The sequence below is a fragment of the Nonomuraea rubra genome, from assembly GCF_014207985.1.
Taxonomy (GTDB): domain Bacteria; phylum Actinomycetota; class Actinomycetes; order Streptosporangiales; family Streptosporangiaceae; genus Nonomuraea; species Nonomuraea rubra.
This window is the reverse complement of sequence record NZ_JACHMI010000001.1, coordinates 10,054,891-10,112,561: the sequence shown is the minus strand read 5'-3', so window position 1 is coordinate 10,112,561 and position 57,671 is coordinate 10,054,891. Positions and strand designations below refer to the sequence as shown.

Here is a 57,671-nt window from a genome sequence, read left to right as displayed (position 1 = left end):
CGTGTCGGTGATCTCCATGTTCGTCGGCTTCATCCCCTGGTACGCAGGCCTCGCAAGGGGAGGAATCGCCCGAGCCGGCCAGACCCAGCTCACCCAGCCCCTCCTGACCCTCACCTGGGCCTGGGTGCTGATGGGCGAGCGATTCGGGCCGTCGACCGTGGTGGCGGCGCTGGCCGTACTGGTGTGCGTGGCCATCACCCAGCGCGCCCGTACTTGAAAGCCGTGACGCCGCCCCGCAGGATGGCAGAGGAGGTGTCACAACCATGGCGGACCTCACGATCCCAGAGGGCGGCTTCTGGCCAGCGCCGGAAATCCCGCAGCCCAATATCTATCCGATGGAATGGCACGTGGAGACGGAGAAACTCGCCGCCATCTACGAGAAGTCCAAGCGCGAGCTCTGGAACCCGGCCGACCTGCCCTGGGACGGTCTCGACCCGGGCGACTTCACCAGAGAGCAGCGCCTGGGCATCATGTACTGGTTCGCGGTGCTGGCGAATTTCGACGCCTCGGGGCCGGCGGTGTTCGCCCGCGCCACCATCCAGGCCTTCGAGAAGCACGAAGAGGACCCGGTCAGGAAGTGCTTCTTCTCGATCACCCGTGACGAGATGAACCACGAGGAATGTTGCCAGCGCACCATCGCCAAACTCTGGCCGGGCGGCCCGCTCGACTGGACTCCGGCCGACGACCTCGAATCGGCCGCCCACAACAACATCGGCTGGCTCTACCACAACGGCGGCCGCTACTGGAACGGCTACACCTCGGCCGTCGGCAAGTACTCGCTGCCGGTGCTGTTCACCAGCTTCATGATGGGCGAGATGGCCGCGTCCACCCTGTTCAGGGGCATGTCGTCGGGCACGCACCATCCGGTCTTCAGCAAGATGTTCGAACGCATCGGCCGCGACGAGGCGCGCCACCTGAAGATCTGCATGACGATCCTGGAGAACGAATGGCCGGGCCTCACCGACGAGACGCGGGCCCTCATCACCCGCCAGCTCAGGGCGGGCTTCGTCTTCCTCAGCATGATCCTCTGGGAGCCGCCCGAGGGCTTCTGGGAGCTCCCGCCGTACTTCCTGAACAACCACCGCGTCCTCATGGACCACGCCAGGCAGGCGGGCCTCGGCGTGCTCTCGTACGAGGAACAGGCGGAGAACTGGCGCGTGGCGATGGCCCACATCCGCGCCATCGTGGAGCGCTGGGGGATCGCCTTCCCGGCCATTCCCGAGCTGGACCTGGAGGGTGTGCCCGTGGACTTCATCGATCCCGAAGAAATCATCCCGGTCTTCTGACCTGACACCATGTGGCCACGCATCGACGGACTCAGGGTCCTGGAACTTGGCACTCCCGGCAGGGTCCGCACCTTGCTCACCGACCTGGCGCTGTCGGGCGCGAAAAGAGCCACGGCCGGTATATTGCCGCTCGATTACGAGCGCGAGGGGGAGGAAGTGGAGCACGTCGGCGAACATCTCGTTCTCGTCGACGATGCCGGTGCCCGGGTGGCCGAAATAGAAATAACCCGGGTGGAGCTGACGCCGTTCGCCGAAGTCGGCTGGGAGTTCGCCGATGCGGAGGGCGAGGGATACAAATCAACGGCCGAATGGCGCGAAACGCATCGGGGGTATTGGGCGGGGCTGGGCTACGAGGTCGAGGACAGCACAACGGTGGTCTGCCTCTGGTTCCGCCTCATCCCACCCACCCCCACCTCTCCATAACCCACGCTCACGGATCCACCGGCCTCACTGATCCGCCAACGTAACCGGTCCGCCTGCCTCATCGGCCCGCTGGACCAGCAGGTCCACCTGCCTCGTTGGCCGGGCGGACATCACGGGTCCGCCGGCTACACCGGTCCATCGGCTCGACCGACCCGCTGGCCCCACCGGCCCGCCGGGTGCATCCGGCAACGCCGCCACGGCGCCTTGCACGTGACCGGCCGGCTCCACCCGCCACGGCGCCTTGCACGCGACCGGCCAACTCCACCCGCCACGGCGCCTTGCACGCGACCGCGACCCCGGCCAACTCCACCCGCCACGACGCCTTGCACGCGACCGGCCGGCTCCACTCGCCACGACGCCCTGCACGCGACCGGCCGACCCCACCGGCCGCTGGTCCGCGAACGGAACCTTGACTCCCACGCGCCCATGCGCCGGCCAGGACATCAGCCCCGCGCCCTCACGGACAGAACTTTGGCCTTGCGCAGTCCACCGTGAACAGGACTTTGGCCTCGCGCAGTCCACCGTGAACAAGAGCTCGGCCTGACTCGGCCCTCCAACCGAGGACCTTGCCCAGCACCTCGACCGTCGCCACGAGCCACCTCAACCAGGCCATTGCTCCTTGGGCGAGACATAACTCCCTCGATGCGGGATGCTGTACACCCACCCCTCTTCACGCAGCAGCGCAATGGCACGCCGCACGGTCTCACGAGCGGCACCGTACTCCCGCACCAGCTCAACCTCACTCGGAATCTGCTGCCGTGCCACGAACTCGTTCCGTTTTATCCGCTCCCGGATTTCGCCGGCGATGTGCCGATAGAACGGCGCCCGCCGCCCCAAGGGCCCTGCCTGCCCGGGAGCGTTGACGAACGTTCCCTCTCCCTGCCGCGTATGGACCAGCCCCTGGTTCCGCAGCACCCGGATCGCCCGGCGCGCGGTCGTGCGCGCGACCTTGAACTCCCGCTGGATCTCCGCCTCGCTGATCACGGGATCTCCCGGCGCAAGCTCTGCGGTGATACGCGATCTGAGGACTTCGCTGATCTGGAGATAAAGGTAGGTGTCACCCTCGCGATTCAGCACGCCTCAAGGGTATCCAACGACGCGGTCAAAGGAAGGGAAATTAAGAACCCGGATTTATGGGCCATTTTTCGCGGTCAGTTACGAATGTGCCCCGATATGGCACCGTGATCACCCACCCCAGCTCCCTGAGATGCGCAACGGCCTGCCGGGCTGTCACCTTCGCGACGCCATATTGCCGCATCATCGCCTTCTCGCCAGGAATAGCCTTGTTCGGCGGAATCTCACCGCGCTGGATCCGTTCGACGACCTCTGCGGCGATCTTCTGATAAATGGGCAGTTTCCTGGGTGACCGAGGCGTCCCAGGCGACCCCACGTACGAGCCCTCACCCCGAATCGTGAACGCCAGCCCCTGCTCCCGCAGATCCCGCGCCACCCGCCGCGCAGTCGTCCGGGCGATCTCGTACGTCTTCTCGAACGTCGCCTCGCTGGGCAGAGGATCGCCGGCCTTGAGCTCACCGCGTTCGATCTGACCACGGACCAGATCGGCGACCTGCTTGTAGAGGGGCCTCGGGCCCCCACGATCTAGCACGCCCGGATTCTAGAGGAAACGGCACCCACTTACTCGCTCATTGAGCGTCCAGATACGTCAGATAGACCACCCGACACGCCCAGACCCCCACACGGCACCTCTTGACCACCTCGCCGCCCTCCACGCCAGTCGCAGCCCAGCCCACGCCCGCCGCAGTTCACGCCTGCCGCAGCCCACGCACGCCAGATCCACTGCATTGGACTGCATCCACGCTGCGCCCCACGCTGGCCCCGCTGCGGCCCGACGCTGCCCGGACCACCCACCGCTCTGAAGCTCATGCCATTCGCCCGATCCGCGTCGCTCACGCTCACGCCGCCCACCGCGCTCACGCTCACGCCGCCCACCGCGCTCACGCTCACGCCGCCCACCGCGCTCACGCTTACGCCGCCCACCGCGCTCACGCTCACGCCGCCCACCGCGCTCACGCTCACGCCGCTCGCTGCATCCACGTCGCTCACGCTCATGTCGCCCGCGCTCCCACTTACACGCTGTTCACTCTCTCCACGTCGCTCACGTTCACGCCGTCCATAAGTCGTTCGCCTTGCATGCCGTGAAGGTCGTGCATGCCGACCACGCCCGCTTTGCTGCACTTCGCGCAGCCCCAGGCTGTGGGCTCCACCCAGTTGTACATGTTGCGCCAGTCGTCCATGCAGGTCGTCCTCGCCGCGCGAACCCGGTCCACACGCCGCGCTCGCCACGCCGCCCTCGCCACGCCGCCCTCGCCACGCCGCCCTCGCCACGCAGGCCGTCCACGCAGGCCGTCCACACGCAGCCCTCGCCATGCAGTCCGCCCTCGCCGCGCATGTCGCCCAAGCTGATGTCTTCGCGCCGCCAAAGAGGTCCTGGCCGTGCTGTAGTCCGGCCCAACACGCCGCAGCCTCCACCACAACCATCCACGACCTACGCCGGACCAGCCCTACTCCGCCCTGCAGCAGGCCAAGATCCCCAGCTCCAAGCTCACCCAGCGCTCAGACCAAGACCCGCAGCCCGAAGCCCGCCCCGCACCCAGCCCGAGCCCAGCAACCCCGCTGCGCCGGACCGCATCAAACGTCCCAGCAGCCTTACAGCCCAGGCTCGGCAGAGCAGTACGAGCCGTGCCTCCTGAGAGGCGACCGTCTCGAAAGTCGGAGTTCCCGATGCCGCGTTCCCGTGCCAACCCTGTCCCCAGGCGTCAGAATCAATTCTGCGGCCATCGTGTTGCTTCCCCTTCGATCTCGACCAGGCCCTCGAAGGGAAGCACGATGGCCGTCACCATTTGGGCGCATACCCGCAACATTCCGCAAATGACTGGGGCGCCTGCGGTGCCGCTTCCACAGACGCCCCATCTGGTCACACCCTCGCGAGCAAGCCCAATCGGATGCGTGCCGATGCGGCCACCGCACACTCCCCTTCAAAGCAACGATTCAAGGCGAAGGGCAATGGCGGCGGCCGCAGAGCCAAGTCTGCTGCCTGCAGAGGATTCGGCGCAGCAGTTTCAGCATGATGACCAAAAGACATGCACCCTCATATGACTGCACGCCGCAAATCCCACGAAGTGCCATACAAACCCATAGATGAGCAGGCGTCCAGACATTCAACGAAGTAGGCATTCATGTCGGACAACTCACATATCAAGGGATAAGAGTCGCTACCCGAACCCGCAGAAAGCCGCCGACATCCACCGAACATGCGCATGCTGCGAGGAGAAAGTCAGTCATAGGAATGGTGACGGCCATCGCGGTCCTCCGAAGACGCAGTTCGAGAGGACACCGAGCGCGATGGCCGCAAACAACATTGTGACGCCTGCGCACCGCTCAGTGAAGCACTTCCTGATCGGTAGATCCGACTTTTGTCGAGTCTTCCAGCGAAGAAGGGAACGCGTTGTCGCCGGACGGGTGTTGCCTTCCCGTCCGGCGACAAGGTGCACCGAACGCCCTGTACGCGCCATGCCACCGCTCATGCGAACCGGACACCGCTGGCGACAACACGATCAGGGTAAGCACGATCGACGCACCCTGCGTTCGCGCAGAATCCCGAGCAACGCGCCTGCCCAAACCCTCGATACGAGGCCTGGACTTCACCCGGAACCTACGCGAGACCATGGACGTGGCCCCTTGCTTCCACGACGCATGGGGCCACGTCACGACGAGTAGTAGCCGGCTGACGTCCGTAACGGCCTACCCGCGGCATTAGGTTCTCATGGTCATCCCTTGGAAAACTGCGGTTCGGCGCTATAAGCGGGATGGTGCCTTTTGCGGATCGCTGCGTTCATGATCCGCCGTCGGAGGGATTTACAGGGGAATTCGCCTCCAGGACTCGTCCGCGATGATGAGGTGATCGAGCAGCCGCAACTCGACCGTCTGCGCGGCCTCGAGAAGCCTGGCCGTCGCTTCCAGATCCTCCCGGCTGGGGTCGAGAGACCCACCAGGATGATTGTGGGCAAGACCGAACATCGCCCCGCCGGAGGTGAGCACTTCAGTGATCACCTCACGGATCGGCATGACGGTGTGATCGCTCCCGCCCTCGGTAAGCACCGCACGCTTCAGGATTCGCCCGCGGGTGTCGCACACCACCATGACCAGCCGCTCATGCTTCCGGTCGCGCAGCAGCGGAGCACATGCATGGGCCAGATCCGACGTGCTGGTGATGCGCTCCCGTTCGGGCCACGCCTCCGCACGGCGTACGAGATGGAAGGCCGCCGCAACTCGTGCGGCCTTGGCGGGACCGATGCCGCGCATGGTGATTAACCGGTGCGGGTCAGAACGGCTGAGACCATCGAGGTCTCCACAGGTCTCGATCACCTGTGTGGCCAGGTCGAGGGCGCTCGCCCCACGAAATCCGGAACCGAGCAGCACGGCCAGCAGTTCCCGGTCCGCCAGCGCGGCGGCACCGTTGGACATGAGCCGTTCGCGCGGCCGGTCACGTTCGGACAGGTCTTTGACTCGCATCGGCAACCTCCGCAACCGTTGTATCAACGCGCACTGACAATTTCTGCCTGCGGAATCGCGGAGGGCCTTCTGCGTCGCAGGTGTGGTCTTATGCGCTCAATTTCGGTGGAAGCGGAATGCGATAGTCGCGACGAAAGTCCTTATGGGTCCGTTTATTGAGGCCGGGAGAAGTCCGAGGAAGGAGGAGGTTCCGATTGCAGCCGGGTGAATCGCCACGTTGTGGCGGTTTTCGACTGTGATATCTGGCCAGCCGGCAAGCCGACGATTGGCAGAGCGCGAAACAACATGGGGCGTGAAGAGCCGGCGGGACCGGAAGCCGATCTTGGCCCGGAATCTGGTGGGGGCGCAGACCAGTGCGCCGATCATGATCTACCCTCGGCCGACTGCGCGCTGCAGTAGGTTCCTGCATCGTCCATGGCTCGTCGGTCAGATCCGCCTGCCGAACAGCAGGCCAGAGCCAGGGACCACAATCGGACCTCAGCCCAGGCGATCTCTTGAAGCACGCTCCACCTCTTGAAACACGCTCCACGAGAAGATCCCGCCCAGTGAGTGCCTTCGCGACACCACGCCCAGGACGTCGGCGACCTCGACCTTCGGGAGGGAGGGCTAGCAGCGACTGCGATGATGCGGATGAGCCCAGGTCGCGACAAGAACGAGCGTCCAACAATCGCCGCACCAATCACGGGGCAATGCCAGACCCCGCATCAGGCGGGCGGGCGAGCCTCGGTCACGTGCCCGTCCCCGGGTGCGACGGGGGCGGTCTCGCGAAAGTGCACGTCGTTGGTTGGAGCGGGGAGAATCCGATGAGGATGTGCGCCGTCGGGCGGCGATCCAGGCGGCTCCAGAGTCGCATGCGCCGTCGAGCGTGACGAGGCGGCCGTCCACGCGGGCATCAAGCCTGAGCTGCCCGTCTCCACACCCGCCGAACGGTACGAACTCGTCGGGCCGGGAAGCTCCGGGCAAGATTGTGCTCACCCGGAGCTTCCCGCCCTAAACAGGCATGCTGTACATGATCCGGAACCGGTCGCCCGGGATCACGATGTCGCTGGTCTCCACCGGGCGATCGCCTGCCCAATGGGTACGTTCCACATGCAGAACATGCACACCCGCCGCCAGATCCAGCGCATCGCTCTCCACCGGCCGGGGGATGCGAGTGTGAACGCTCTCCACGATCTCGGTGATCTTTATGCCGTGCGCGTACATGCGCGCCACCAGGCTCCGCCGTTCCTCCTCTGTGTGAGGAGTGAACTCCCGCAGCTCATAGGACGTCGCGAGCTGAAGTGGCCTGCCGTCCCCGCGGAAGACGTAATGCGTCTTGGTCAGCGTGGCCGACTCGGGCAGCCGCAGCCGTCTGCCGATGTCGGGGCCTGCTTCGGTGGGCTCGCTGTGCCAGTCCCATGTTACTCGCCTGCCTTGGGATTGCAGGTCGGCGGCGAACGGGGCGGGGTGGTCGAGAAAACGCCATCGGTGCAACGGGGTTAGGTCGGGGCGTTCCCTGACGTAATGACCCGAGCCCACGCGGCCGATGATGAGGCCCTCACCCGCGAGCACACGTAGCGCGTGGCGGGCGGCGGTCTCACCGACCTGATACTTACGGGTCAGTTGGGCGCGTGAGGGGATAGGCGCGCCGGGGGGAAGGGTGCCGTCGGTGATCTGTCGCCGGATGTCTTCGACGACACGCAGGTAGACCGGATCTGAGGTGGCCACTAGTCCATCCCTGGGGGTTCGTGTGAGGCGTTGCCCCATGTTGCCGTATTCGGCAGGTAACCGACCGTCATCGATGACCGCTGGAGCCCCAACTTTGCGATGGCGGAAAATTATCGGAGAAACCTTGTAACGCCGATGTAAGGGGTCGCGATTCTCCGGTAGAGGTCGTCGATGTGTGTACCCCCGAGCACATATCGGCGACCTCTTCCATGTCCGCCCAGCCGGACCGCCGCGACAGACGCCTCTGAAGGCCCAGGTCGAGGTTGGCTCGCTGAGGAACCCGAAGCATCCTCAAGTACGAACCCCTCGTCGCCGGCCACTCCGCCCTGTCGCGGCCCTCCCGCCAACCGCCTCGTCCTGGCCTCGTCGCACGCTCCGCTGGTCACTTCGCCTCGCCTGGTCCGACGCTCCGCTGGTCACTTCGCTTCGCCTGGTCCGACGCTCCGCTGGTCACTTCGCCTCGCCTGGTCCGACGCTCCGCTGGTCACTTCGCCCGACCGGTCGCACTCACTTCGCCTCGACCGGTCGTACTCTGACGCCGGTCACTTCGTCTCGCTCTGCGGCACCCTTCCGCGGGTCACCTCGCCCCGTCCGGTCGCACTCTCTCCCACCAGGCACCTTCTCCTGGCCCCCTCGCACTCTTCCGCCGGTCACGTGTACTGGCTTCGCCGCACATTCGTTCCACCTGTCGCGCCCCGGCTCTGCCCGACTTCCTGCATCGTTGCCTCGTGTCGGCAGCGCCACGCTGTCGCGCCAGCCGCCTTGTCATGGCTGCGGCCGACTTCCCGGCACCGCCGCCTCGCTCCTACAGTGCTGCGCGTCCGCGCCAGTCGCGCGGCCCTGGCCTCGCCATTGCCTACAGCCGCTGCGCGTGTGACATCCACTCATGATCAAGAGCCAAGTGCCGGGTCGCCGCACGTTCACGGGCTCGTGTTCTCAATCGGCAACCACTCATGATCGACAGTGACGCTCTGGTACCTCTGCCCTCCGCGACACCGTTGACGGACACTGGCACCAAGGGTCTCGCAAGTGGTCATCCGATATCCCAGCCGAGTGGCCGTACCGCGCCCAGTCACCTCTCCCTAAGTTGTGACATCCGCCCGTTCCTCCCGCGCGTCAGACCAGATCTTTACATTTCCGTACGAATCCAGGCATGTCCCGTCTTGGCCTGAGATGCACCATCAAGAGGACAACATGATCGACATCGGCAAGCTCCTCCCCTCCGACCGGAACGTATGGGAGAGCTTGTTCCGTGCGTACATCGACTTCTACGAGCGCGTCGAGCCGGACGAGATGTACGACCGGGCGTGGCAGGAATTCCAGGCGGACACCCGCTTGCACGCTCTGGGCGCCAGGCTGGACGGCCGGCTGATCGGCATCACCCACTTTCTGACGCACGGGAACACGTCCGCGCCCAACACCGATGTCTGCTACCTGCAAGATCTGTTCACCGCTCCAGACGTCCGGGGCAAGGGTGTGGGGCGTGCGTTGATCGTGGCCGTCACCGACTGGGCTCGGGAGCGGGGCTGCTCTCGCGTGTACTGGAACACCCACGAGTCGAACAGCACGGCACGGCAGCTCTACGACAAAGTCGCGGAGAACCGCGGCTTCATCCGTTATCAGATCGAACTGCCCTGACCGGGATCCTTCAGGCGGCGCTCGATGGCTCCGGAGGCGGCCGAGCCGGTCTGGTCCGCTTCCTGGCCGAACCAGTGGTGTTTATGTGACCTCGGCGACAAGGAATTTGGTCGCCTGAGCCACGCGAAGCCTCTCCGTAACCGGAGGAGGACGCCCCTCGTGGGTGACGTTCCCACATCTGCTTGATCCATCCAGCTCGCGTGAGTTGATCGGCGCGGTGCGGCCAGGCGTCCGGAGGCCGGTGGAGGCGGGCAAAAACCGGCTCCAGGCAGGCGAAGCGGGGTGGCGACGTCCAACGGATTTCTGAATCCAGGTAGCGTTCGCACTATGGCATCGCCAACTGGAACCACCGACGCACCCTTCGGCCGTATGCTGACCGCGATGGTCACGCCGTTCACCTCCGACGGCGAGGTCGATTATGTGGCTGTGCGACGTCTTGCCACCTACCTGGTGGACGAGCAGCGCAACGACGGACTGATCGTCAACGGGACGACCGGGGAGTCGCCCACCACATCGGACGAGGAGAAGCAGCGCATCGTCAGCGCTGTCCTCGATGCGGTCGGTGACCGCGCGACCGTGGTGGCCGGGGCCGGCACCAACGACACTCGCCACAGCGTCGAGCTCGCGAAGCAGGCGGCACGTGCCGGTGCCCATGGCCTGCTGGTGGTGACGCCTTACTACAACAAGCCTCCGCAAGAGGGGCTGTACCAGCACTTCACCGCTGTTGCCGACGCAACCGACCTTCCGGTGATGCTGTACGACATTCCCGGGCGTAGCGGCGTGCCGATCAAGACCGAGACCCTGCTCCGGCTCGCGCAGCACGAGCGCATCGTGGCCGTGAAGGATGCCAAGGGTGACCTGTTCGCGGCCAGCCAGGTGATGACCGCGACCGATCTCGCTTTCTACTCCGGTGACGATCTGCTCAACCTGCCCTGGCTGTCCCTTGGCGCGGCCGGGTTCGTGAGCGTTGTCGGACATGTCGTGGGCGCCGAGCTGGCAAGCATGATCCACCTGCACAAGAACGGCGACGTCGCCCAGGCCCTGGCCGTACACAGCCAGGTGGCCCCCGTGGTGGACGGGATCATGCTGCGTGCGGGTGGCGCGATCATGGCGAAGGCCGCATTGAGCATGGTGGGGGTACCGGTCGGTCCAGTACGGCTGCCGCTGGTGAACGCCACAGAGAAGCAAATCGCCGAGCTGCGTGCTTGCCTGGTAGCCGGCGGGGTGAAGTTGACAGACGCATAGGAACGGGGAGGAACCGGGAGTTTTGAGAACAAGATCTGACCGTGGGGGCCAGGCATGAGCCATCCGCATCCTGAGCTCGGCCCCCCGCCGGTGCTGCCTGAGGGCGGCCTGCGCATCGTCGCGCTGGGCGGGTTGGGGGAAATCGGCAGGAACATGGCCGTCTTCGAATATGACGGTCGCCTGCTGGTCGTGGACTGCGGGGTACTGTTCCCCGAGCCCGACCAGCCGGGTGTCGACCTCATCCTGCCCGACTTCGAATACATCAGGGACCGGCTCGACGACGTCGAAGCCGTGGTGCTGACGCACGCCCACGAAGACCATATCGGGGCGGTGCCGTACCTTCTGCGCGAGCGGCGCAATATTCCGCTCATTGGCTCCAAGCTCACGCTCGCCTTGATCGAGGCGAAGCTGACAGAGCACAGGATCCAACCGACCAAACACGAGGTCGTCGAGGGCGAACGGCACGTATTCGGGCCTTTCGACTGCGAGTTCCTCGCGGTCAACCACTCCATCCCCGACGCCCTGGCCGTCGCCATCCGGACGCCGGCGGGCATAGTGCTGCACACCGGTGACTTCCGGATGGACCAGTTGCCGAGCGACGGCCGCCTCACCGACCTCGGCGGCTTCGCCAGGCTCGGCACCGAGGGCGTCGACCTGCTGATGTCCGACTCCACCAACGCCGAGGTGCCGGGATTCGTCACCAGCGAGCGGGAGATCGGGCCGGTCATCGAGGAGGTGATCCGCACCTCCGAGCAGCGTGTCATCGTGGCGAGCTTCGCCTCGCACGTACACCGCATCCAACAGGTCATGGACGCCGCGGCCAAGCACGGCCGCAAGGTGGCTCTGGTCGGCCGCTCCATGGTGCGGAACATGGGGGTGGCCCGTGACCTCGGTTACCTGAAGGTGCCACCGGAGCTGATCGTCGACTCGCGCGACATCGAAGAGTGGCCGCCTCAGGACGTGGTGCTGATCTGCACCGGCTCCCAGGGCGAACCGATGGCGGCGCTGTCCAGAATGGCCAACCGCGATCACCCGATCCGCATCGCCGAGGGCGACACCGTCCTGCTGGCATCGTCGCTGGTGCCGGGCAACGAGACCGCGGTCAACAAGGTCATCAACGGCCTGACCAGGTGGGGCGCCCGCGTCGTGCACAAGGGCAACGCCAAGGTGCACGTCTCGGGACACGCGGCCGCGGGCGAACTCCTGTACGTCCTCAACCTGACGCGCCCTTCGAACTTCATGCCCGTGCACGGCGAATGGCGCCACCTCCGCGCCCACGCCAAGCTGGCCGCCCTCACAGGCGTGCCCGACGACCACATCGTGATTGCCGAGGACGGCGTCGTGGTGGACCTGGTCGACGGCCGCGCGCGGATCGTCGGTGCGGTACACGCCGGGTACGTCTACGTCGACGGCTCGTCGGTGGGTGAGATCACCGACACCTCCCTGAAGGACCGCAGGATCCTCGGGGACGAGGGCTTCATCTCCGTGGTCGTCGTGGTCGACTCGAACACGGGCAAGCTCACGGCCGGCCCGGAGATCCACGCCCGCGGGTCCGGCATCGATCCTCTCCAGTTCGAGGAGTTCATCCCGCAGATCGAACGGGCCCTGGAGGAGAAGGCCGCGGACGGTGTGGTGGACATGCAGGAGATCCGCAGGGTCGTCCGTCGCACGGTGGGGCGCTGGGTGAGCGACACCTATCGCCGCCGTCCGATGATCATCCCTGTGGTGCTCGAGGTCTGAGCCTTCGGGTGGTACGGCAGATGGTTTGGCCTGCCGTACCACCCGAAGTGCCCTGTGGTGCTTGTGGTCCGCGACGCCGTGCACAAGGTCGATCACGCGGGTGCTCGCGAGGTGGTTCTCGCGATCGGCCGTTACGGCGAGTTCGTATCCGCGCGTGACAGTGATCTTGAATGTGTGTGTGAGGGTGCTGGCTGTGTGCTGGTCGGTTCCCCCGCCCACTGCCGGGGAACGGGTCGCTGACTCTGCAGGAGCCGGATGGCGGTGCCTTGGTGGGCGGTGGTGTGGGGGCGGCGGGATGCTCAGGGGGTGCATGTCAGGCGTCCCTTCGGCGTAGCAGCCACATGGCGGTGCATACGGGGACGGCCGCGTACGCGATCATGACTGCGCCGGCCGCTGTGGGTGAGAGGAGCGAGCCGTACACCGAGGTGGTGATGATGTCGCCCGTCAGCTCGCGGGGCAAGGCGCCGATCATCAATGAGCCGAGGCGCTCGCTCCATGGCTCGGGCAGATTGCCGATGATCATTGGGAGCACGTAGGCGAGGCCGACGAGGATGGCCGTGGCGCCCGCCACCGATCTCAGGATCGCGCCGATGCCCAGGCCGAGCAGAGCGAATACCGGCACAGTGAGGCTGAGCGCGATCAGAAGCGGCAGCCGGTCGCCGAACGCGGTGGTGTACGCGCCGGAGAAGCGGTCGCCGATGGCACCGCGGGCCGCGAAATAGGTGCCGAAGACTGACACGGCGCCGATGAGCAGGCCCAGGCCACCGATGATGACGGCCTTGGCGGCGAGGACGGGCCAGCGACGCGGAACCAGGGCCAGGCTGGTCCTGATCAAGCCTGTCGTGTACTCGGATGTGACGGCCAAGGCGCCCAGGATGCCCATGCACAGCTGGGGAATGATCGTGAACACTTCCTCCAGATCCGCGATCCGGGCACGGGCTTGTTGCTCGGGCGGAGCGGCGTCGTACATGCCGGCAGCCGCCGCGGCGAGTGCAAGGCCGAGAAGGACAGTGCTGATGCTGAGCCCGAGGACCAGGTAGGTCGAACGGACCGAGCGGATCTTCAGCCACTCGGAGGTGAGGACGGTCATGCCTGCGTCCTTTCGGGCGAGAGATGCGATCAGGTGCATGTGTGGTGGAGGGAGAGGCTTCGTGGCACGTACGGTCTCGGCAACGGCGCTGAGGCTGCAGAGAGGTTCATGCGGCCGGTCGTTGCGGGTGGATGGAGGATGCGTACAACGGGCGAGAGGAGAAGCCCCGCGGACGTGTCAGGCTCGTACGAGGCATCGTGCTCGCATACGGGTGGTGTCATGTCCGAATTCGGCTCGCCATGTCGGAATGCGTCGTCGTGCCTGTGTGGACGGGACATCGGGGTGCGGACGGTTATGCGTCCCTTCGCCTGAGCTGGTGGTAGCCGACGGCGAGGGCGACGAGTGGGTAGGCGAGCAGCACGGTCAGTGCCGCCCAGGGCGGCAGGAAGCCGTCTCCCAGACGGGACGAGAGTCGTTCGCCTGACAACTGCGGGACGAGGTTCGGCAAGAGGAGGGTGGCGACGCGGGTGTTCCACGGGGACGGCAGATAGGTGACCACACCAGGGAGCACGAACAACAGGGCGACGACCGCCGTGATGGCGCCTGCCGTGGAGCGGACGGCCGCGCCCAGCCCGAGGCCTACCAGTGCCAGGGCGGTCACCGACAGGCCCGAGGCGAGCAGCGTCGGCAGCTCCTCGGAGAACGGAACCTGGTTGAAGCCCAGGTGGCGGCCGTTCGCGATCAGCCGGCTCGTGGCGTACGTGAGCAGGAGGATTGCCTGGGCGGTCACGAACGTGGCCACACCGACGATCCCCGCCTTGGCCAGAAGTAAGGTGCTGCGCTTCGGAACGGTGATCAGGGTGGTACGGACCATGCCCGTGGCGTACTCGGAGGTGATCGCCAGCACGCCGAGCACCGCCAGGCTCATCTGGACGAGCGGCAGGAAGCCCTGCTCGGGAGCGGCCGCGCGTAGCGTGCCGCGCTCGTCGGCCAGTGCGGCCACATAGAGCGTCCACGCGATGCCGAGGACCACTGTCAGGGCCGCTGCGCCGATTGCGTGGTATGTCGAGTTCACCGAGCGGAGCTTCAGCCATTCCGAGGAGAGGACCATCTTCATCGGGCCGCTCCGTATTGCACGCTGTCGGCGGTCAAGGCCATGTACGCCTCTTCGAGGGATGGATAGCGGGTGGTCAGCTCGGCGACGGTGGCCTCGGCGATGAGTCGTCCACGGCCGACGATGACGATGTGCTCCGCGGTGAGGGCCATCTCGCTCATGAGATGGCTGGAGAGCAGGATCGTCCGGCCCTCGGCGGCCAGCGAGCGCATGAGATCGCGGATCCAGCGCACACCGTCGGGGTCGAGGCCGTTGACGGGCTCGTCGAACATCAAGATGCCGGGATCCCCGAGCAGCGCGGCCGCGATGCCGAGCCGCTGCTTCATGCCCAGAGAGAACCCGCCCACGCGCTTGCGTGCCACGCCCGCCAGGCCGACCTGATCGAGCACCTCGATGACGCGCGTGGGGCCGATGCCGTTGGTGCGTGCCAGGCAGAGCAGATGGTTGTAGGCGCTGCGGCCGCCGTGGACGGCGCTCGCGTCCAGGAGCGCTCCGACCTCGCGCATCGGCTCGTGCAGCGAGGTATATCGCCGGCCGTTGACCAGCGCCTGGCCGGACGTCGGCGCGTCGAGGCCGAGGATCAGGCGCATCGTGGTGGACTTGCCGGCGCCGTTGGGGCCGAGGAACCCGGTCACATGGCCAGGCTCGACCCTGAAGGAGAGACCGTCCACGGCGAGGGCGGAGCCGTAGCGCTTGGTGAGGTGGTGGAGTTCGATCACGCCGTAAAGGATGCGGGGTGGTGGGGCGGTGTCGCGTCGGACCACGGTTCGAACTTCAAGGTCAGACCCTGGGTTGACGTGCTCAGCCCGCCGCAGCGGCTACGGTTCAACGCGTGAACGACACGCACCCCTTCTTCGCCAGACGCATGAGCCGCCGCGAATTGGTCATGCTCGATGCGGCTGCGGGCGTGTGCGCGGCGTTCATCTTCTTCACCGTAACGGTTCACGCCGAGCCGCTGCCGCCGTGGATGCGGCTCGCCCTTCCTGCCGGCCTCGGGCTGCCGCTGGCGCTACGCAGGCTCTGGCCGGTGCCCGTCTTCTGCTTCACGCTGCTGCTCGCCGTCTATACCGCGCTGGTCGGCGGCGTGGGGCTTGTGTACCTCGCGCCCGCGTACGCCCTGTACATCGTCGCGCTGTCCGACAGACGCGGCCCGGCGATCCCGACATCGGCCATCGGGCTGGTGAGCTTGGTGACCATCGTGGGCATGACGGTGGCGGGCACACCTCGAGACCGGGCTCCCGACTGGCTCTTGCACCTCGACCAGCCGCTCATGGGCATCGCGGCGTTGGGAGGAGCGTGGACGATCGGCCGGGCCGTACAGGAGCGCAGGTCCTATGCCGCACGTGACGCCGAACGGCTGGCGGCGCAGGCGGTGGCCGAGGAGCGGTTAAGGATCGCCCGGGAGCTGCACGACGTGGTCACGCACAGTGTGGGGCTGATCGCGGTCAAGGCCGGGGTCGCCAATCATGTCATGGCGACCAAGCCTGAAGAGGCGCACGATGCCTTGCGCGTGATCGAGACCGCCAGTCGGAGCGCTCTGGTCGAGATGCGGCATCTTCTGGGTGTGCTCAGGTCGACGGCTGTGCCCGACCGCGTGCCTGCACCGGGTTTGGCGGGGCTTCAAGGTCTGGTGGGGCAGGCTCGGCTGGCCGGCGTAGAGGTGGAGCTTGATCTTCGTGTTGAGGCCGGTGAGGGGAGAGGATCCGGTGCGGTGCCGCAGGAGGGAGCGGTGGGGAGAAGGACGGGGAGCTTCCAGGGAGAGGCAGCGCTGGGGCGGGCGGAAGCCTCGCCTTCTGAAGGGGCGGCATTCGGAAGAGCCGAGGTGCGCGACGAGGCGGCGCGAGGAGAGGAAGAAGTTTGGCGGCGGCTTCCTGATGGGGTGGGGTTGGCGGTGTATCGGATCGTGCAGGAGGCGCTCACGAATGTGGTCAAGCATGCGGCGCCTGCTCGTTGCCGTGTGTCCGTCGTCGACGAAGGCGAGGAGGTGCGGATCGAGGTGGTCGATGATGGGTCGGGGCGGCGTACATTGCCGGGGGATGGCGCTGGGCACGGTCTGATCGGCATGCGGGAGCGGGTCATGATGTACGGCGGCGTGTTCGAGGCCGGGAGCCTGGCTGGGCGGGGGTTTCGAGTGTCCGCCACGTTGCCGTACGGGGAGGCGCCGTGATTCGAGTGGTCATCGCCGATGATCAGGCGTTGCTCAGGGGAAGCTTCAAGGTGCTGGTCGACTCCGAGCCTGATCTGGAGGTGGTGGGGGAAGCGGGGACCGGCGCCGAGGCTGTTGACATCGTGCTGGAACGGCGGCCGGATGTGGTACTCATGGATGTGCGCATGCCCGGCATGGATGGGATAGAGGCCACCCGCCATATCAAGGATGCTGCTCGGGTTCTCGTGGTGACGATGTTCGATCTCGATGCGTATGTTTATGATGCGCTCCGGGCCGGAGCGAGTGGATTCTTGTTGAAAGATACTCCGCCTGCTGATTTGCTCGCTGCCATACGTGTTGTGGCAGGAGGGGAAGCGCTGCTGGCGCCAACCGTTACGCGTAGATTGATCGAAGAGTTCACGCGTACTCCCGTTCCGCCTCAGGTGAAGGGGCTGGAGGGGGTCACTGAGCGGGAGCGGGAAGTGTTGCTGTTGATTGCGCGAGGGTTGTCGAATCGCGAGATCGTGGCGCATCTGCAGGTCAGCATGGCTACTGTGAAGACGCACATCACGCGACTGCTGGCCAAATTGGAGGCCCGGGATCGGGCTCAACTTGTCATTGCGGCGTATGAGAGTGGGCTGGTTTCCGCAGCCGCGTGATGGTGCTCGGTTGTTAATTTGCGGTTGGTTGGTCTTGCGCTAGAGTGTGTATTGGGTTCAGAACGTCTTTGAGAGCCAGTCCAAGTGTGCGCCGCCGAAAGGCCCTTTTCTTTCGCCTACTGCTTCGAGTAGCCAGTGTGCGGTTTCTTCTGCTTGTGTGATGAGCTCTGGTGGATAGCGCAGCAAGATTTGGTGTTCTGCGAATTCGTCTACATCATCCAGGATGAGTCGCCCATCTCTCATTCGGATCACGTCCAGGTCGAGGTCGAGCATGGTGACCTCATCGTCTTTCCACACCGGAACGGTAGTGACGTCGACGTAGATTTCGCTTCTGTGGGGTGGAGTGTTGAAGGACGCTGTCCACCAGGCGTCCCGGGGGAACAGCATGATCGCGGTCGACTCCCACGTGACAGGCGGGCCTTCGCCCTTCCGAGCGACCGTCCCACCGGGCACTTCGACCCAGACGCCGTGCTCGTCCTCACCTAGTAGCCGAGCGGGATGGTTCCAGTGCAATGCGCCGCCGTATTTTCTGAAGACGATTCGCACATCGGTCATATGAATAAACCTATCCATGCCGGGATGGCTGTCACACGCCGCGCTGGTGGGGGAGCTAGGCGGGTCGGTGGAGTGTGCTCGTGCGGTGGCTTGTGGTCTCAGCAGGGTGTGACGGTTGCGAGATCTGAGGGGTTGGTGCCTGTGGTGGGGTGGCGAGCACATGGGGTCATGGGAGTAGCCGGTCGGTGCGGTGGTGCGGTGGTGCGGTGGTGCGGTGGTGCGGTGGTGCGGTGGTGCGGTGGTGCGGTGGTGCGGTGGTGCGGTGGTGCGGTGGTGCGGTGGTGCGGTGGTGCGGTGGTGCGGTGGTGCGGTGGTGCGGTGCCCAACCCACAAGTTTCCTGTTGGGACCCGATCCCAACACGCTCCTCTCACAACCCCATCCCGAAGCTCCTTCCTCTCCTCAAAGTGACCTGGCTTCAGAAGCGCTGTCTCAGGCCTCGAAACCATCGAGCGCCTCTCACGTTTCTCATCGAGTAAGCCCCTCTCCTGTCGCCAGCCCAAGAGGCCATCTCATGCCCCAACCCAGCAAGCCCCCGCGTTTGTTAGCTAGCCATGGAGGCGGAGGGCTCTGGTGAGGGCGGCCAGGCGTTGGGGGGAGGCCAGGCCGGCGTGGTACAGGTGGAACTCTGAGGCGCCGGCCTTGGAATAGGTCCTGAGCTGGTCTGCCAGGACGTCCGGGTCGGCGGGGCGGGGCGGGAGGGCTAGGACGTAGGCGCCGACTCGCTGGTCGGGGGTGGACAGGTCCTTGAGGCGGGCAAGGCGGATGGCGTCCGTGGCCGGGTCGCCCCAGCAGTTGGCCACCAGGACGTCTGCTCCCGGTTCGCCCGATGGGAGAGGGGCGAAGGCGCCGGTGGCCCAGGGGTCCGGGTTGGCGTGCAGGGTGATGGGGACGTTGGCGGCGGTGCTTCGGGCGGCGGAGATGAGGCGCTCGCGGAGGGTCGTCGTTTGGGCTACGCGGATGGTGCGTACCTCGTCGGCGAGTGGGCCGAGGGCCTCTGCGGCGGTGCCGGGGGTGTGGGAGGTGGCGGTGTCTGTCGGGGTGGTGCGGTCGATGGCGGCGCGGACGGTGGCTCTTGTCGGGTCTGGGTAGCGGGGGGCGCAGTTCGTGCAGAAGCAGAGGGAGAGGAGGTCGATGTCTGCGGGGGTCCAGTCTGCGCCGGACGTCTTCTCGTGGACGGTCTGGTGGCCGAAGCCCATGGGGCCGCAGGCCTCCAGGATCAGGCCGTCGGGCTCGCCTACCTCGAGGATCTCCCGGACCAGGCGTTCGCAGTACTCGATGACGTCCTCATGGGCCGGGCACAGGGCGTAGGGGTACGGGTCGCCGAAGGCGTTGCGCACGACGAGGTCGGGGTTCGCCGAGCCCAGGTGTGAGTTGTGCGTGAGGACGGTCCAGGCGTGCACCTGGAGGCCGACGGCCTTCAGGGCATCCCTGGCCTGGAGATAGGCATCGGCGGGGGTCCACGTGGGGGAGGCGGGGACCAGGCGAGACCAGGACGACGGGCGGATCGGGAGGTAGAAGGCCGGGTGTGGGACGTCGAGGACACGATGAGCGGGGTGGTACGGCGTGGCTGCCCTCGTCGAGTGGTACATGGCCGCCAGGGCGACCGTCTGGACGCCGAGGTCTGCCAAGCGGCCGGGGGCTGATGGGTCTCCCACCACGTCCCAGGGGTAGAGGTAGGCGACGTTCATCAACGGGGTCTCCTTGCCGACGGTCATCGATGGGTCATCTCGCCGGCATTCACCAGCGGGTCGTTGTGTTGACGTGCTGTAGCCACAAGTCTCCTGGCCGGTGCTCGTCGGTGAGCGCTCCGGGGGGACCGATCAGTGGGTTTGCGGGCGAGGTTTGTTCGGTTGTGCGGGTGGAGCAGGCTGTTCGTTGGCGTTGGCGTTGGCGTTGGCGCTGGTGTTGGCGCTGGTGTTGGTGTGCGTGTGGATGTGGGTCACCAGCGGGGTTTCTTCGGGGAGAAGGAGGGGTCGAAGCGTTGTATGTACGACGTGTCGTCGCGGGAGCGGATTCCGCACTTCTCGTACTGCTCGTTCATCACTGCCAAGGCGTCCCTGTCCAGTTCCACACCCAGGCCCGGGGTGGTGGGCACCGGGACGGTGCCGTTCACGAAGCGGAGGGGGCCCGGGAGGACCACGTCCTGGCCGTCCTGCCAGGGGGTGTGCGTGTCGCAGGCGAAGGTGAGGTTCGGCGTGGCGGAGGCCAGGTGGGTCATGGCGGCCAGGCTGATGCCGAGATGGGAGTTGGAGTGCATGGACATGCCCAGGCCGAAGGCGTCGCACATGGCGGCGATGTGCGAAGAACGTACGAGGCCGCCCCAGTAGTGGTGGTCCAGGAGGAGAACACCGATGGCGCGGGAGGCCATCGCCGGCGGGAAGTGTTCCGGGGTGACCACGCACATGTTGGTGGCGAGCGGCATGGGGACGGCGGCCGCCACCTCCGCCATGCCGTCGATGCCGGAGGTCGGGTCCTCCAGGTACTGGAGGGTGCCTTCGAGTTCTCTGCCGACGCGGATCGAGGTGGCGATCGACCAGGCGGCGTTCGGGTCGAGGCGGAGCGGGATGCCGGGGAACGCCTCGTGCAGGGCGCGGATCGCGGCGATCTCCTGGTCGGGCGGGAAGACGCCGCCCTTGAGCTTGATGGACTGGAAGCCGTACTCGTTGATGAGGAGCTTTGTCTGCTCGATGAGGGCGGCTTCGTCGAGTGCGGCGCCGAACCTGTCCGGGTCCTCGCCCGGGTGGCCGGCCCACTTGTAGAAGAGGTACGCGCTGTACGGGACCGCGTCCCTGACCTTGCCGCCCAGGAGGTCGGACACCGGGACGCCTGCCGCCTTGCCGCGGATGTCCAGGCAGGCCACCTCGAAGGGGGAGAAGACGCGGTCGATGCTCTTCTCCGTGGTGGCGGCGCCGGTGAGGCCGTGCAGGTCGTGCACCGTTCCGCCGACGAGTGCGGCGATTCGGGCGTACATCGCGTTCAAGGCGTGGACGTCGAGGCCGATCAGGGCCTGGGCGCATTCGCGTACCTTGCCGAGGTGTTCGAGATCGCCGTAGGTCTCACCCAACCCGGTCAGGCCCTCGTCTGTGACGACCTCGACAATGGTACGGAGAGTCCATGGCTCGTGGATTCCGGCGGCGTTCAGGAGAGGCGGATCCCGGAAGGCGACGGGGGTGACGTGGATCTGCCTGATGATCATCGCGAGCCGTCCATATATGTGAACGATAGCCAGATTTGTGGACAAGTAGCCGCAACTGTAAGAATCAGATTGAAGAAGTGTCAAGACTCCGAAGGGCCATTCGATGATCTACGGACACGACCCCAGGACCGGCGAGACCGTGGGCACCGCCCTGCCCGAGACCGACAGCGCCGGGGTCGACTTGATCGTTTCCGCTGCGGCCGCCGCGGGCGCGGCCTGGCGGGCGACCCCGGCCGCCGAGCGAGCCGTCGCGCTGGAGGCCGTTGCCGATGCGCTGAGCGCGCATGTGGACGAGCTCTGGCAGCTCGCCGACCAGGAGACCGCGCTCGGCGAGGTGCGGCTTCGGGGCGAGGTGGCGCGTACGGCGGGGCAGTTCCGGCTCTTCGCCGAGGTGATCAGGGACGGCGGCTACCTGGAAGCCATCATCGATCACGCTGACCCTTCCCTCGCGCCGCCCAGGCCGGATGTGCGCCGGATGAAGCACGCGCTGCAGGGCGTCGTGGCCGTGTTCGCGGCCAGCAACTTCCCGTTCGCATTCTCCGTCGCCGGCGGTGACACCGCCTCCGCGCTCGCGGCGGGCTGCCCCGTGGTCGTGAAGGCGCACCCCGGGCACCCGAACACGTCCGAGCGGGTGGCGAAGATCGTACGGGAGGCGCTGCCCTACCCCGACCTGCTCGGGCTGGTGCAGGGCATGCAGGCCGGTGTCGACCTGGTGCAACACCCGAGCGTGGTGGCGGCCGGGTTCACCGGGTCGGTGGCCGGCGGCAAGGCGATCCAGAAGCTGATCGACGAGCGGGAGGTGCCGATCCCGTTCTACGGCGAGCTCGGGAGCGTCAACCCCGTCGTCGTGCTGCCGTCCGCGCCGGTCAAGGAGGTGGCGACCGGGTTCGCCGCTTCGCTGACGCTCGGGGTCGGGCAGTTCTGCACGAATCCGGGGCTTATGTTCGTGCCCGAGGGGGACGAGCTGCGCAAGGCTCTCGTGGAGGCCGTCGAGGGCACGGCCGGTGGGCCCATGCTCGCCGAGCGGATCAGGGACGGGTACCTCGGAGGCGTCGAGCGGCTGGGGCAGTTGCAGCTGCTCGCCGAGGGCAAGCCCGGGGAGGGGAGCCTGGCGGTCACGCCCAAGGTGTTCACGGCCGATCTCGAGACGTTCGCGTCGAAGCTCCCGCAGATCGGTGAGGAGTGCTTCGGGCCGGCGTCGATCGTGGTGACTTATCGGGACGTCTCCGACCTGCGGCCGGTGCTCGAGCGGCTCGATGGGTCGTTGACGGCGACCATCCACAGCACCGAGCCGGGGGAGGCCGGAGAGGTCGCCGAGGTGCTGGGCAAGAGGGCTGGGCGGCTTATCTGGAACGGGTGGCCGACCGGTGTGGCTGTGTGCTGGGCCATGCATCACGGTGGGCCTTGGCCTGCTGCTACGACGAGCTACACGTCTGTGGGGGCTACGGCGATCGGGCGGTGGCTGGCTCCGACCGCTTACCAGGACTGGCCGGAGGAGCTGCTGCCGGAGGAGCTCAAGGACGCCAACCCGTTGTCCATTCCTCGGAGGGTGGATGGTCGGCTCCAGGCGTGAGTGACGACTGAGTGACGGGTTTGTCCCGTCGAGTCGAGGGTCCGCTGATCTGGCGGTGTGCCGGTCTGGTGGTGTGCTGGCGTGCGCCGGTTCGGTGGTGTGCTGGCGTGCGCGTCTGGTGGTGTGCTGGCGTGCGCCGGTTCGGTGGTGTGCTGGCGTGGTGATGCGCCGGTCTGGCGGCGCGCTGGTCTGGTGGTGTGCTGGCGTGCGCCGGTCTGGTGTGTGGTGATGCTGGGACGGGGTGTGACCGGTCGCCGTGTGCCAGGTCGGCGATGCCTGGGCGAGAGAGGGCTCGTCCCCGGTGGTGCGGGTGGCTCGTGGGCTCCGTCGCTGGAGGAATGGGACGGTGGTGATGATTGGACCCATGGCGGTGGCGGTTGAGGGTGGATGAGGCTCGTGCTGTCAGGGGCGGCTCTGGATTGCGTTATCGGTAGTGCGTGGGTTGATTGACGGGGCTGAGGGCCACGCTGGTGTGGTGTGGTGGGGTGCGAGGGTTCGCGCTGCTGGTGGTAGGTGCTGTGGGCGAGGGTGGCTCGGGCTCGCGCACTGAATGGTGGTGTGACGGTGGGTTGAAGGGCCTCGTGCGGGGGTGGCGAGGATTCGAACGAGGGTGCTTCGCGAGGGAATGCCAAGGTTTGGGCGAGGCGGTTCGTGCCGGAGTGGCGAAGTTGGGCGAGGCGGTTCGTGCCGGAGTGGCGAAGTTGGGCGAGGCGGTTTGCGGCGGGGCGGTGAGGTCGGGTGAGGCGGTTCTTGCCGGAGCGGCGAAGTTGGTGAGGTGTTCCCGTGAGGGTGGCGAGGTTTGAGTGAGGCAGATGGTGATGGTCGGCTGGGAGTGAGTGCTGGTGTCAGGTGCCGGCGATTTCCAGGCCGGTGTTGACGAGACGTTCCAGCGTTCGCAGGTGCTCGGGGCTTGGGTCGACCAACGGTGCCCGGACGCCGCCCACATCCAGTCCACGCATGCGTACGGCCGCCTTCACCAGTGAGACCGCGTAACCGGGAACGAGGTCGCGCAGCCGTACCAGAGGCAGGTAGAACTCGGTGAGCAGACGCTGGGTCAGGACCTCGTCGCCGCCGGTGACCGCCTTGTAGAAGGCGAGGGAGATCTCGGGGGAGAAGGCGAAGACGGCGCTGGAGTACAGGTTCACGCCGAGGCCGCGGTAGGCGGGGACGGTCAGTTCGGCCGTGGGGAGGCCGTTGAAGAAGGTGAAGTTCTTGTCGGTGGTCGCGCGTACGGTGAGGATGATGCGTTGCAGGAGGTCGAAGTCGCCCAGACCGTCCTTGAAGCCGATGACGTTCGGCACCTGCGCGGCCAGTTCGGCCACGGCCTCGGGGGTGAAGCGGGCGGTGCCGCGCTGGTAGACGATGACGGGCAGGTCGACGGCCTGCGCGACCTCGCGGACGTAGCGGGCCAGGCCGGTGGCGGGGCCGGTGACCAGGTAGGGGGGCATCAGGAGCAGGCCGTCGGCGCCTTCGGCGGCAGCGGCGCGGGCGAGGGATCTGGCGGTCGGCAGGGGTCCGCCTGCGCCGGCGAAGACGGGGACCCGACCGGCGGTGGCCTTGACCGCGGTCGACACCACCCGGGTGTACTCGTCGGGGCCGAGGGCGTTGAACTCACCGGTGCCGCACGCGGTGAACACTCCTCCCGCCCCGGCTGCGACCCCTTGCGCGACGTGGCGGGCGAGGATGGGTTCGGCGAGAGCGCCATCGGGGTCGAAGGGGGTGACCGGGAAGAAGAGAACGCCGTCTAGCCGCATCAACGGATCCTTCCTAGCGGATGCCCTCCCTGCGGAGGGTGGCAGCCAGCTTTCGGGTGTGTTTGATGATCGCTTCAGTGATCTGCTCGACGTCGGCGGGCGCGAGTGCCGCCGGCATCGAGCAGCTGATCGCGTCGGTGGCCGGGATGCGGTAGTCGACCGCGACGGCCACGCAGGCCACGCCCGGCGTGCCCTGCTCCCGCTCGTACGACCAGCCGCGGGTGCGTACCTGGTCGAGCTCGCCTGTCAGCTTGGTGAGGTCGGTGATGGTGTGCTCGGTGAGCGCTGTCAGCGGCGCGGGCAGCAGCGCCTCGACCTCGTCATCGGTGAGCTGGGCGAGCAGGACCTGGCCGAGCGCGGTGACGTGGGCGGGCAGCCTCCTGCCCACCCGGGGGATGATGTGGTCGGCCTCTCGCGACTCCCTGGTGGCCAGGTAGAGGACGTGCGCGCCGTCACGCCGGGCGAAATGTACGGTCTGCCCGATCTCGTCCCGCAGGTCCTCGAGGCAGTCCTGGGCGAAGGGGAGTGCGGGATCCTTGTCGAGGTACGCCGTGCCGGTCAGCAACGCGTGCGGCCCGATGCCGAACGCCGACCTGGCCGAGTCGGTCTCGACCCAGTTGAGCTCCACCAGCGTGCGCATGAGGGCGTGCAGGCTGCTGCGGGGGAAGCCGGTCCGTTGCTGGAGCTCCGACAGGGTCAGGTGGTCGTGCGACTCGGCGAGCGTCTCCAGGATGCGTACGGTCCGCTCCGCGGACTTGACCAGCGGGGGCTGCTCCATGCTCATCCCATCTCGTATCCTTCGGCGCCTTCGATGATGATCCAGGATATGGGATACCGTCCAGATACATGGACGCCTAACCCTTGACCGCGCCGCTTGTCAGACCACGCATGAACTGCCGCTGGAACGCCAGGAACGCGATGATCGACGGCAGCAGCGCCAGCAGCGAGGCCGCCAGCAGCACGCCGATGCCGACCTCCTCGTCCGACCGGAGCGAGCGTAGCGCGATGGGCAGCGTCCACATGTCCGACTCCGGGGCGACGATCAAGGGGAGCAGGTACTGGTCCCAGATCATGGTGAAGCCGAAGACGCCGATCACGCCGAGCGCCGGGCGGCACAGGGGGACGATGATCGTGGCGAAGATGCGCAGCTCGCCGGCGCCGTCGATGCGGGCCGCCTCCTCCAGCTCGACCGGCACCTCCTTCATGAACTCCGTCATGACGAGGATCGAGAAGCCCCAGGCCCCGACCGGGAGGATCATGCCGGCGTACGTGCCGATGAGGTTGAGGTGCAGCACCGGCAGGTCGGCGAGGACGAGGGAGAGGGGGATCGCGATGATCTCCTCGGGGAGCATCATCGTGGTGAGCATGAGCAGCATCACGAACGTCATGCCGCGGAACTTCTTGCGGGCCAGCGAGTACGCCGCGAAGACGCTCACCAGCATCTGCAGCAGGAGGCCGAAGCCCACGACGATGAAGGAGTTGAGCAGGTAGAGGTAGACGTTCTTGTCCTTGGCCTGGATGAAGTTCTCCAGGGTGAACTCGTCCGGCCACAACGAGAACGAGGTCGGGTCCAGGGTCTTGTTGAAGGCGCTCATGAGGAGGCCGACCAGGGGGCCGGTGAAGACGACCACCATGAGGCCATAAATCAGGATTTTTCCGGTGGTCGCCAGCGGGCCGCGCCGTGACTCCAGGCCCAGGGCACTGTCGAACCTCATGCCGGCCGCCTCCTGTCCTCGGTGAAGGTCTCGGTGAAGGTCTCGGTAAAGGTCGAGGTGGGGGTATCCGCGCAGGTCGAGGTGAGGGTATTCGCGCAGGTCGAGGTGAAGGTCTCCGCGAGAGCCGAGGTGAAGGTCGAGGTGAAGGTCTCCGCGAGGGCCGAGGTGGAGGTCGAGGTGAAGGTCTCCGCGAGGGCCGAGGCGGGGGTTGAGGTGGAGGTTGAGGTGAAGGTCTCCGCGAGGGCCGAGGCGAGGGTCGAGGCGGGGGGCGAGGCGAGGGTCGAGGTGGAGGATTCCGCGACGGCCGGGGTCTCCGCGAAGGGCGAGGTGACGGCAAAGGCGGAGGTCATGATGCCTGCCTCTTCCGCAGTGCCTGCACGACCACCGTCAGCACCAGCGTGGCCAGGAACAACACGATGCCACCCGCCGAAGCCACCCCCAGCTCGTTCTTCTGGAACCCCAGCTTGTAGATCAACGTCATCAACACCTCGGACGACCCGTTGGGCCCTCCGTTGGTGAGCACGTACACCTCGACGAACACCCGCAGTCCGCGGATGGCGGCCAGCGTGAACAGGATCCAGAACACGGGCCGCAGCGCCGGCAGCGTGATGTGCCGCAGCCGCCGCCAGGTCGAGGCCCCGTCCACGGCGGCGGCCTCGTACAGGGTGCGATCCACGCCGACCAAACCGGCGAGGAAGATCATCATGTCGTACGGGGTCCCGCGCCAGATGCTCATCAGCATGATCGACCACAGCGACGAGTTCTCGCTGGCCAGCCAGGGCTGCGGATCCACCCCCGCCCAGCCGATGACGATGTTGAGCATCCCGCTGTCGGCAGGGTGGAACATGATGCGCCACACCTCGGCCACGGCCGCCATCGTGGTGACGACCGGCAGGAAGGCCGCCGTCCTGACGAACCACAGGTACCGGGCGGGGCCCTCGATGAGCAGGGCCAGCCCGAGCCCGAGCACGATGGAGCCGATGGTGGTGCCCAGGGCCAGCACGATGCTGTGCCAGATGGCGGCGCCGAACTCGGAGTCGGAGATGATCGTCTGGTAGTTCTGGAACCCGACCCACTCGTCACCGAGGAACGTCTGGACCTTGAACAGGCTCTTCCACAGCCCCACGAACATCGGGATGAACTTGAAGTACAGGAAGAGCAGCAGCGCGGGCGCCAGGAACAGCCAGGCGATCAGCGGCCCCCGCCACCGCACCGATTTCGGCGGGTGGCCGGGGGTCGCCGTCCGGCGGGGCGCCGGGACGAGGGTGGAGGTCATGACGCTTTCTGGCTCTGCAGTTCCTGGGTGAGCTTGGTGTTGAGCTCATCCATCGCCGTCTTGACGTCGGCGGTGCAGTCGGCCCACACGGCGTTGATGGTGTCGGCGGAGGTCTGCCGGATCGGCGCCCAGTTGGGCACCGGCGGGGCGTAGACGGCGTGCGCGTACGACTCCTGGAACACCTTCCAGCGCGGGTCCTGGCGCTCGGCGGACATGTCCACCGTGGAGTTCACGGGCAGGCGGACGATGGCGCCGTTGGCGTCCTTGTTCATGCCGATCTTCTGACCTTCCGGCGAGATCGCGAACTCGGCGAACTTCTTCTGCGCGTCCTGGTTCTGCGACCCGGCCATGAGGTAGACGTTCTCGCCCTCGCCGAGGGTGCCGGGGCCGCCGGACGGGCCCTTGGGCACGGGCAGGACCTCGATCTTGTCGGTGCCGATGCTGTTGACGAACCTGGCCAGCACGTACGGGCCCACCAGATAGATGCCGCCCTGCCCCTTCTCGAACACCTCGTGCGTGACGGTGGTGTCGTTGCTGACGGCGCCGGGGTTGACGGTCTTGGTCTTGCAGAACTGGTCCTGAAGGTACTGCACGGCCTCGACGGTCTTGGGGTCGTTGACGGAGGCGGCGTACTTGCCGCCGCCGGCGGAGGTGATGAAGTCGCCGCCGTTGGCGTAGATGAGGGAGGAGGCGTACCAGGAGGCGTAGCCGCGCTTGGTGCCGGCGGGGGCGACGAAGCCGGCGGTGTCCTTCTGGCCGTTGCCGTCGGGGTCCTTCTCCGTGAAGGCGACGGCCAGCTTGGTCAGGTCCTCCCAGGTCGCGGGCGGTTCCATGCCGACCTTCTCGCGCCAGTCCTTGCGCACGATCAGCGCGAACGACTGGGCGGAGAACGGGGCCGCGTAGATCTTGCCGTCGGCGCCCGTGGCGGCCTTCCAGGCCGTCTCGGCGAGCTGGTCGCCGCCCTTGAGCGCGGCCTTGTCGACGGGCGCCAGCCAGCCCTGCGACACCATGTTGCCGAGCTGGGCGGTGTCGTTGATGACGATGTCCGGCAGGTCTTTCTGCGCCGCCTGCTGGTTCAGTTTGGTCTCGAAGTCGTCGAAGAGCGCGACGACTTTGGTCGGTACCCCGCTGGCCTTGGTAAAGGCGTCAGCGAGCTTCTTGGCGGTCTTGGCGGAGTCGGAATCAGGCGCCTGCCTGATCCAGATCTCCAGAGTGTTGTCCGAACTTGAGGAACCACCGGAACCGCAGCCTGTCAGTCCAACGGCCAGAGTCGTCATGATCGCGACTCCCAGCAGACGACGTGACATCAGACCGCCTCCTGTTCACATACATGGACGTGAGTCGAAGACTTGGATGTGTGCCTGCGAACGTAACGAGTGGCATGGCTCACGGTCAATATTCAAGGATGTGAAAGTCGCCCAGATTCGTGTACATCATGAGGCATGCGCATTCTCATGACAGGGGCCTCTGGAAAGGTCGGGACGCTGCTTCGCCCGCGTCTCGCACAGGAGGGCCGTACGCTGCGGCTCTCCGACATTCATCCGGTCGACCCCGGGCCCGGTGAGGAGTGGGTGACGGCCGACCTGGCCGATCCCGACGCCATGGCCGAGGCGATGAAGGGCGTGGACGCCGTGCTGCACCTGGGCGGCCAGAGCCGGGAGCATCCCTGGGCCGACATCGTGCACGCCAACATCAACGGCACCCAGGTGCTGATGGAGGCGGCGTACAAGGAGGGGGTCCGGCACCTCGTGCTCATGGGCAGCCACCACGCGGCCGGCTTCCAGAGCAGGCCGGAGGGCGGCGCGGACCTGCCCGACTACGCCTTCCCGCGCCCCGACACGTTCTACGGGGTCAGCAAGGTCGTCATGGAGGCGCTCGGCAGCCTCTACCACGACCGGTTCGGCATGAACGTCACCGTGATCAGGCTCGGCACCTGCAACGAGGCCCCGGCCGACACGCGCGGGCTGGCCACGTGGATCTCCGCCGACGACCTGGCCCGCCTGGTCGAGGCGGGGCTCGCGGCGACCGGCTACCACGTCGTCTGGGGCGTCTCCGACAGCCCGCGCCGCTGGTGGTCGCTGGAGGAGGCCAAGTCCATCGGGTACGTCTCGCGCGACTCCTCCGAGCCCTTCGCCGCCGCGCTCATCGAGGAGCAGGGGGAGCCCGACCTGTCGGAGCCGCTGCACGACCGCGCGGGCGGCATCTTCACGCTGAACGAGCTCGGCGGAAAATGGTGAGCTGAACCTCCGGCAACCGGTTGCAAGAACCTTGACGGCGCCACCCCCAAAGGTCAAGGTTTGTTCTGGCAACCGTTTGCAAGGGAGGGCCGGCGATGGCGGCGACGATCAAGGACGTGGCACGCGCCTGCGGCGTTCATGTGTCCACCGTGTCCCGCACCTTCTCCGCACCGCACCTGGTCAATCCTGCCACCAGGAGCCGCGTGCTCGCCGCGGCCGACGACCTCGGCTACCGGCCCAACCGCGCGGCCAGGGCGCTGACCACCGGGCGCACGTTCAACATGGGCCTGATCGTGGCCGACATCTCCAACCCCTTCTTCCCGCCCCTCATCAAGGCCGCGCAGGCGCAGGCCAGGGGGCGGGACTACCACGTGTTCGTGGCCGACACCGACGAGGACCCGCGGGTGGAGGAAGAGCTCATCAGGACGCTCACCAAGCAGGTGGACGGCGTCCTGCTGTGCAGCCCGCGTCTGTCGAACAAGATGATCGAGCGCCTGGCGGAGGACGTGCCGTTCGTGGTGGTCAACCGGCGTATCAAGGGCATGCCCGCCGTGCTCATGAACGTCGCCCAGGGCGCCAGGCTCGCCCTCGACCACCTGGCGGGGCTCGGCCACCGCAGGATCGCGCTCGTGTCCGGGCCGATCGGCTCGTGGACCAGCAACGAGATGCAGGGCGTGGCCGCCGAGGCGGCCGGCCTCGACCTGGTCTTCTTCGGGCCGAACCAGCCCACGGAGGCCGGCGGCCTGGCGGTGGCCCCCGAGGTGGCCGCGTGCGGCGCGACCGCGGTGCTCGCCTACAACGACCTCGTCGCACTCGGCCTCATCGAGGGGCTGTCGGCGATGGAGATAGGGGTACCAGACCAGATAAGTGTGATCGGGTTCGACGACATCCTGCCCGGGCGCCTCAACCGGCCCAAGCTGACCACGGTGGCCATGCCGGCCGTGCAGGCGGGCAGGATGGCCGTCGATCTGCTGCTGCAGTCGGGAGGCGAGGGCGCGACCGTGACCCTCGACACCGCCCTCATTGTCCGCGAGTCCACGGGAAGGGCACAGACATGATCTTCGGAACGCTGCCATCGGGCCAGCAGGTCGAGCGCGTAGAGCTGTCATCGGGACGGCTGCGCGCCGAGGTGCTCACCTACGGCGCCATCATCCGCACGCTGGAGGTGTCCGGGGTCAACGTCGTGCTCGGGCTGGACACGCTCGACGACTACCGCACCCGCAGCCGCTACTTCGGCGCCGTCGTCGGCCGGTACGGCAACCGCATCGCCAACGCCCGCTTCACCCTGGACGGCGTCGAGTTCGCCCTGCCGGCCAACAACGGCCCCAACTGCCTGCACGGCGGCGTCGAGGGCTTCGACAGCAAGGTATGGACGATCGCCGAGCGCACCGGCTCGTCGGTGACGCTGACGCTGACCAGCCCCGACGGCGACCAGGGCTTCCCCGGCACGCTGACCGCCTCGGTCACGTACACGCTGGCCGACGACGCCCTGCGCATCGACTACACCGCCGAGTCCGACGCGCCGACCGTGGTCAACCTGACCAACCACTCCTACTTCAACCTCAAGGGCGGCGGCGACGTGCTCGACCACGTCGTCCAGATGGAGGCCGAGCACTACCTGCCGGTGGACGACGACAAGATCCCCACGGGCGAGGCCGCGCCGGTCAAGGGCACGCCGTTCGACTTCACCGAGCCGCACACGGTCGACGAGCGGTACGACGGCGCCTACGACCACTGCTTCGTCCTGGACGGCGGCGCCATCAAGGTGACGGGGGGCGAGCTGACCATGGAGGTCACGACCACCGAGCCGGGCGTGCAGTTCTACGCCGGCGGCATGCTGGACGGGGTCGCGACGCCGTTCGGGCCGTTCGCCGGGCTGTGCCTGGAGACGCAGCACTACCCCGACGCGCCGAACCAGCCGCAGTTCCCGTCCACGGTGCTGCGGCCGGGTGAGCGCCGCGCGTCCACCACGACGTACCGGTTCATCTGACCGTCCGCAGCCCGGCGTTGGCCTTGATCACCAGCAGGGCCACGTCGTCCTGCGACGGCTCGGCGGCGAACGTCTCGACGGCGTGCCGTACCCGCTCGGCCACCGCGTGGGCGCTGAGCCCCGTACAGGTGGACAGGAGCTGCGCCAGCCCGTCGCCGTCGTCCAGCAGCCGGTCGCCGTCGCGGCGCTCGGTCACGCCGTCGGTGACGCACAGCAGCACCTCCTCCGGCGCCAGCTCGAACGACTCCACGTAGAACCTGGCGCCGGACTCGATGCCGAGCAGCAACTGCGGCGTGGCCACGGCCCGCACCTCGCCGTCGGGCCGCAGCAGCAGGGGCGGCGGATGGCCGGCCGAGGCGATCGTGCACAGCGCGCCGCCCTGCGGGAGCGGCGTCAGCTCGCCGCACAGCAGGCTGAGGAACCTGCCCTCCTCGCCCTCGTCCAGCAGCGCGTGGTTGAGCCGGTCGAAGATGTCGGCCACGGTGTAGTGCTCCTTGGCCAGCAGGCGTACGGCGTGCCTGGCCAGCCCGGTGACGGCCGCCGCCTCGGGGCCGCTGCCGCACACGTCGCCCAGCGCGAAGCACCAGTGGTCGGCCACCGTGAACAGGTCGTAGAAGTCGCCGCCGACGTCCGCGCCCTCCTCGGCGGGCTCGTAGACCACCGCCGACTCCAGGCCCGGCATGGGGGCCACCCGCATGGGCAGCAGGCTGCGCTGGAGCACCCGCGAGGTGGTGGCCTGCCGGGCGTAGAGCATGGCCGTGTGCAGGTTGAGCGCCACCAGGCGGCACAGGTCGGCCAGCAGGTCGGCCAGCTCCAGCGGCAGCGTCGGCTCGGCCCTGCCGATCACCAGCGCGCCGTGCGACCTGCCCTGCGTGAGCAGCGGGAAGGCCAGCACGTTCTCCTGGCCGACCGGCCAGCTCACCTCGGTCAGCGCCGTGCGGGGGATGGCGGGCAGCGACTTGCGCAGGTCGGCGTTGTGGCGCTCCTCGCTGTGCCAGACGTGGGCGAGCCTCGTCATCCCGGCCAGATCGGTCAGGTAGACGGCGGCCCACGTGGCGATCTTGGGCACCACGAGCTGCGCGGTCAGCGCCGCGATCAGCTCCTCGTCGTGCACGCCCGCCAGCAGCTCGCCCGCCTCGGCCAGGAACGACAGCCGCCCCCGGTGCGCCCGGTCCTGCTCGGCCAGCCGCTCGCGCTGCACGGTCACCGCCACCTGGCCGGCGATGTGCTGCAGGCTGACCGTCAGCTCCTGGTCGAACCGGCTCGGCTGGGCGTCGGTGACCACGAGGAAGCCCACCACCTCGCCCGCCACGAGCAGCGGCGCGCACGCCAGGGACCTGGCCCGTAGCTGCTGGGCCAGCTCCACATCGCCGGCCAGCAGGTCCTCGATCATCGTCGGGGACTTCCTGTCGGCGCCGAACACGCCGGTGGCCAGCACGCCCACCAGCCCGGCCGTCGCGCCCACGCCCGCCGCCACGCCGAACCGGCTGCCGCCCTCCGTGGCCAGCAGCACGTACGCGGCGTCGCCGCCGCTGGACACCTGGACGATCTGCGCGATCGTGGCCAGCAGCTCGGTGAGCGGCATGTCCCGGTCGAGCAGGTCCTTGATGCGCCGGCCCGCCTCCCTGCGCAGCGGCGCCGACGGGGGCGTCAGCACGAACCGGTGCTCGCTGGAGACGATCATCCAGATCGCCCGGCGCTCGCCCGCGTGCCCGCGGGCCCGCAGCTGGGAGACGTAGACGGGAACGAGCGAGCCGTCGCGGTGCCGCATGCGGGCCTCGCCCCGCCAGCGGCCCAGGCTGAGCGTGTCGGTCAGCGACAGCGCGTACGGGCCGTGGCCACGCCAGGCCACCAGTTCCTTCAGCGACCTGCCGATGGCCTGCTCGGCCCGCCAGCCGAGGAGCTGCTCGGCCTCGGGGTTCCACGACTCCACGACCCCGTCGAGGTCGCAGATCACCACGCCCACGTGCAGCGTCTCCAGGGGCGGCGCGATGGGCCCGGGGACGAGGCAGGGCGGGCAGGACACGTGGTCCTGCATGTCGCAGCCCTCGCCGAGCTCCATGCGCACCCAGACGCGCTTGGCGGTCCTGGTGTAGGTGACGCCCCAGGCGTCGGCCAGCATCCCGGCCAGCGCCAGCCCGCGGCCCGAGGTGGGCAGCGTGCCGTCGGCGGGCGCGGAGTCGCCGGACGGCAGGGCGCGCGTGGGATGGTGGTCGTCGACCTCGATCTCCAGTTTCGGCGGGCTGGCGTCCACGTCCAGGCGGCAGGTCAGCTCGACGCCGGTGCCCGCGTGCACCACGGCGTTCGTGACGAGTTCGCTGGTCAGCAGCACGGCGTCCTCGGCGAGATGGCTCAGGCGCCATTCGCCGAGCACCTGCCTGACGAACTTGCGGGCGTGCGCCGGTGCATGGGGAGTGCCGTCGAAGGCCGTGCTCGACACCCTGGTCGTGTCCACTCTGCGTCCTAGAACATCACTCGATGTGGCAGTTCGGTCACTCTCAGAGTGGCAGACTGATGCCGTTGATACCTCCAGTTGTGAAGAAGGCCGCCATGGTCGCGCAGTTGGACTCCCCGTACCAGGCTGGATCGCTCCACCCCGCGGAGCTCCGCCCGCTGCTCGTGGCCCTGCAGGGGCTGCGTGACGGCAACTTCCGCAGCCGGCTCGATCCGCCCGCCGATCCGTTCCTGGCCGAGCTGGCGATCACGTTCAACCAGGTCGTCGACCGCAACGAGCACCTGTCGAACGAGCTGACCCGCCTGCGCACCGAGGTCGCCAGGCGGGGGCGGCTCGACGAGCGGCTCGACCCCAGCCCCGGCACGGGCGGCTGGGCGGTCAACGTGGCCGCCGTCAACTCCGTCGTCGACGCGCTCGTCATCCCGATGGCCAAGGCCACCAGGGTGCTCAACGCGGTCGCGGACGGCGACCTGTCCAAGCGGGTGGACCTCCAGGAGGACGACCGGCCGCTGCGCGGCGGGCTGCGCCTGATGGGCAAGGCGGTCAACCGGATGGTGGACCAGCTCGCGCTGTTCTCCGGCGAGGTGACCAGGGTGGCGCGCGAGGTCGGCACCGAGGGGCGGCTCGGCGGGCGGGCCAAGGTGCAGGGCATGTCGGGCAGCTGGCGCGACGTCACCGAGGCGGTCAACGCCATGGCCGCGCGGCTCACCGCCCAGGTACGCGACATCGCGGTCGTCACCACCGCCGTGGCCAGGGGCGACCTGACCAGGCAGGTGACGGTCGAGGCCACCGGCGAGCTGCTGGAGCTGAAGCTGACCGTCAACACCATGGTGGACCAGCTCTCCTCGTTCGCCAGCGAGGTGACCAGGGTGGCCCGCGAGGTCGGCACCGAGGGCCAGCTCGGCGGCCGGGCCGAGGTCAAGGGCGTGCTCGGCACCTGGAAGGACCTGACCGACAACGTCAACTTCATGGCCTCCAACCTCACCACCCAGGTGCGCTCGATCGCCCAGGTGACGACCGCGGTGGCCAACGGCGACCTGTCCAAGAAGATCACCGTGGACGCGCGGGGCGAGATCCTGCAGCTCAAGGACACCATCAACACGATGGTGGGGCAGCTGTCCGCGTTCGCCGACGAGGTGACGCGGGTGGCGCGTGAGGTGGGCACGGAGGGGCGGCTGGGCGGTCAGGCGCAGGTGCGGGGCGTGTCGGGGGTGTGGAAGGACCTGACCGACAACGTGAACTTCATGGCCTCCAATCTCACCGAGCAGGTACGCGACATCGCCCAGGTCGCCACCGCCGTCGCCCAGGGAGACCTCAGCCGCAAGATCAGCGTGGACGTCAAGGGCGAGATCCTGCAGCTCAAGGACACCGTCAACACGATGGTGGGGCAGCTTTCCGCGTTCGCCGACGAGGTGACGCGGGTGGCGCGTGAGGTGGGCACGGAGGGGCGGCTGGGCGGTCAGGCGCAGGTGCGGGGCGTGTCGGGGGTGTGGGGCGACCTGACGGACAACGTGAACTTCATGGCCTCCAACCTCACCAGCCAGGTCCGCTCGATCGCCATGGTCACCACCGCCATCGCCAACGGCGACCTGTCCAAGAAGATCACCGTGGACGCGCGGGGTGAGATCCTGCAGCTCAAGGACACCATCAACGCCACCGTGGACAAGCTCTCCGCGTTCGCGGACGAGGTGACGCGGGTGGCGCGTGAGGTCGGCACGGAGGGGCGGCTGGGCGGTCAGGCGCAGGTGCGGGGCGTGTCGGGGGTGTGGAAGGACCTGACCGACAACGTGAACTTCATGGCCTCCAACCTCACCAGCCAGGTCCGCAACATCGCCCAGGTCGCCACCGCCGTGGCCAACGGCGACCTCTACAAGAAGATCGACGTGGACGCCCGGGGCGAGATCCTGGAGCTCAAGACCACGATCAACACCATGGTCGACACGCTCTCGTCGTTCTCCTCCGAGGTGACCAGGGTGGCCCGCGAGGTCGGCTCGGAAGGCAGGCTGGGCGGCCAGGCCGAGGTCGAGGGCGTATACGGCACCTGGGAGCGACTCACCAAGAACGTCAACGAGCTCGCGGGCAACCTCACCACCCAGGTCCGCGCCATCGCCGAGGTCGCCAGCGCCGTCGCCCAGGGCGACCTGAGCCGCTCGATCAGCGTCGAGGCCAAGGGCGAGGTCGCCGAGCTGAAGAACAACGTCAACCTCATGGTGGCCAACCTGCGCGAGACCACCCGCGCCAAGGACTGGCTGGAGAGCAACCTGGCCCGCATCGCCGGGCTCATGCAGGGCCACCGCAACCTGGTCGAGGTCGCCGACCTCATCCTGCGCGAGCTGACGCCGCTGGTCAGCGCCCAGTACGGCGCCTTCTTCCTGGCCGACGCCGACTCGGTCGACGGGTCGCTGGCCTACATCGCCGGCTACGGCGCCGCCCACGACGTGCTGCCCGGCCCGGCCACGGCGGGGCCCGGCCTGATCAGGCAGGCCGCGCTGGAGCGCAAGCGCATCCTGCTGGAGGACGTGCCGCCCGGCTACATCACCGTGCACTCGGGGCTGGGCGAGGCCGCGCCCGCCAGCGTGGTGGTGCTGCCCATCGTGTTCGAGGACAAGGTGCTCGGCGTGATCGAGCTGGCCTCGTTCAGCCGGTTCAGCGACGTGCACCTGGCCTTCTTCGACCAGTTCGTGGTCACCATCGGTGTGGCGATCAACACCATCATCGCCAACGCCCGCACCGAGGCGCTGCTGTCGGAGTCGCAGCGCCTGGCGCAGCAGCTCCAGGGCCGTTCCGACGAGCTGCAGCGCCAGCAGGCCGAGCTGCGCAGGTCCAACGCCGCGCTGGAGGAGAAGGCGCACCTGCTGGCGACCTCCTCCCGCTACAAGTCGGAGTTCCTGGCCAACATGTCGCACGAGCTGCGCACGCCGCTCAACAGCCTGCTCATCCTGGCCAGGCTGCTCACCGACAACCCCGAGGGGAACCTGTCGGAGCAGGAGGTCGAGTTCGCCAGCACGATCCACAACGCGGGCAGCGACCTGCTCCAGCTCATCAACGACATCCTCGACCTGTCCAAGATCGAGGCGGGGCGGATGGACGTGCGGCCGGAGAAGCTGCCGCTGAGCAAGCTGCTCGACTACGTGGACGCCACCTTCCGCCCGCTCACCGTGGACCGGGGGCTGACGTTCGAGATCGAGGTCGGCCCCGGCACGCCCCGCGAGCTGTTCAACGACGAGCGCAGGCTCCAGCAGATCCTGCGCAACCTGCTGTCCAACGCGGTCAAGTTCACCTCCGCGGGCGAGGTGCGCCTGACGGTCTCTGTCGCCGAGGACAGGCCCGACCCCGACGGCCGGCCGATGCTCTGCTTCGCGGTGCACGACACCGGCATCGGCATCGCCGCCGACAAGCTCCCGGCCATCTTCGGCGCCTTCCAGCAGGCGGACGGCACCACCAGCCGCAAGTACGGCGGCACCGGCCTCGGCCTGTCGATCAGCAGCGAGATCGCCCGCCTGCTCGGCGGCGAGATCCACGCCGCCAGCACCCCCGGCCAGGGCAGCACGTTCACCCTGTACGTACCGGCCGGATGCGCCGCCAGCGGCCCGGAGCAGCCGGCGCCCGAGCCCGCCGAGCCCCACACGCCGCCGCCCGGCTGGCAGACCGACGGCGACGACCCGTGGCAGTCCTCCGCCAGGCTGAGCCGGCTCAAGCAGGGCCCGCTCGGAGCGGCGTTCGCGGGCCGGCGGGTGCTCATCGTGGACGACGACATCCGCAACGTCTACGCCCTGACGCACGTGCTCGGCCGGCTCGGCATGGAGATCGTCTACGCCGAGAACGGCAGGGAGGGCCTCGAGGCGCTGGAGCGGGAGGAGGACATCGCGCTGGTCCTCATGGACGTGATGATGCCCGAGATGGATGGCTACGAGACGCTCGTCGCCGTACGGCAGCTGCCGCGCTTCGCCGACCTGCCGATCATCGCGCTCACCGCCAAGGCGATGCCGGGCGACCGGGAGAAGACGATCTCCTGCGGCGCGTCCGACTACGTGCCCAAACCCGTGGACCTCGACCAGCTCCTGGAGGTGATGCGGGGGTGGCTCGCGGGCGAACGGAAGGCGGACGGATGAACCGGCAGGTCAAGATCCTTCTGGTGGACGACAACGAGGAGAGCCTGATCGCGCTGGAGGCCGTGCTCAGGCCGCTGCAGCAGCTGCTGTTCAAGGCCAGGTCGGGTCCGGAGGCGATGAAGCTGATGCTGCGCCACGACTTCGCGGTCGTCCTGCTCGACGTGCTCATGCCCGGCATGGACGGCTTCGAGACCGCCACCCACATCAAGCGGCTCGACCAGACCCGCGACGTGCCGATCATCTTCCTGACCGGCACCGAGCCCAGCTCGGGCGCGGCCTTCCGCGGGTACGCGGTCGGCGCCGTCGACTACCTCACCAAGCCGTTCGACCCGTGGGTGCTGCGCTCGAAGGTGGCGGTGTTCATGGAGCTGTTCAGGAAGAGCGCGGTGCTGATGGAGCAGGCGGCGCTGCTCGCCCAGCTCGTCAGCGACAACGAGGCCCTGGCGGGGTTCGCGCAGCGGCTGGGGGCGGTCGAGACGCGCCTGGACGGGCTGGCGGAGGGCGCCGCCGGCGACGAGGGGTTGCGGGAGGCGGTCAAGGACCTGGCCGACCGGGTGGCCGCCATGCAGACCGCCTTCGAGGCCGTCTCGACGCTCCGGGCCAGGGAATGACCCTCCCGTCCGTCAGGACATCGGCGAGCCTCCGCGCGTACCGCGGTGTCTCCGTCGTACCTTTGGCATCATGGCCACCCGTACGCCGAAAAGCGCATCGAAGGGGCCGGCGAAGCGGTCGACCTCGTCCCGTTCGACCCCCGCCAAGCGCGGGGCCGCGTCGGCGGGACGACCCAGGGCGAAGGGAGCCGCCACCGGCCGTAAGCCCTCGATGACCCACCAGGACCCGATCAGCTGGGTCTTCACCATGATCGGCAGGCTGATCGTCGGCCTGTGGATGTTGTTCGCCAACGGCCTCGGCAGCGCGGCGCGGGCCCTGGGCAAGAACGCCAGGGAGCTCGATCCGGCGCACCGGCGCGACGGGGTGGGCCTGACGGTGCTGGCCGGCGCGATCGTGCTGGCGGCCATGACGTGGCGCAACTCCGAGGGGGCGGTGGCCGGCGTGGTCAACGCCGCCGTGCGCGGCGTGTTCGGCTCGCTGGCGTGGGCGCTGCCGCTGCTGCTCGGGCTGCTGGCCTGGCGTTACCTGCGCCATCCCGACCAGAACGCCGACACGGGGCGCATGGTGATCGGCTGGGCGGCGCTGATGGTGGGCGTGCTCGGCGTGATCCACGTGGCCAACGGCACGCCGTACCCGGCCGGGCAGGGCCAGGGCATGGACAAGGTGTCGCAGGCCGGCGGCATGGTCGGGTTCATCGTGTCGGCGCCGCCGATGAGCATCCTGCCTCCATGGGTGACGATCCCGCTGCTGCTGCTCCTGTCCGGGTTCGGGGTGCTGGTGATCACCGCCACGCCCGTGCACCGGATCCCCGAGCGGCTGGCCGAGCTGAGGCACATGCTGTTCGAACGGCACTCCGAGACGGACGCGCCCAAGCCCGCCGCCCGGAAGCGGGTCAGGACGAAGAAGCCCGAAGAGGGCGAGGACGGCGTCAAGCCGTACGACACGCCGGTGATCGCGGAGAAGGACAAGAAGGGCGACCACTCGCCGGAGATCGTGCCGGGGCTGACCGACGAGGAGGAGACGCCCGCTCCCGAGCCTGAGAGGCGTCCTGAGCCGCCGGAGCCGACGCCCGCGCCCCGGAAGGTCGAGCAGCTCGTCCTGTCGCCGCAGGCGGGCCCGTACAGCCTGCCCGACCTGCAGTACCTCAAGCCGGGCACCGCGCCCAAGCCGCAGACCAAGGCCAACACGACCGTGGTGAACGCGCTGACCAGCGTGCTGGAGCAGTTCAGCATCGACGCGCAGGTGATCGGGTTCACCCGGGGCCCGACGGTCACCCGCTACGAGATCGAGCTCGGGCCCGCGGTGAAGGTGGAGAAGGTCACCGCGCTCACCAAGAACATCGCCTACGCCGTGAAGTCCGCGGACGTCCGCATCCTGTCGCCGATCCCCGGCAAGTCGGCCATCGGGGTGGAGATCCCGAACGCGGACAAGGACCTGGTGGCGCTCGGCGACGTGCTGCGCGCCCAGGTGGCGCAGGCCGACCACCACCCGATGATCGTCGGCCTGGGCAAGGACGTCGAGGGCCGCACGATCGTCGCGAACCTCGCCAAGATGCCCCACCTGCTCATCGCGGGCGCCACCGGCGCCGGTAAGTCGGTCTGCGTCAACGGCCTGATCACGTCCATCCTGATGCGCGCCACCCCCGACGAGGTGCGGATGGTGCTGGTCGACCCCAAGCGGGTCGAGCTCAGCGTGTACGAGGGCATCCCCCACCTCATCACCCCCATCATCACGAACCCGAAGAAGGCCGCCGAGGCCCTCGAATGGGTCGTGGGCGAGATGGACCGGCGCTACGACGACCTGGCGGCGTCGGGGTTCCGGCACGTGGACGAGTTCAACAAGGCCGTGCGGGCGGGCAAGCTGCAGCCGCCGCCGGGCAGCGAGCGGGTCTACCAGCCGTACCCGTACCTGCTGGTGATCGTGGACGAGCTGGCCGACCTCATGATGGTGGCCCCGCGCGACGTCGAGGACTCGATCGTGCGCATCACCCAGCTCGCCCGGGCGGCGGGCATCCACCTGGTGATCGCCACGCAGCGGCCCTCCGTGGACGTCGTCACCGGCCTGATCAAGGCGAACGTGCCGTCCAGGCTCGCCTTCGCCGTCTCCAGCCTCACCGACTCGCGGGTCATCCTGGACCAGCCGGGCGCCGACAAGCTGGTCGGCCAGGGTGACGCGCTGTTCCTGCCCATGGGGGCCAGCAAGCCGATCCGCATCCAGAACGCGTTCGTCTCGGAGAAGGAGATCGCCGAGATCGTCTCGCACTGCAAGGAGCAGATGCAGGTCGAGTACCGCGAGGACGTGGCGGCGGCGCCGGTCAAGAAGGAGATCGACGAGGACATCGGCGACGACCTCGACCTGCTGATCCAGGCGGCCGAGCTGATCGTGACCACGCAGTTCGGCTCGACCTCCATGCTCCAGCGCAAGCTGCGGGTCGGCTTCGCCAAGGCGGGCCGGCTGATGGACCTGCTGGAGAGCCGGAACGTGGTGGGCCCGAGCGAGGGCTCCAAGGCGCGCGAGGTGCTCGTGAAGCCCGACGATCTGCCGGGTTTGCTGGCGGATCTGCGTGGCGAATGACCCCAATGCACGGTTGCGCGGCGGTAACTGATTGAATATGTACCACCACGAAGAGTAGCCAGGGTGGTGGGGGGCGGTTCGCTGTGCAGGAGCAGAGCATCGGGGCCATGCTGCGGGCGGCCAGGCAGACGGCCGGCCTGACGGTCGCGCAGGTCAGCGCGGCCACCAGGATCCGCGAGGCCATGATCCATTGCATGGAGCAGGACGACTACGGCCAGTGCGGCGGCGCCTTCTACGCCAGAGGGCACGTCAGGGCCGTGGCCAAGGCGGTGGGGCTCGATCCCGAGGCCACCGTCCATCTCTACGACCAGCAGTACGGCGGGCCGCCGCAGCCCATGCCGGCCTCGGCCGTGTTCCAGGCCGACCGCAAGATCAACCTGCCGGAGCGGCGCGGGCCGAACTGGACGATGGCGCTCGGCGTGGCGCTGGCCATCGTGGTGGTCTTCGGCATGATGCGGGTGATGGGCGGCGCCAGCGACCAGGTGCGCACGGGTGACGTACGGGCCGCCTCGGCCCGGCCCAGCGTCCCGCCGAACACGCCGATCACCGAGACGCCGCGGCCGACGCCGTCCAAGACCTCGGCCAAGAACACGGTTACCGTGCGTATCAAGGCGAAGCGGTCGTCGTACGTGAGCCTGCACGACGCCGAGGGGCACAAGCTGTTCGCCGGCACTCTCAAGGCGGGCAAGACCTCCACGTGGCGCGCGCCCGAGAAGGTCAACGTGCTGCTGGCGGACGCCGGAGCGGTAACGGTGCACGTCAACGGCAAGAGGGTGAAGGGTCTCGGCGGCAGGGGAGACGTGGCGCGGCGCTCGTTCGGGCCGCCCAAACCGCAGTCGCGGTAGCCGTGCGGGGGGAGCCAGTGCATCGGGTGGTGGCCAACTCCCGATACCGTAGTGTTCACCATGTCATCCCGCCGAACCGCATCGCTGATCACTCTGGGCTGCGCACGCAACGAGGTCGACTCCGAGGAGCTGGCCGCGCGACTCGAGGCTGCCGGCTGGCAGCTGGGCGACGACGACCCCGATGTCGTCGTCGTCAACACGTGTGGCTTCATTGACTCGGCCAAGAAAGACTCGATCGACACGCTCCTGGCCGCCGCTGACTCCGGCGCGAAGGTGGTGGCCGCGGGCTGCATGGCCGAGCGCTACGGCAACGAGCTCGCCGACGCCCTGCCCGAGGCCAGTGCGGTCATCTCCTTCGACGACTACGCCGAGATCGGTGACCGCCTCGACGACGTGCTGGCCGAGCGGCCGCTGAAGCCGCACACGCCACGCGACCGCCGCACCCTGCTACCCATCTCGCCGGTGGATCGTGCCAGCGCGCCCAAGGCCAACATCCCCGGCCACGGCGACCTGCCGGAGGGCCTGGCGCCCGCCAGCGGCCCCCGCGTGCTGCGCAAACGGCTCGACGAGAGCCCGGTGGCCTCGCTCAAGCTGGCCTCCGGCTGCGACCGGCGCTGCACGTTCTGCGCCATCCCCGCCTTCCGCGGCTCCTACGTCTCCCGCCGGCCCGACGAGCTGCTCGCCGAGGCCGACTGGCTGGCCCACAGGGGCGTTCGCGAGCTCGTCCTGGTGAGCGAGAACTCCACGTCCTACGGCAAGGACCTGGGCGACCTGCGGGCGCTGGAGAAGCTGCTGCCGCAGCTCGCCGCCGTCGAGGGCATCGAGCGGGTGCGCGTCAGCTACCTGCAGCCCGCAGAGCTGCGGCCCGGCCTGATCGACGTGATCTGCGGCACCGAGGGCGTGGTGCCCTACTTCGACCTATCCTTCCAGCACGCCAGCGGCACGGTGCTGCGCCGGATGCGCCGCTTCGGCGACCCCGAGCGCTTCCTCGGGCTGCTGGAGACCATCCGCGAGCGCGCCCCCGAGGCGGGCGTGCGCTCCAACTTCATCGTGGGCTTCCCCGGAGAGACGGAGGAGGAGTTCGGCGAGCTCGTCGGGTTCCTGGAGGAGGCCAGGCTCGACGTGATCGGCGTGTTCGGCTACTCCGACGAGGACGGCACGGAGGCGGCGACGCTGCCGGGCAAGCTGGACCAGGAGGTCGTCGACGAGCGCGTGCGCATGCTCACCGAGCTGGCCGAGGAGCTGACCGCCCAGCGGGCGGAGGAGCGCATCGGCACCGAGGTCGACGTGCTGATCGACGACGACCTCGGCGACGGCGGCTACGAGGGCAGGGCGGCGCACCAGGGGCCCGAGGTCGACGGCTCCGTCACGGTGCAGGGCATCGGCCTGGTCAAGGGGCAGATCGTTCGCGCGCACGTGGTCGACGCCGAGGGGGTTGACCTGATCGCGCGCATCAAGGCCGGCGGTCCATGACAAGGGACGAGCGCCGCGTGGTAAGCCCGTGGAACATCGCCAACGTCCTCACGGTCCTCCGGTTGGTGCTCGTCCCTTTCTTCGTCGTCTGCCTCTTCCTGCCGGGCACGGGCTGGCGGGTGGCCGCGCTGGCGGTCTTCGGGGTGGCCTCGCTCACCGACCACCTCGACGGCGAGCTGGCCAGGCGCTACGGCCTGATCACCGACTTCGGCAAGATCGCCGACCCGATCGCCGACAAGGCGCTCACCGGGGCGGCGCTGGTGTGCCTGTCGATCCTGGACGAGCTGCCCTGGTGGGTGACGATCGTGATCCTCGGCAGGGAGCTGGGCATCACGGTGCTCAGGCTCGTGCTGCTGCGCCACGCGGTCATCCCGGCCAGCTACGGCGGCAAGGTCAAGACCGTGCTGCAGATCGCCGCCATCGTCCTGTATCTCCTGCCCTTCGTGCCGGGGCCCGTGCGGTGGGTGGTGATGGGCGGGGCGGTCGTGGTCACCGTGGCGACGGGGGCCGACTACCTTTTCAGGGCCGTGAAACTGCGTAAAGTGGCCAAGCAGGCGCGCGGGGAGTGATCGATGGCGGACATGGCCGAGGTGCTCACGATGCTGGTGGCCCAGGAGGCGACGGTGGCCGTGGCCGAGTCGCTGACGGGCGGGCTCATCGGGGCGGCCATCACCTCCGTGTCCGGGTCCTCCAAGGCGTTCAGGGGCGGAGTGATCTCCTACGCGACCGACCTCAAGCACGAGCTGCTGGGCGTGCCCCAGGAGCTGCTGGCGCGTGAGGGGGCCGTGGACCCCGGCGTGGCCGCCGCGATGGCCGCGGGGGTGGCGCGGGTGTGCGGGGCGACGTACGGCGTGGCCGTGACGGGCGTGGCGGGGCCCGAGCCGCAGGACGGCAAGCCGGTCGGCCTGGTGTACGTGGCGGTCTCCGGGCCCGGCGGGCAGGTTTCGTCGCGGGAATTGAGACTTCTGGGGTCGCGCGAACGTATCAGGGTAGAGACGGTGGACGAGGCAGTCGATCTCCTGTCAGGTGTGCTGAAGGCGAACATAGGGGAACATTCCGGGTGATTACCGTGTTACGTCCCGAGCGAACATGCGATGCGCGGTCTGACGCGGTGTCGGTGGATACGGGTACGGTGGAGCTGTGAGTGAGGTCCGTGAGCCAACTGCAAGCACCGAGCGCCCGGCAGGCGGGCCTGATGAGTCGCGCAACAAGCCACGAGCGGCGGTCCAGGGGCGGAGACGCCCAATGATGACGGCGAGGAGTATGTACGAAGCCAAGAAGAACAATGTGCGGCACGATCCGATCGCGCGGGGCGTGGTGAAGACATCCGCGCCGGGGAGGGAGCGACAGATGATTCTGCTGCGTCAGCTGCTCGGAGATGTGCTGAGGCGGTTGCGGGTGCGGCAGGGACGCACGCTACGAGAGGTGTCCACGCTGGCCCGGGTCTCGCTCGGCTATCTGTCCGAGGTGGAGCGCGGCCAGAAGGAGGCCTCGTCCGAGCTGCTCGCGTCGATCTGCGGCGCGCTCGGTGTGCCGCTTTCGCAGGTGTTGCGTGAGGTTTCCGACCAGTTCGCGCTGGCGGAGCTCCAGGCTGCCCCTGTGCTTGCCGACGTGCCCGAGCACGAGCGCCTGCCTCTTGGCGAGACGGTTCCCGGGTCGATCTCCGACTCCGTGTTCCCCGAAGTCAAGGACATGGTGGCTGCCTAACGCGGCTGGCAGCCAGCACACCACAGGATCAGTCGTTCCTGTGGCTGCGCCCCCATCTCCCCACGGCTGATGCGGGTGCCGCATCGGCGACAGGGCCTCCCCGCCCTGCCGTAGACCCAGGTCTGATTCGCTGGGCGGCGATCACCTGTGGTCACCGTGCCCGCATGTCCCCTGTTGGCCTCCAGCAGCCGCTGTGCCAGCGACACGAGCCCCTCGAGATCCTCGATCTCCCCGACCTGCTTCCACGGCCAGATCCCGCGCAGGAACAGGGTCTCGGCGCGATAGATCGTGCCGATCCCCGCCAGGTTGCGCTGATCGAGCAGCGCCTCCCCGATGGTCCTGTCGGGCGCCCCTCGTAGTCTTCGCACGGCCTCATCCGGGTCCCAGTCCGGGCCGAGCAGATCCGGCCCCAGGTGGCCCACCAGGCGTGCCTCGCCGGCCGTCCTGACGAGATCGACCATCCCGAGCTTGACCCCGACCGCCTGCCATCGCTCGTTGGCCAGGATCAGCCTGACCTGGTCGCCGGGCGGGATCCGGTCGCCCGTCCGCATGATCTGCCAGCGTCCGTCCATGCGCAGGTGGGTGTGCACGGTGAGCTCGCCCTCGATCCGGGTGAGCAGGTGCTTCCCCCTGGAGAGCGTGGTGATCACCCGGCGTCCGGTGAGGTCGGCCGTGGCGTGCTGGGGCACGCGGAACTGCGATCTCGTCAGGATCTGGCCGTCCAGCGCGCCCCTGAGCCGCGCGGCGGTCCGGTAGACGGCGTCTCCTTCGGGCATTTTCCCAGTTTAAGAGGGGCTTTCAGCTTCGTTTGCTTGGAGCTCTGCCTTTATCGGGGTTCATGGCCATAATGGCGATCAGGAGTAGGCCTTGACGGAGGGCTGAGACGGGGCATGCCGGAAATAGCGGAATTACGCGCGGGAGATCCCACCGAGGTCGCGGAATACCGGTTGACCGGACGGCTGGCAGCCGACGTGTTCACCGGACGGTCGAGGGCCGGGGAGCCCGTGGTCGTCCGGCTGCTGCCGCCCGAGATGGAGCCCGAGCCGTTCCTGCGGGCGATGGAGCCGTTACGCGGGGCCTCGGTGGTCGGCACCGCGCAGATCCTGGGCGCGGGGGTGGCCGGCGAGCAGGCGTACCTGGTGACGGAGTTCGTGGACGGGCCCGCGCTGAAGGACGCCGGCGGCACGTTCGACGGGGTGGGGCTCTACCGGCTGGCGGCGGGGACGATCACCGCGCTGGTCGCACTCCACCAGGCGGGGCTGGTGCACGGCGACATCCGGCCGGGCAACGTGCTGCTCGGCCCGGACGGCCCCCGGGTGATCGACGCCGGGCTGGAGCGGGCGATGGCGGCGGCGTCCGTCTCCACCAGGAAGGTGGCCGTGCCCGCCTACACCGCGCCCGAGCGGCTGCGCGGCGGCGAGGCCGAGCCGGCCGCCGACGTGTTCTCGTGGGCGGCGACCATGGTGTTCGCCGTGACCGGCGCCTCGCCCTTCGAGGGCGGGTCGATGAGCGCCACCGTCGACCGCATCGTCAACCAGGCGCCGGACCTGCTCGGCCTGGGGGAGCTGCACGACCTGTTCGCGCGGTGCCTGGACAAGGATCCGGCCGCGCGGCCCGCCGCCAGCGACGTGCTGCTGCGGCTGGTCGGCCAGACGTCGTTCCTGACCGGGAAGGTGGACGGGGACCCGGCGCCTCCCGAGCCCGCCCCACAGGCCCGCCGGGGCCGGAGCCTGCTGTCCCTGGGGGCGGCGTTCGTGGCCGGGGCGCTCGTGTCGGGAGCGGGCGTCTACGCTCTCGGCGGCGCCCGCGCGCCGGCCGTGAACCAGGCCGCGGCCACGACGTCGCCGACGCCCACGACCGCGCCGACGATCACGCCGTCCGCGGTGGCGGCCCCGGAGGGGGAGGTCGAGAAGAAGGCGCAGACCGACACGGAACTGCCCGTGATCGGCGTCACCCTGCACGAGCACCCCAAGGACGCGGTGCGCCTGGCGTCCTACATCGAGGGCCAGGGCGCGTTCAGGACGTACGTCAGGGACAGGAGCGGCACGTTCAAGCACCTGGGGGAGACCGAGCAGCCCGTCCTCGCGCCCGGCGGCGACTGGGTGGCGCTCAACCCGATGATCAAGTTCCGGACGGGAGATCTGGACCAGATCAAGTTCTCCAGGCTGTCCACCGGCGAGTCCTTCGTGGTCAACACGGTCAAGAAGCCCCTGCAGACCATGACGCCCGTCTGGTCCAGGGACGGGAGCAAGCTGCTGCTGTCGGTCGCCGACATGAAGAAGGAGCCGTACCGGCTCGTGGGCTTCGTGGTCGTCGACGTGGCCGCCAGAACGGCCGTCCACGTCGAGACCGAGTACAGCGACGACACGGCCCTGGCCTACACCTTCGACCCGGGCGGGACGATCGTGCGAGGCTACTGGGACGGCAAGCGCGGCGGCATCGAGTACTACGACATGTCCGGCCAGGTCACCCGGACCCTTCACTGGGTGGGCCTGCCGCGCGGCACCCAGTGGTTCTCGCCGTCCGGCACGAGGTTCGCCACGGTCTGCCCGAACAGTGACTCGTACTGCGTCTGGGACCTCAAGACCGGGGCCCGGCAGGCCACGGTGCCCTTCACGGACAAGGACGGCGAGTTCCTCGGCTGGTTCAACGAGAAACACCTGCTCGTGAAGGATCCGGGCAAGAAGCGGAACACCGAGGTGGTCAAGGTCATCGACCTCGTGGGCGACACGGCGCGCGTGCTGGCGGACATCGCCACGGACAAACCCTCCCTCTTCCAGTACGCTCCGGCACCGCCCGCATGAAGCCGCTGGTCGCGAGCGACCCCCTCTACGTCGACGGCCGCCGGGTGGTCGGCCGGCTGGGAGCGGGCGGCCAGGGGGTGGTCTACCTCGGCGAGTCGCCCGACGGCACCAGGGTCGCGATCAAGGTGCTGGGCGACGGCCTGGACGACCCCGACGCGCGGGCGCGCTTCGACCAGGAGATCGGGTACGCGCGGCGGGTCAAGGCGTTCTGCACGGCGCAGGTGCTGGCCAGCGGTGAGGTGGGCGGCACGCCGTACGTGGTGAGCGAGTACGTGGACGGGCCCGCCCTGGCCGAGGTGATCCAGGAGCGCGGCCCGCTGCGCGGGGCGGAGCTGCGGCGGCTGGCGATCGGCACGCTGACCGCGCTGGCGGCCATCCACCAGGCGGGCGTCGTGCACCGGGACTTCAAGCCCGGCAACGTGCTGCTCAGCAGGGACGGGCCCCGGGTGATCGACTTCGGCATCTCCAGGGCGCTGGAGGAGTCCGAGACGGGCGGCGGGCACATCGTGGGGACGCCGCCGTACATGGCGCCCGAGCAGTTCTCGGGTGCGGCGGCCGGGCCCGCGGCCGACCTGTTCGCGTGGGCCTCGACCATGGTCGCCGCCGCGACGGGCAGGCCGCCGTTCGGGACGGGGGAGCTGCCCGCGCTGGTGAACCGGATCCTGCACGCCGAGCCCGAGCTCGGCGAGCTCGACGGGGAGCTGCGGGAGCTGGCCGCGCGCTGCCTGGACAAGGACCCCGCCGCCCGGCCCACGGCGGCGCGGGCGCTGCTCACCCTGCTTGGCCACCGTGTGCCCGCGCGGGTGTTGCGGGACACCGGCGAGCAGCGGCTGCTGGCGGAGGGGCAGCAGTCCGCGGCGCCTCCCGCCCGCCGGCGATGGCGGCTGGTGGCCGGCGCGGTGGCCGTCGCCGTGGCGGTCGCGGCCGCGGTGCTCCTGCTGCGGCCGGCGCCGGAGCCGGAGCCGCCCGCCCCGAAGCCCGTGGTGTTGCCGGTGCCGCGTGCCGGGGTGATGGCCGCCACGTCGGTCTCCGAGCTGAAGCTGCCCGGCACGGGCATCACGCTGCACGAGAACCCCGCCGACCCCCTCTGGGTCTCCTCGTACCAGGACCAGCGCGACGGCCAGGGCTCGGCCTCCTACGTACGGGATCCGGCCACGGGCTCCTTCGCCTTCTTCGCCAACCTCCAGGAGCCGATCGTCTCGCCGGGCGGCCGTTACGTGGCCTCCCTGGCCGGCTCGAGATTCGCCGAGACTTCCCACGAGACCGTCTGGCTGCGCGATCGCGCCACGGGACAGGACCGGCACCCGCGTACGGTGGACAAGCCCGCCACGTTGTGGCGCCCGAGCTGGTCCGCCGACGGGCGGCAGTGGCTGGCGACGGTGGCCACCACGGACGACCAGGCCCTGGGCTTCGCGGTGGTGGACGCGGTCACCGGCGCCGTGAAGATCGTCGATGTGGCGGACGTCCGTGAGGCGGAGTACGCGTGGGGCGCGGACGGCAGGAGCGTGCTGTACCAGCCGCGGAACGGCGTGGTGAGCGAGCTGGATCTGAACGGGAGGCCGCTGCGGACGTTCTCCGGTGTCGGAGAGCAGGCGGGAGGGGCGGCACGGACGACGCTCGGCACAGTCTTCAGCACCATATGTCCGGATAAAAGTGGAAATATTTGTCACTGGGACGCACGAAGCGGCGAGCGCAGGGCGACGACCAGGCTCCCCGAGGGCGTGAGCTTCCGCGGCTGGCTCGACGAGCGCCACTTCCTCGCCACCCGGACCCGCGCGAAGACCCTCGACGTCCTGCTCATGGACGTGAACGGCCGCGCCGTACGCACTCTCGCGACCGGCCCGAAGAGCGAGCTGGACGAGGTCGTGCTCTGGTTCACCAGGAGATGACCGTCAGTCCGGCCGGCCGGGGCGATCCTCCGCGACCGGCGCCGGCCGCGGGACGGTGGCGGCGGGGAGCGGCTGGGCCAGGATCAGCGTCAGGTCGTCCACCACGTGCGAGCACGACCCGCCGGTGTGCCGCCGCAGCAGGTCGAGCACCTCGCGCAGCGACTCCTCCAGCGTGGCCTGCGTCAGCGCCGCGTGCAGGTGCTCGTCGAAGGGCAGCTCCAGGCCCTCGCAGCTGCGCGCCTCGGTCAGCCCGTCGGTGAACAGCAGCAGGCGGTCGGAGGGCAGCAGGCGTACGCGCCACACGTACGGCTCGGGGGACAGCCCGAGCGGACGGCACGGGCGCGGAGGGTGCAGCGCGCGCAGGCGGCTGTCCACCCGCACGGGGGCGGGATGGCCGCAGTTGACCAGCAGCACCCCTCCCGGCACGAACTCGGCCAGCAGCACCGTCGCGAAGTCCTCGGGCCCCAGGCTGGGCGAGACGGCGGCGTCGAGCTGGAGGGCCAGGGCGGCCAGATCGGGCGCGGCGGCCGCGGTGCGGCGGAAGGCCGCCAGCAGGGTCGCGCTGAGGTGCGCGGCGTCCAGGCCGTGACCCTTGACGTCCCCGACGATCAGGCGCAGGCCCGTGGGCGTGGCGACGGCGTCGTGCAGGTCGCCGCCGATGCGGGCGGCCCCGGCCGACGAACGGGTGTGCGCCGCCAGGCCGACCCCGCCCAGCTCGGCCGGGAGCGCGGGGATCATCGCCCACTCCGCGATGCGGGTCATGCGGGCCAGCTCGGCCCGGTGGCGGGCATGGGCGCGGGCCGTCACGCACGCCCACAGGCCGCCTGTCGCCACGATGAGCAGGCGTACCAGGTGGTGCGGCAGGTCGGAGCCCTCGTCCACCGCGGGCAGCAGCAGCGCCAGCGCCAGCGCCACGGCGGCGGCCAGGACGGTGTGGCGGACGGTCAGCAGGTGGCCGGCGACCATCGGCCCGATCAGCAGCAGGGCCGACAGGGAGACCGTGGCGTACGCGGCGTCGGCCAGAGCGACCACCACCTCGGCCGCGAGCAGCGCGAGCAGCAGCCGGCGCTGGTGACTGGAGGCGATTTGCCGCGAGATGACGCCTCCTCGGGAGATTGCGGTCCTCTGGTGGTTGCGATCGCGAGTAGCCACCTTCTCACTTTTAGTGACGGTGCGGGAGCGATTCCGGCAAACTGTGGGGCACGCCGAGTCCAGTGAGGTGACGATCATGCAGGTCGGCCAGTGGCAGGGGAACCTTCCCGGCGAGAGCACGAGAATGATCGGCCGCCGCGGGGAGGTGGACGGGGTACGGGCGCTGCTGGGCAGGTCCCGGCTGGTGACGGTCACGGGGGTGGCCGGGGTCGGGAAGAGCAGGATCGCCCTGCGGGCCGCCGCCGAGCTGCGGGAGGAGTTCGCCGACGGGGTCTGGCTGGTGGCGCTGTCGCCGCTGGTGGAGGGGAGCGCGTTGCCGTACGCGATCGCGGAGGCGCTGCCGCTGAGCGACCAGAGCTCGCGGCCGGTGACCGAGGTGCTGGCCGACTACCTCGCCGATCGGGAGCTGCTGCTCGTGCTCGACACCTGCGAGCACCTGACCGAGGCCTGCGCGGAGGCGGTCAGGACGCTGCTCGCCGCCGCGCCCCGGCTACGCGTGCTGGCCACCAGCCGCAGGCCGCTGGGCTGCGCGGAGGAGCAGGTTCGCACGGTGGACCCGCTGCCGGTCCCCGAGGGCGACGACTGGCGGGAGGGCGATGCGGTGGAGCTGCTCCTCGACCGTGCCGCCGCCACGGTGCCCGGCTTCACGATGGACGAGCGCAACCGCGATGCCCTGATGCGGGTGTGCCGGCGGCTGGAGGGGCTGCCGCTGGCCATCGAGCTGGCCGCCGCCCGGCTGCGCGAGCTGTCACCCGCGCGGCTGGCCGAGCGCCTGGAGGACCGCTTCACGGTCCTCGGCACGACCGACCACCAGGTGTACGACGCCGACCCGCCCTGGCACCAGGCCCTGCGTACCGCGATCGGCTGGAGCCACCAGCTCTGCACCCCGGCCGAGCGGCTGCTGTGGGCGCGGGCCTCGGTGTTCGCCGGCGGCATCGACCCGGTGGCCGTGAAGCAGGTCTGCGCCGACGACCGGCTGCCGAGCTGGCAGATCCCGCAACTGCTGGAGTCGCTCGCGGACAAGTCGATCCTGATCTGGGAGCCGACAGGGGCGGGCGACCGCTACCGGATGCTGGACACGATCCGCGAGTTCGGCGCCATCTGGCTGAAGGACCTCGGCCAGGACGAGCGCGTCAGGCGCCGCCACCGCGACTACTACCTGGCGCTGGCCAGGGACGGCGACGCCTCCTGGATCGGCCCCGACCAGTACGCCTGGTACGACCGGATGACCGTCGAGCTGCCCAACCTGCGGGCCGCGCTGCAGTTCGCCCTGGTACGGCCCGAGGGGCACACCGCGCTGGAGCTGGCGGGCGCGCTGTGGTTCTTCTGGTACCCGTGCGGCTTCCTCCAGGAGGGGCGGCACTTCCTGGAGCGGGCGCTGGCCCAGGACCGCGCGCCCGGCCCCGCGCGCCGCAAGGCCATGTGGGCGTGCGCGCTGGTGCTGGTGTGCCAGGGCGAGGGGGCGCTCGCGGAGAAGCTGGCCGTCGAGTGCGCGGCCGAGGCCGAGGCGCAGGGGGATGTGGAGGCGACGCTGATGGCCTGGTGCGCGATGAGCTGCGCCGCCATCATCATGGGCGACAACGCGCGGGCGGCCGAGGCGGCCAGGAAGGTGATCGACCGGGAGGAGCGCTCGCTCTTCTGCTTCCCCGAGCTGCTCGCCTGCACCAGCTACGGCATGAGCAGGACGATGGCCGGCAGCTTCGAGGACGGCATCGCCGCGCTGGAGCGGCTGCGTACGCTCTGCGACCAGCACGGTGAGCGGTGGCAGCGCGCCTACGGTGACGTGCTGCGGGCCCAGGCCGAACTGGCGTGCGGGCGGCCCGAGCAGGCGCGGGCGTACGCGAAGGCGGCGCTGGAGGTCAAGTGGCGGCTGCACGACAGCCTGGGGATGGCGATGGCGATCGACGTGCTCGCCCCGGCGGCGGTCGCGGCGGGGGAGGGGGAGCGGGCCGCGCGCATGCTGGGGCTGGCCGACCAGATCTGGGACACCGTCGGCAAGCACCAGATCGGCACTCCGGAGCTCGTGGCCACCCGGCGGGCCTGCGAGAGCGAGGTGCGCGGGATGCTCGGCGACCGGGCCTACGACGAGGCCTTCAGCGCCGGCCGGGACACCGATCTGGACGCGGGCGTCGCGTACGCGCTGTCGGCCCGCTGATCACCCGGGCGGTCAGTCCCAGGCGGCGGGGTCGGCGGCGAGCTGGCGGACGCGCTCGGGCAGCGACCCGGAAGCGACCTGTTCGAGCGTGACCTCCTCCAGGATCGACCGCTCGGTGGCCCGCAACGCGATCCACACCTGCTGCAGGGACTCGGCGGGCCCCCGGTAGCCGACGTGCTCGGGCCGCTCGCCGCGCACGTTGGCCAGCGGGCCGTCCACGGCGCGGATCACGTCGGCCAGCGAGATGTCGGAGGCGGGCCTGGCCAGCACGTAGCCGCCCTCCGGCCCGCGCTGCCCGCGCACCAGCCCGGCGCGGCGCATCTGCAGCAGGATGTTCTCCAGGTACTTGGGCGGCATGTCCTGCTCCTTGGCGAGCTCGCCCACGGTGGTGGGGCCGGCACCGGCGGCGGCCAGTTCGGCGGCGGCGCGGAGGGCGTAGTCGACACGAGCGGATAGGCGCATGTTCTCGATTATCCCTCCTGGTCAACACTGGTTAGACAAAGCTTGCCAGATCGGGCGGGAGATCCGCTTACGCCGGGCGCGTCCCAGGTGCGGAAATCGGCGTTCGCACCAGGCGAGAATGGGAGCGCTAAACTTCCAACAACCTTTTCGATTTGACGGTGGGATTCAGCGTGGAGCGACGCCCTGGTGTGCCCAGATTGCTCAGGGAGATCAATGACCGGGCCGCGCTGGAGCTGTTGCTGGCGACCGGTCCGATGACGCGCGGGCAGATCGGCAACCTGACCGGTCTGTCCAAGGTCACGGCCTCGCAGACGCTGGCCAGGCTCGAGGAGCGCGGGCTGGTCGAGGTGGTCGGCACGCAGGCAGGCGGGCGGGGGCCCAACGCGGCGCTCTACTCGGTGATCGCCTCCAGCGCGTACGTCGCCGGCTTCGAGGTCGGGCCCGAGCTGATCTCCACGGCCGTCGCCGACATCCACGGCAACACGATCGCCGAGGTCACCGTCGACCCCGACGGCCACGACGACCCCGTCTCGCTGGTGCACGGGGCGATCGTCAAGGCGTGCCGCAGCGCCAAGGTGAGCATCTCCAAGCTGCGCGGCGTCGTCATCGGCACGCCCGGCGTGGTCGATCCGCGCAGCGGCGACATCCGCTTCTCCTTCGACCTGCCGGGCTGGCACGAGGGCATCCACGAGGCGCTGGCGGGCGACCTGCGGCGCCAGGTGACGATCGAGAACGACGTCAACCTCGCCGCCATCGCCGAGCGGGCCGACGGGGCCGCCCAGGGGCTCGACGACTTCGTGCTGCTGTGGGCCAGCCGGGGCCTGGGCATGGCCGTCACGCTGGGCGGCAAGCTGCACAGGGGGCGTTCGGGCAGCGCGGGGGAGATCGGCTACCTGCCGGTGCCCGGGGTGCCGCTGCCCGAGGACATCCGTACGCTGCCGGGGCGGCTGCCGTCGCTGGCCGGCGGGTTGCAGTCGCTGGTCAGCGCCGAGGCGGTGACCGAGCTGGCGCAGGGCTACGGCTTCGCGGCCGGCAGCGCGACCGAGTGCGTCAAGGTCGCGGTGGCGGCCGGGGCCGAGGGGGAGCCGCTGCTGGACGAGATCGCGCAGCGGCTGGCCCTGGGGGTGGCGGCGGTGTGCGTGATCCTCGACCCCGGGCTGGTGGTGCTGGCCGGGGAGGTGGGGCACGCCGGTGGCGGCGCGCTGGCGTCCCGGGTCGAGGAGGCCGTGGCGCGCATCTGCCCGGTGCGGCCGCAGGTCGTCACGACCACGGTGACCGACAAGAACCCGGTGCTGCGCGGGGCGGTGCTGGCGGCGCTGGACCAGGCGCGCGAGGATCTGCTGGCCTCCTGACACGCCGCGCTGGACCAGGCGCGTGCCGGGAGGCCGGCGAGACGCGCCCGGTCGAGGCGGGGCCTAGGCGGTGAGGAGTTCGACGGCGGCCTGGGCGTTGGCGCGGGCGGCGCCGTACGTGGCGATGTAGGCGGCGCTGTCCGGCTGCCACACCGGCAGGCCCATCTCGATCACCGTCGTGTCGGGGCGGGCCGACACCAGCGCCGAGACCAGGTCCCGGCTCTCGTGGTGGCGGTGCGCGTCCTTGACGACCACGACCAGCGAGCGGCCGTCGGCCTTGGCCAGCAGGCCGGGGACGTCGGCGGCGGCGGGCTTGACGCGCAGGATCTCGGCGTCGGGCAGCCAGGGGCCGACGCCCCACGGCACGTCGCCCACGGCGATGGTCGGCGGGGTGTCCACCTCGATCACCAGGGGTTCGACGAGCGGGGTGGCCGCGCCGGTGAGGCGGACGGCACGACGGGCGGCATGCAGCCCGACCACGTTCTGCTCGGCGCCGTTCTGCTCGGCGCCGTTCTGGCCGGCCGCGGCGGGCACCGCGCGCTCGGGCCCGGCGGCCCAGGAGCGCAGCGCGGCGACCCGCGCCGCCGCCTCCTCCAGCCTGGACTCGGGCAGCCTGCCCTCCCGCACGGCGGAGACGATCTCGGCGATGATGGCCTGCACGTCGTCGTACGTCGGCAGCGGCCCCAGGCACAGCAGGTCGGAACCGGCCGCGAGGGTGAGCACGGCGCCCCCGGCCAGGCCCACGCTCTTGGTGATCGCGTGCATGTCGAGCGCGTCGGTGACGACCACGCCGTCGTAACCGAGCTCGCCCCTGAGGAGCCCGGTCAGCGCGGCGCCGGACAGCGTGGCGGGCGTGCTGCCCGTCACCGCCGGCACCGCCACGTGCGCGGTCATCACCGACTTGGCCCCCGCGCCGATCGCGGCGCGGAACGGCGCCAGCTCGCGCTCCCGCAGCACGTCCAGGCCGACGTCCACGACGGGGACGGCCAGGTGCGAGTCGACGCGGGTGGCGCCGTGGCCGGGGAAGTGCTTGACGCAGGCGGCCACGTTCACCGACTGGAGGCCCTCGACGGCGGCGACCGTGTGCCTGGCCACCAGCTCCGGCACGGTGCCGAACGACCTGGTGCCGATCACCGGGTTGTCGGCCTCGGTGTTGACGTCGGCGCTCGGCGCCATGTCCAGGTTGATGCCGCAGGCGGCCAGCTCGGACCCGATGGCCCGGTAGACCCGGCGGGTGAGCTCCACGTCGTCCACGGCCCCCAGCGCCGCGTTCCCCGGGTACGGGCTGCCGACGTGGTAGGCCAGCCGCGTCACGTCACCGCCCTCCTCGTCGAGCGAGATGACGGGTTCACCGGCTCCCCTCAGCGCGCTGGTCAGGCCGAGCACCTGGCCGGGGTCGGCCACGTTGAAGCCGAAGAGCGTCACGCCGCCGAGGCCGTGCTCCAGCTCGCGCAGCACCCAGCCGGGCGCCGTGGTGCCCTGGAAGGCGACGAGCAGCGTGCCGGCCGCGAGTCGGCGCAGCCCCCGATCACTCTGACTCATGGCTCCTCATCCGTATCAAGGCAGGGTCGGGTACGGTGCCGGCGGCACCGTACGGATATCTCTGGATAGGTCAGCCCTTTACGGCGCCCGCCGTCAGCCCCTGGACCATGCGGCGTTGCACGAAAAGGAAGAAGACGACGACCGGGATCGTCATCAGGGTCGATCCGGCCATGATCGCGCCCCAGTCGACGCCCTCCTGGCCGAAGAAGAACTGCAGGGCGACCGGCATCGTGTACCCCTCGGAACCCGACATCAGGTAGAGGGCGAAGACCAGGTCGTTCCACGCGGTGATGAACGAGAAGATGCTCGTGGCCACCAGCCCCGGCGCGACCAGCGGGAACAGCACCTTCCAGAACGTCGTCAGCCGGCTGGCCCCGTCGATCCAGGCCGCCTCCTCCAGCGACTTGGGCACCGCGGCGACGAACGTCCGCAACATCCAGACGCCGAACGGCAGCGTCAGCGCGACCTGGGTGACGATCAGCCCGAGGAGCTGGTCGCCCAGCCCGACCCGCTTGACCATCATGTACAGCGGGATGAGCAGCCCCTCCGACGGCAGCATCTGCACGATGAGCAGCGTGATGAGGAAGGCGCCGCGGCCCTTGAACCGGAAGCGGGCGATGGCGGTGGCCGACAGCAGGGCGAAGGCCGAGCCGATGAGCACGGTGCCGAGCGCCACGACCGCGCTGTTGCGCATGTAGAGCCAGATGGAGTTGTTCGCC

Annotated in this window: 46 protein-coding genes and 1 pseudogene (2 of these 47 only partly in view); 24 read left to right on the top strand and 23 right to left on the bottom strand. The window is 69.0% G+C overall.

The annotated features are described in order from the left end of the window. The 3 genes from HD593_RS45995 to HD593_RS45985 all read left to right on the top strand — a co-directional run. Positions 1-217 carry the final stretch of a DMT family transporter gene (locus tag HD593_RS45995; RefSeq protein ID WP_185109215.1) on the top strand. It extends 650 nt beyond the left edge of the window, so 217 of the gene's 867 nt are visible here — the last part of the coding sequence; the start codon falls outside the window, past its left edge; its stop codon occupies positions 215-217. Between the two features lie 118 nt (positions 218-335). Next, positions 336-1,286 carry a hypothetical protein gene (locus HD593_RS45990; protein ID WP_246547078.1) on the top strand — a complete coding sequence of 317 codons (951 nt, stop codon included), beginning with the start codon at positions 336-338 and terminating at the stop codon, positions 1,284-1,286. A 72-nt stretch (positions 1,287-1,358) separates the two neighbouring features. Then, positions 1,359-1,709: an ASCH domain-containing protein gene (locus tag HD593_RS45985; RefSeq protein ID WP_246547076.1), complete on the top strand. Its 351-nt coding sequence runs from the start codon at positions 1,359-1,361 to the stop codon at positions 1,707-1,709. A gap of 600 nt (positions 1,710-2,309) precedes the next feature. On the opposite strand, the gene HD593_RS45980 is transcribed toward HD593_RS45985, so the two are convergent. The 5 genes from HD593_RS45980 to HD593_RS45960 form a co-directional block, all read right to left on the bottom strand. Beyond that, on the bottom strand, positions 2,310-2,786 hold the full coding sequence (locus tag HD593_RS45980) for a GntR family transcriptional regulator (protein ID WP_185109212.1): 477 nt from the start codon (positions 2,784-2,786) through the stop codon (positions 2,310-2,312). Positions 2,787-2,826: 40 nt separating this feature from the next. Continuing rightward, positions 2,827-3,315: a GntR family transcriptional regulator gene (locus tag HD593_RS64805; RefSeq protein WP_185109211.1), complete on the bottom strand. Its 489-nt coding sequence runs from the start codon at positions 3,313-3,315 to the stop codon at positions 2,827-2,829. 481 nt (positions 3,316-3,796) lie between these two features. Continuing rightward, entirely contained in the window at positions 3,797-3,964 is a 168-nt protein-coding gene (locus HD593_RS45970) for a hypothetical protein (protein WP_185109210.1), read from the bottom strand. A gap of 1,621 nt (positions 3,965-5,585) precedes the next feature. Further along, positions 5,586-6,242 carry a RadC family protein gene (gene radC / locus HD593_RS45965; RefSeq protein WP_185109209.1) on the bottom strand — a complete coding sequence of 219 codons (657 nt, stop codon included), beginning with the start codon at positions 6,240-6,242 and terminating at the stop codon, positions 5,586-5,588. Positions 6,243-7,232: 990 nt separating this feature from the next. Continuing rightward, positions 7,233-7,949, bottom strand: a complete 717-nt coding sequence (locus HD593_RS45960) for a GntR family transcriptional regulator (RefSeq protein ID WP_168018127.1) — start codon at positions 7,947-7,949, stop codon at positions 7,233-7,235. Positions 7,950-9,143: 1,194 nt separating this feature from the next. On the opposite strand from HD593_RS45960, the gene HD593_RS45955 reads away from it, so the two are divergent. From HD593_RS45955 to HD593_RS45945, 3 genes are all read left to right on the top strand, one after another. After that, positions 9,144-9,587, top strand: a complete 444-nt coding sequence (locus tag HD593_RS45955) for a GNAT family N-acetyltransferase (protein WP_185109208.1) — start codon at positions 9,144-9,146, stop codon at positions 9,585-9,587. A 327-nt stretch (positions 9,588-9,914) separates the two neighbouring features. Then, the gene (gene dapA, locus HD593_RS45950; protein WP_185109207.1) at positions 9,915-10,832 is read left to right on the top strand and encodes a 4-hydroxy-tetrahydrodipicolinate synthase; all 918 of its coding nucleotides are present in this window, start codon (positions 9,915-9,917) and stop codon (positions 10,830-10,832) included. 54 nt (positions 10,833-10,886) lie between these two features. Then, the gene (locus HD593_RS45945) at positions 10,887-12,572 is read left to right on the top strand and encodes a ribonuclease J (protein ID WP_185109206.1); all 1,686 of its coding nucleotides are present in this window, start codon (positions 10,887-10,889) and stop codon (positions 12,570-12,572) included. Positions 12,573-12,885: 313 nt separating this feature from the next. On the opposite strand, the gene HD593_RS45940 is transcribed toward HD593_RS45945, so the two are convergent. The 3 genes and pseudogenes from HD593_RS45940 to HD593_RS45930 form a co-directional block, all read right to left on the bottom strand. Beyond that, complete coding sequence (locus HD593_RS45940) at positions 12,886-13,662, bottom strand: ABC transporter permease subunit (protein WP_185109205.1); 777 nt, start codon at positions 13,660-13,662, stop codon at positions 12,886-12,888. Between the two features lie 292 nt (positions 13,663-13,954). Then, complete coding sequence (locus HD593_RS45935) at positions 13,955-14,719, bottom strand: ABC transporter permease (RefSeq protein WP_185109204.1); 765 nt, start codon at positions 14,717-14,719, stop codon at positions 13,955-13,957. A gap of 62 nt (positions 14,720-14,781) precedes the next feature. Continuing rightward, positions 14,782-15,435: pseudogene (locus HD593_RS45930) on the bottom strand (ABC transporter ATP-binding protein); the annotation flags it as partial. 113 nt (positions 15,436-15,548) lie between these two features. Here HD593_RS45930 and HD593_RS45925 point away from each other — a divergent pair. Next, positions 15,549-16,883 carry a sensor histidine kinase gene (locus HD593_RS45925; RefSeq protein ID WP_185109202.1) on the top strand — a complete coding sequence of 445 codons (1,335 nt, stop codon included), beginning with the start codon at positions 15,549-15,551 and terminating at the stop codon, positions 16,881-16,883. Continuing rightward, on the top strand, positions 16,880-17,521 hold the full coding sequence (locus tag HD593_RS45920) for a response regulator (protein ID WP_185109201.1): 642 nt from the start codon (positions 16,880-16,882) through the stop codon (positions 17,519-17,521). Before HD593_RS45925 ends, HD593_RS45920 begins: the two co-directional genes overlap by 4 nt. A 57-nt stretch (positions 17,522-17,578) precedes the next feature. On the opposite strand, the gene HD593_RS45915 is transcribed toward HD593_RS45920, so the two are convergent. The 3 genes from HD593_RS45915 to HD593_RS45905 all read right to left on the bottom strand — a co-directional run bounded on the left by HD593_RS45915 (position 17,579) and on the right by HD593_RS45905 (position 21,273). Then, positions 17,579-18,076 carry a DUF402 domain-containing protein gene (locus HD593_RS45915; RefSeq protein ID WP_185109200.1) on the bottom strand — a complete coding sequence of 166 codons (498 nt, stop codon included), beginning with the start codon at positions 18,074-18,076 and terminating at the stop codon, positions 17,579-17,581. 546 nt (positions 18,077-18,622) lie between these two features. Then, complete coding sequence (locus HD593_RS63980; RefSeq protein ID WP_281402508.1) at positions 18,623-19,792, bottom strand: glycoside hydrolase family protein; 1,170 nt, start codon at positions 19,790-19,792, stop codon at positions 18,623-18,625. A gap of 224 nt (positions 19,793-20,016) precedes the next feature. Next, positions 20,017-21,273: a glucarate dehydratase family protein gene (locus tag HD593_RS45905; RefSeq protein WP_185109199.1), complete on the bottom strand. Its 1,257-nt coding sequence runs from the start codon at positions 21,271-21,273 to the stop codon at positions 20,017-20,019. A gap of 103 nt (positions 21,274-21,376) precedes the next feature. Here HD593_RS45905 and HD593_RS45900 point away from each other — a divergent pair, with 103 nt between their 5' ends. Further along, complete coding sequence (locus tag HD593_RS45900; RefSeq protein ID WP_185109198.1) at positions 21,377-22,846, top strand: aldehyde dehydrogenase (NADP(+)); 1,470 nt, start codon at positions 21,377-21,379, stop codon at positions 22,844-22,846. An 845-nt stretch (positions 22,847-23,691) separates the two neighbouring features. Here HD593_RS45900 and HD593_RS45895 read toward each other — a convergent pair. From HD593_RS45895 to HD593_RS45870, 6 genes are all read right to left on the bottom strand, one after another. Beyond that, positions 23,692-24,600, bottom strand: coding sequence for a 5-dehydro-4-deoxyglucarate dehydratase (locus HD593_RS45895; protein ID WP_185109197.1), 909 nt, complete (start codon positions 24,598-24,600; stop codon positions 23,692-23,694). 13 nt (positions 24,601-24,613) lie between these two features. After that, positions 24,614-25,384, bottom strand: a complete 771-nt coding sequence (locus HD593_RS45890) for an IclR family transcriptional regulator (RefSeq protein WP_185109196.1) — start codon at positions 25,382-25,384, stop codon at positions 24,614-24,616. A 70-nt stretch (positions 25,385-25,454) separates the two neighbouring features. Continuing rightward, a complete protein-coding gene (locus HD593_RS45885) occupies positions 25,455-26,315 on the bottom strand; it encodes a carbohydrate ABC transporter permease (protein WP_185109195.1) in 861 nt (286 codons plus the stop codon). Next, positions 26,312-26,665 (bottom strand): hypothetical protein, encoded by a 354-nt coding sequence (locus tag HD593_RS45880; RefSeq protein ID WP_185109194.1) that lies wholly within the window; start codon positions 26,663-26,665, stop codon positions 26,312-26,314. Before HD593_RS45880 ends, HD593_RS45885 begins: the two co-directional genes overlap by 4 nt. Beyond that, complete coding sequence (locus tag HD593_RS45875) at positions 26,662-27,591, bottom strand: carbohydrate ABC transporter permease (protein WP_185109193.1); 930 nt, start codon at positions 27,589-27,591, stop codon at positions 26,662-26,664. Before HD593_RS45875 ends, HD593_RS45880 begins: the two co-directional genes overlap by 4 nt. Beyond that, positions 27,588-28,898 (bottom strand): ABC transporter substrate-binding protein, encoded by a 1,311-nt coding sequence (locus HD593_RS45870; protein WP_185109192.1) that lies wholly within the window; start codon positions 28,896-28,898, stop codon positions 27,588-27,590. The genes HD593_RS45875 and HD593_RS45870 overlap by 4 nt, the downstream gene beginning before the upstream one ends. 135 nt (positions 28,899-29,033) lie before the next feature. On the opposite strand from HD593_RS45870, the gene HD593_RS45865 reads away from it, so the two are divergent. From HD593_RS45865 to HD593_RS45855, 3 genes are all read left to right on the top strand, one after another. Next, a complete protein-coding gene (locus HD593_RS45865; protein ID WP_246547073.1) occupies positions 29,034-29,828 on the top strand; it encodes an NAD-dependent epimerase/dehydratase family protein in 795 nt (264 codons plus the stop codon). A 95-nt stretch (positions 29,829-29,923) separates the two neighbouring features. Further along, a complete protein-coding gene (locus HD593_RS45860) occupies positions 29,924-30,886 on the top strand; it encodes a LacI family DNA-binding transcriptional regulator (protein WP_185109191.1) in 963 nt (320 codons plus the stop codon). Beyond that, on the top strand, positions 30,883-31,818 hold the full coding sequence (locus HD593_RS45855; RefSeq protein ID WP_185109190.1) for an aldose epimerase family protein: 936 nt from the start codon (positions 30,883-30,885) through the stop codon (positions 31,816-31,818). The genes HD593_RS45860 and HD593_RS45855 overlap by 4 nt, the downstream gene beginning before the upstream one ends. Here the strand turns inward: HD593_RS45855 and HD593_RS45850 are convergent. After that, entirely contained in the window at positions 31,811-34,273 is a 2,463-nt protein-coding gene (locus HD593_RS45850; RefSeq protein ID WP_185109189.1) for a SpoIIE family protein phosphatase, read from the bottom strand. The genes HD593_RS45855 and HD593_RS45850 overlap by 8 nt on opposite strands. Before the next feature lie 95 nt (positions 34,274-34,368). Between HD593_RS45850 and HD593_RS45845 the strand changes: the two genes are divergently transcribed. The 8 genes from HD593_RS45845 to HD593_RS45810 all read left to right on the top strand — a co-directional run bounded on the left by HD593_RS45845 (position 34,369) and on the right by HD593_RS45810 (position 45,596). Further along, entirely contained in the window at positions 34,369-38,385 is a 4,017-nt protein-coding gene (locus HD593_RS45845; RefSeq protein WP_185109188.1) for a HAMP domain-containing protein, read from the top strand. Continuing rightward, a complete protein-coding gene (locus HD593_RS45840; protein ID WP_185109187.1) occupies positions 38,382-38,996 on the top strand; it encodes a response regulator in 615 nt (204 codons plus the stop codon). Before HD593_RS45845 ends, HD593_RS45840 begins: the two co-directional genes overlap by 4 nt. A 70-nt stretch (positions 38,997-39,066) precedes the next feature. After that, positions 39,067-41,571, top strand: coding sequence for a DNA translocase FtsK (locus HD593_RS45835; RefSeq protein ID WP_185109186.1), 2,505 nt, complete (start codon positions 39,067-39,069; stop codon positions 41,569-41,571). Positions 41,572-41,654: 83 nt separating this feature from the next. Continuing rightward, complete coding sequence (locus tag HD593_RS45830; protein ID WP_185109185.1) at positions 41,655-42,416, top strand: helix-turn-helix domain-containing protein; 762 nt, start codon at positions 41,655-41,657, stop codon at positions 42,414-42,416. Between the two features lie 60 nt (positions 42,417-42,476). Next, a complete protein-coding gene (rimO, locus tag HD593_RS45825; protein ID WP_185109184.1) occupies positions 42,477-43,889 on the top strand; it encodes a 30S ribosomal protein S12 methylthiotransferase RimO in 1,413 nt (470 codons plus the stop codon). Next, positions 43,886-44,458: a CDP-diacylglycerol--glycerol-3-phosphate 3-phosphatidyltransferase gene (pgsA, locus tag HD593_RS45820; RefSeq protein WP_185109183.1), complete on the top strand. Its 573-nt coding sequence runs from the start codon at positions 43,886-43,888 to the stop codon at positions 44,456-44,458. Before rimO ends, pgsA begins: the two co-directional genes overlap by 4 nt. 3 nt (positions 44,459-44,461) lie before the next feature. Further along, entirely contained in the window at positions 44,462-44,953 is a 492-nt protein-coding gene (locus HD593_RS45815; RefSeq protein WP_185109182.1) for a CinA family protein, read from the top strand. Positions 44,954-45,239: 286 nt separating this feature from the next. After that, the gene (locus HD593_RS45810; protein ID WP_185112531.1) at positions 45,240-45,596 is read left to right on the top strand and encodes a helix-turn-helix domain-containing protein; all 357 of its coding nucleotides are present in this window, start codon (positions 45,240-45,242) and stop codon (positions 45,594-45,596) included. Here the strand turns inward: HD593_RS45810 and HD593_RS45805 are convergent. After that, on the bottom strand, positions 45,593-46,372 hold the full coding sequence (locus tag HD593_RS45805) for a DNA-formamidopyrimidine glycosylase family protein (protein ID WP_185109181.1): 780 nt from the start codon (positions 46,370-46,372) through the stop codon (positions 45,593-45,595). The two genes, HD593_RS45810 and HD593_RS45805, sit on opposite strands and share 4 nt — an antisense overlap. A gap of 114 nt (positions 46,373-46,486) precedes the next feature. On the opposite strand from HD593_RS45805, the gene HD593_RS45800 reads away from it, so the two are divergent. Together HD593_RS45800 and HD593_RS60725 are read left to right on the top strand one after the other, a co-directional pair. Then, positions 46,487-48,400: a serine/threonine protein kinase gene (locus HD593_RS45800; protein WP_185109180.1), complete on the top strand. Its 1,914-nt coding sequence runs from the start codon at positions 46,487-46,489 to the stop codon at positions 48,398-48,400. Further along, the gene (locus HD593_RS60725) at positions 48,397-50,289 is read left to right on the top strand and encodes a serine/threonine-protein kinase (RefSeq protein WP_221525318.1); all 1,893 of its coding nucleotides are present in this window, start codon (positions 48,397-48,399) and stop codon (positions 50,287-50,289) included. Before HD593_RS45800 ends, HD593_RS60725 begins: the two co-directional genes overlap by 4 nt. Positions 50,290-50,292: 3 nt before the next feature. Here the strand turns inward: HD593_RS60725 and HD593_RS64800 are convergent, their stop codons facing one another. Then, the gene (locus tag HD593_RS64800) at positions 50,293-51,441 is read right to left on the bottom strand and encodes a PP2C family protein-serine/threonine phosphatase (RefSeq protein WP_185109179.1); all 1,149 of its coding nucleotides are present in this window, start codon (positions 51,439-51,441) and stop codon (positions 50,293-50,295) included. A 76-nt stretch (positions 51,442-51,517) separates the two neighbouring features. Between HD593_RS64800 and HD593_RS45785 the strand changes: the two genes are divergently transcribed. Next, positions 51,518-53,596, top strand: coding sequence for an ATP-binding protein (locus HD593_RS45785; protein ID WP_185109178.1), 2,079 nt, complete (start codon positions 51,518-51,520; stop codon positions 53,594-53,596). A gap of 12 nt (positions 53,597-53,608) precedes the next feature. On the opposite strand, the gene HD593_RS45780 is transcribed toward HD593_RS45785, so the two are convergent. Then, complete coding sequence (locus tag HD593_RS45780; RefSeq protein ID WP_185109177.1) at positions 53,609-54,058, bottom strand: RrF2 family transcriptional regulator; 450 nt, start codon at positions 54,056-54,058, stop codon at positions 53,609-53,611. Between the two features lie 170 nt (positions 54,059-54,228). Between HD593_RS45780 and HD593_RS45775 the strand changes: the two genes are divergently transcribed. Continuing rightward, complete coding sequence (locus tag HD593_RS45775) at positions 54,229-55,410, top strand: ROK family transcriptional regulator (protein ID WP_185109176.1); 1,182 nt, start codon at positions 54,229-54,231, stop codon at positions 55,408-55,410. A 63-nt stretch (positions 55,411-55,473) separates the two neighbouring features. On the opposite strand, the gene HD593_RS45770 is transcribed toward HD593_RS45775, so the two are convergent. Further along, entirely contained in the window at positions 55,474-56,952 is a 1,479-nt protein-coding gene (locus tag HD593_RS45770) for a glycoside hydrolase family 3 protein (protein WP_185109175.1), read from the bottom strand. Between the two features lie 70 nt (positions 56,953-57,022). Continuing rightward, positions 57,023-57,671, bottom strand: the 3' portion of a protein-coding gene (locus HD593_RS45765; protein WP_185109174.1) for a carbohydrate ABC transporter permease. Its footprint extends 203 nt past the window's final position; 649 of the gene's 852 nt are visible here — the last part of the coding sequence; its start codon lies beyond the right edge, outside the window; the stop codon is at positions 57,023-57,025.

What these genes read in the sequence shown, in the direction of transcription:
- HD593_RS45855 (WP_185109190.1), top strand. Translation starts at nt 30,883, where the DNA reads ATGATCTTCGGAACGCTGCCATCGGGCCAGCAGGTCGAGCGCGTAGAG.
- HD593_RS45860 (WP_185109191.1), top strand. Translation starts at nt 29,924, where the DNA reads ATGGCGGCGACGATCAAGGACGTGGCACGCGCCTGCGGCGTTCATGTG.
- radC (WP_185109209.1), bottom strand. Translation starts at nt 6,242, where the DNA reads ATGCGAGTCAAAGACCTGTCCGAACGTGACCGGCCGCGCGAACGGCTC.
- HD593_RS45800 (WP_185109180.1), top strand. Translation starts at nt 46,487, where the DNA reads ATGCCGGAAATAGCGGAATTACGCGCGGGAGATCCCACCGAGGTCGCG.
- HD593_RS63980 (WP_281402508.1), bottom strand. Translation starts at nt 19,792, where the DNA reads ATGACCGTCGGCAAGGAGACCCCGTTGATGAACGTCGCCTACCTCTAC.
- HD593_RS45810 (WP_185112531.1), top strand. Translation starts at nt 45,240, where the DNA reads ATGATTCTGCTGCGTCAGCTGCTCGGAGATGTGCTGAGGCGGTTGCGG.
- HD593_RS45865 (WP_246547073.1), top strand. Translation starts at nt 29,034, where the DNA reads ATGCGCATTCTCATGACAGGGGCCTCTGGAAAGGTCGGGACGCTGCTT.
- HD593_RS45870 (WP_185109192.1), bottom strand. Translation starts at nt 28,898, where the DNA reads ATGTCACGTCGTCTGCTGGGAGTCGCGATCATGACGACTCTGGCCGTT.
- HD593_RS45875 (WP_185109193.1), bottom strand. Translation starts at nt 27,591, where the DNA reads ATGACCTCCACCCTCGTCCCGGCGCCCCGCCGGACGGCGACCCCCGGC.
- pgsA (WP_185109183.1), top strand. Translation starts at nt 43,886, where the DNA reads ATGACAAGGGACGAGCGCCGCGTGGTAAGCCCGTGGAACATCGCCAAC.
- HD593_RS45845 (WP_185109188.1), top strand. Translation starts at nt 34,369, where the DNA reads ATGGTCGCGCAGTTGGACTCCCCGTACCAGGCTGGATCGCTCCACCCC.
- rimO (WP_185109184.1), top strand. Translation starts at nt 42,477, where the DNA reads ATGTCATCCCGCCGAACCGCATCGCTGATCACTCTGGGCTGCGCACGC.
- HD593_RS45900 (WP_185109198.1), top strand. Translation starts at nt 21,377, where the DNA reads ATGATCTACGGACACGACCCCAGGACCGGCGAGACCGTGGGCACCGCC.
- HD593_RS45940 (WP_185109205.1), bottom strand. Translation starts at nt 13,662, where the DNA reads ATGACCGTCCTCACCTCCGAGTGGCTGAAGATCCGCTCGGTCCGTTCG.
- HD593_RS45780 (WP_185109177.1), bottom strand. Translation starts at nt 54,058, where the DNA reads ATGCGCCTATCCGCTCGTGTCGACTACGCCCTCCGCGCCGCCGCCGAA.
- HD593_RS45770 (WP_185109175.1), bottom strand. Translation starts at nt 56,952, where the DNA reads ATGAGTCAGAGTGATCGGGGGCTGCGCCGACTCGCGGCCGGCACGCTG.
- HD593_RS45880 (WP_185109194.1), bottom strand. Translation starts at nt 26,665, where the DNA reads ATGACCTCCGCCTTTGCCGTCACCTCGCCCTTCGCGGAGACCCCGGCC.
- HD593_RS45990 (WP_246547078.1), top strand. Translation starts at nt 336, where the DNA reads ATGGAATGGCACGTGGAGACGGAGAAACTCGCCGCCATCTACGAGAAG.
- HD593_RS45815 (WP_185109182.1), top strand. Translation starts at nt 44,462, where the DNA reads ATGGCGGACATGGCCGAGGTGCTCACGATGCTGGTGGCCCAGGAGGCG.
- HD593_RS45805 (WP_185109181.1), bottom strand. Translation starts at nt 46,372, where the DNA reads ATGCCCGAAGGAGACGCCGTCTACCGGACCGCCGCGCGGCTCAGGGGC.
- HD593_RS60725 (WP_221525318.1), top strand. Translation starts at nt 48,397, where the DNA reads ATGAAGCCGCTGGTCGCGAGCGACCCCCTCTACGTCGACGGCCGCCGG.
- HD593_RS45915 (WP_185109200.1), bottom strand. Translation starts at nt 18,076, where the DNA reads ATGACCGATGTGCGAATCGTCTTCAGAAAATACGGCGGCGCATTGCAC.
- HD593_RS45835 (WP_185109186.1), top strand. Translation starts at nt 39,067, where the DNA reads ATGGCCACCCGTACGCCGAAAAGCGCATCGAAGGGGCCGGCGAAGCGG.
- HD593_RS45890 (WP_185109196.1), bottom strand. Translation starts at nt 25,384, where the DNA reads ATGAGCATGGAGCAGCCCCCGCTGGTCAAGTCCGCGGAGCGGACCGTA.
- HD593_RS45935 (WP_185109204.1), bottom strand. Translation starts at nt 14,719, where the DNA reads ATGAAGATGGTCCTCTCCTCGGAATGGCTGAAGCTCCGCTCGGTGAAC.
- HD593_RS45905 (WP_185109199.1), bottom strand. Translation starts at nt 21,273, where the DNA reads ATGATCATCAGGCAGATCCACGTCACCCCCGTCGCCTTCCGGGATCCG.
- HD593_RS45895 (WP_185109197.1), bottom strand. Translation starts at nt 24,600, where the DNA reads ATGCGGCTAGACGGCGTTCTCTTCTTCCCGGTCACCCCCTTCGACCCC.
- HD593_RS45885 (WP_185109195.1), bottom strand. Translation starts at nt 26,315, where the DNA reads ATGAGGTTCGACAGTGCCCTGGGCCTGGAGTCACGGCGCGGCCCGCTG.
- HD593_RS45840 (WP_185109187.1), top strand. Translation starts at nt 38,382, where the DNA reads ATGAACCGGCAGGTCAAGATCCTTCTGGTGGACGACAACGAGGAGAGC.
- HD593_RS45945 (WP_185109206.1), top strand. Translation starts at nt 10,887, where the DNA reads ATGAGCCATCCGCATCCTGAGCTCGGCCCCCCGCCGGTGCTGCCTGAG.
- HD593_RS45955 (WP_185109208.1), top strand. Translation starts at nt 9,144, where the DNA reads ATGATCGACATCGGCAAGCTCCTCCCCTCCGACCGGAACGTATGGGAG.
- dapA (WP_185109207.1), top strand. Translation starts at nt 9,915, where the DNA reads ATGGCATCGCCAACTGGAACCACCGACGCACCCTTCGGCCGTATGCTG.
- HD593_RS45785 (WP_185109178.1), top strand. Translation starts at nt 51,518, where the DNA reads ATGCAGGTCGGCCAGTGGCAGGGGAACCTTCCCGGCGAGAGCACGAGA.
- HD593_RS45970 (WP_185109210.1), bottom strand. Translation starts at nt 3,964, where the DNA reads ATGGACGACTGGCGCAACATGTACAACTGGGTGGAGCCCACAGCCTGG.